This is a genomic window from Humidesulfovibrio sp., assembly GCF_031082295.1.
Taxonomy (GTDB): domain Bacteria; phylum Desulfobacterota; class Desulfovibrionia; order Desulfovibrionales; family Desulfovibrionaceae; genus Humidesulfovibrio.
Window position 1 is genome coordinate 56,048 of record NZ_JAVHLD010000010.1, and the last position, 48,653, is coordinate 104,700.

The following is a 48,653-nucleotide window of genomic DNA, read 5'->3' on the forward strand; positions in this document are numbered from 1 at the left end:
TCGTACACCAACGTGGTGGGCCTGCCTGTGGCCGAGTGCGCGCGGCATCTGCTTGACAAGGGCCTCATCGCGGCGAGATAGAATGCTCTGAGCGCGTTGCCCTTGCGCCAGGAGACACCATGACCGACGCTTTTGCCGACAAGGCCGCCGCCTGGGACGACAACCCTGTGCGCGTGGCCGTGGCCCGGGCTTTTTTCCATGCCGCCCTGCCCCTGGCCGGGGCCGCCGCCAGCGGAAACGTGCTGGACTTCGGCTGCGGCACCGGGCTGCTCGGCCTGCTGTTCGCGTGCGCCGCCCGCAGGGTGGACATGGTGGACACCTCGCCCGCCATGGCCCAGGTGCTGCGCGCCAAGATCGCCAGCCAGGGCCTGGGCAACGTGGCCGTGCACGTGGGCGAGCTGACGGATCTGGCCCTGCCCGAGGCCTCCTTCGACCTCGTGATCTCACTGAACGCCCTGCACCACATCGCCGACATCCCCCCGGTGCTGGCCCAGCTCGCCCGGCTGTGCGCGCCCGGCGCGCAGGTCCTCCTCGCCGACCTGATGGCCGAGGACGGCAGCTTCCACGGCGCGGAGACGGTCCAGCACAACGGCTTCGACCCCGACGCGCTGAAGCCTCTTTTGGAGTCGTGCGGCCTGCGCGTCCAGTCAACCCTCCAGCACCACACCATCCGCAAGCCCGACGCGGCTGGCGCCATCCGCGACTATCCGCAGTTCCTGCTGCATGCCTGCAAGCCCTGACCGCATGATCCTGACCGCCACAATCTGACAGGAGGCCCGCCATGACCGCCAAGGACACGCAATTTCTCGCCCCTGATGGGCTTGTCGACCGTGTGGCGCTCGCCATCGCCACCCTGGGGCCTGCAGGCCGGATGCCCGTCGCTCCTGGCACCTGGGGTTCGGCCCTGGCGCTGATCCTCGCGCCCTGGCTGTTCACCCCGCTGCCCCTGGCCTGGCGGCTGGGCGCGCTGGCGAGCATCCTCGTGGTGGGCGCGTGGGCGGCCTCCCGCGCGGAGGAAATCCTGGGCGAGACCGACCCCGGCTGCGTGGTGGTGGACGAACTCCTGGGCCAGTGGACGGCCTTCGCGCCGTTCCACCTGTTCGCGGGCTTCGGCTGGTCGTCCAGCTGGACGGCCCAGACGCCCTGGGAGCTTCTGATTCTCTTCGGGCTGTTCCGGCTCTTCGACATCCTCAAGCCCTGGCCCATCCGCGCCGTGGAACAGAGCGTGCCGGGCGGCCTGGGCATCATGCTCGACGACCTGGTGGCCGGGCTTTTCGCCGCCGCCGCCTTCATTCCCATTCGCCTGTTTCTTTAGCCGCCAGACTAAAGGACGCAAAAAAACCGCCGCAGCCCAAAAGGCCACGGCGGTCGTCTTGCCGCGTCGGGTGCCGACTAGTTCTGGATCTTGAACTCGTCGCGACGGTTCTTGGACCAGGCGGCTTCGCCCTTGCCCGGATCAAGCGGGCGCTCCTTGCCGTAGCTGACGATGGTCATGCGGCTGTCGGCGATGCCCAGCTGGTTCAGGAACTGCTGTGCGGCCTTGGCGCGGCGCTCGCCCAGGGCGAGGTTGTACTCGCTGGTGCCGCGCTCGTCGCAGTGACCTTCGATGACGATGTTGAACAGGGAATACTTCTTCAAGGTTTCGGCCTTGGAGGTGAGCACGTCGCGGCTCTCGGGGGTCAGCTCAAAGGAGTCGAAGGCGAAGAAGATCATGTTGCCGAGCTCGCGCTGGGCCTGCTCGCGCTGCTGGGCGCGGATCTCGTCCTCGGTCAGGCTGCGGGACTCAGGCGCGGCCGGCTTCTGCCAATCGGTGTCCTTGTCCGTGATTTCCACCTTGGTGGCCCCGGCGGGCATGGAGTCGGCGGTTTTCTTGGCGCAACCGGCGCCGAAAGACACCAGCATGACGGTCAGCAGCATAAGGCCGAAAATACGTTTGGCGTTCATCTGTTCCTCCTTTGTTTTCCTGCACTTGCGTGCTCGTCGTATTGTACGAAGTGTTGTTCCATTAACACAGTTTCCTGCTCAATTCTTATAGCTTCCCCCTATTTTTTGGGAAAATCAAGGGCAATGTTGTTCCACCTAATTCAAGGCCGTGGCCACGCCCCAGGCCGGGGCCATGGCGTCGCCGGGTCCGGTGGGGATGAGCCTGGCCGGATCGCCGTAGCGCGTGGTGACGTAGATCTTGGTGCCGCCCCCGCGGGAGGAGGCGAAGGACACGAAGTAGCCGTCCGGATCAAAGCTGGGGTCCTCGTCGCTGCCGGGGCCGAAGCTGATCTGCCGCTCCTGGTTCGCCACAAGGTCGCGGATGAAGATGCGGTGGCCATCGCCGGTCATCCGCGCGAAGACCACAAAGCGCCCGTCAGGGCTGAGCGAAGGCCGGGTGTTGTAGGTGCCGTCGTAGGTCACGCGGTCCACCGCGCCGGTGTCGCGGTTGAGCAGGAAGATCTGCGGGCCGCCCAGTCGGCCGGAACAGAACACCATCTTGCGGCCCGAGAGGTCGAACGAGGGCGAAACGCCGATGGCCCAGCTGGGCGCCAGCGCCTTGCCGGGGCGGAAGTCGGCGTCCAGCAGGTAGATGTCCGGGTGGCCGTTGAGCGACAGCGAGATGGCGATCTGGCCGTCCGGGGTGAAGGTGGGGCTGATGGCGATGTTGCCGGGGAACCTGCGCAGCCGCGACACGCGCGAGCCTCGGTCCCAGATGCCCAGGCGGTGGCCCAGGTCGGAGATGTTGGTGTAGGCCAGCTTGCCGCCGTCCTTGGACCAGGAGGGGCTGACGTTGAAGCCGCCGTCATGGGTGACCTGCTGCAGGCCGCGCCCGAGGGCCGAGGCCGTGAACAGCTCCTTGCCGCCGCCCACCTTCTTGGAGAAGGCCAGGGTGGAGTCGAAGAAGCCGCTCTTGCCGGTGAGCACGCGCATGAGCTGGGCGCAGAAGCGGTCCGCCACGTGCGCCACGCCGCTCTGGTCCACCTGGCTGTAGGCCTTGCCCACCAGCAGCTTGCGCGTGAAGGTCTCGTAGACCCGCGCCTCGATGTCCTGGCCCGCGCCGCTGATGGTCATGACCAAGTCGATGCGCGAGAGCTGCAGCGGCTTGAAGTCGATGTCCTCGGCCTTGACGCCCTTGCTCGGGTCGCCGCCCAGCACTTCGCTCAGGTAGGCAACGCGCAGGAACGGCAGGAAGCCGAGGTCGCCGTTGACGTACTCGCCGAAGTTGCGCGCCAGGTTGGTGGCGGGCTGGCCGCCTGCCCCGCGCGCGGGCAGAACCAGAATGTTCACGCGGCTCTGACCGGGGCCGAAAATGTCCACGGAAAGGGTCTCCGCGGCGCGGACGCTCTCGCCGGTGGCCAGCACCAGAAGCAGGGTCAGTATCCAGATTTTTGTTTTCATGGCTTTTTGCGGACCGGGAATTACTTCCGCAGCTCCTGCAGGTTGAAGGTTATGCGCAAGGTGTCCAGGCTCTTGGTGCGCGGCGGCGGCAGCTTCTCGGTCTCATGCACGGCGCGCAAGGCCGAGTCGTCGAAATCCGGCTTGCCCGAGGGCGTGGCCACGCGAGAGCCGGTGATCTTCCCCTGCTGGTCGATGTTGATCTCCACCACCACGGCCACGTTGGTCTCGGTGCCGAAGGCCGGGTAGCGCCAGTTCTTCTTGATGATCTGCTTCACTATGTCGCCGTAGACGCTCATGAGGCCGGAGCCGGTGCCCCCGGCGCCAGTGCCCTTGCCGCCGCCGGCGCCGCCGGGGCCGGTGCCGCCAGCGGTGAAGATGTTGCCGCCCTCCGACTTGCGCAGGGCCTCCAGCGCGCCGGAAACCTGACTCTTCTTGGCCTCCTTGGCCTTCTCCGCAGCGTTCTTGGCCGCGTCCTTGGACTTCTCCGCCACGTCCTGCTTCACGTCCTTGAGGGCCTCTTTCAGCAGCTCCTCGCGGGAAAGCTTCTTCTCCGCAGGCTGGGGCGGGGTCTCGACCTTCTTCTCTTCCTTCTTCTCCGGCTTCTTCTTTTCCTCAACCTTCTTCTCGCTGATGGCCTTGGAATCGTCGCGCACCAGCGGCTCGGGCTTCAGCTTCTCGGCCTGGGGCGGCGGTGGGATGGCCGCGGCGGAGGCGTCCTGCTGCTCGGTCGCGGCATCGGTGGGGGGCGCGCCTGCGGCCTCGCCCTTTTCCCCGGCGGCAGGGTCCTCGGAAGGATTGAGCGACACCAGATCAACGGTGTACATGGGCTTGTCCATGTCCACCTTCAGGCTGTTGCCCACGCCGAACACCGCGGCTGCGACAAGCAGCGCGTGCAGTGCCAGCGAAAGCAAGAATCCTGTGGTCTGCCGGGTGTCGTGCACCAGATATCTCCGCGCTCGGGCCTAGCTGGCCGGGGCTTTTGGACTGGCCTTGGCCGTGTCGCCAGGCTTCTGCTCATCCGCAGACTCGGCCACGATGCCCAGCTTCTCGATGCCCACGCTCTTGATCTCGCCCATGACCTTGACCACCACGCCGTAGGCCACGTCCTTGTCGGCGCGCAGGTACAACTGCTTGTTCTGCGACACCACCAGGTTCTGCAAATGGTTGCGCAGGTCCTCAAAGGGCACGTTGTACTCGTCGAGGTAGATCGCGCCGTCCTTCTTGATCGAGAGCACCAGGTGGTCGCTGCCCGCGGGCAGGGTGCGCACGCTTCTGGTCTTGGGCAGGTCCACGTCCACGCCCTGGGTCAGCATGGGCGCGGTGACCATGAAGATGATGAGGAGCACCAGCATCACGTCCACGAAGGGCGTGACGTTGATCTCGGCCATGTAGCCGCGCGGGCCTTTGCCCACAGCAGCGCCCATGCGTTCCTCCTAGCCCTTGGAGCTCGAGGCCCAGGAGACCTCGCGCTCAACGCGGTTCAGGAAGGCTCCGGCGTAGTTCACCAACTCCGTCTCCACCTCGCCGAGCAGGGCCAGCAGGTAGTTGTAGGCGATGGTGGCCGGGATGGCGACCACAAGGCCGATGGCCGTGGTGACCAGTGCCTCGGAGATGCCGGGGGCGACCGTGGCCAGCGCGGCGCTCTGCGACAGGCCGATGGAGTGGAACGCGTGCATGATGCCCCAGACCGTGCCGAACAGCCCGATGAAGGGCGCGGCGTTGGCGCAGGTGGCCAGGAACGAGAGCGAGCTCGACAGGCGCTTCATCTCCTCGTTGACGCCCTGGCGCAGCACGCGGCGCAGGGTGTCCTTCACCAGCATGCGCTTGCGCTCGCGCTCAATGTCCGCCTTCTCCAGCTTGCGGAACTCGCCCACGGCGAGCAGCCCCACCCGCGACAGGGCGGTGTCGCCGTCGCGGCTCACGGCCTGCAGCCCGCCGGAGAGATCCTCGGCGTCGTTGAACAGGGTGTAGCCCTTGGTCACCTGCCGCCGGGTGCGCTTGTACAGGATGATCTTGGTGAAGATGATGGACCAGCTCCCCACGGACATGAGCACCAGCAGCGCCAGCACCGCCTGCACTCCAAGGGTGGCCCCGAGCATCATGCCCAGTATGCCGGTTTCAGGAATCATGCGCGTCATCCTCCTCGTGCGGCGGCAACTGCCGTGCCTGCCCGCGTGTGCGCCTGTCGGCCTTCGGGCCGGGGCGCGGTCTGCAGCAAAAGTTCCTCAGCGCTTGCCGCGGCAGCGCTGCACGATTTCCCAGGCGTTGGCCTCGGTCTGTCGATATTCCTCAAGGGTCAGCCCAGCGCCGAAGGCCACCTTCTGGCGCATCTCCGCGCTGGCAAGATCGCCGGGGGCGTGGGCGTCGTTGTCGATGACGAGCTTTGCCCCGAAGCGCCTCGCCATGGCCGCCACGTGGCCGTTGGCGTAGCTGTGGCCGCGCCGGGTGGTGATCTCGAGCGCCACGCCGAACTCCGCCGCGAGCTTGACCTCCACCTCGGTGATGAGCCCCGGGTGGGCCAGCACGTCGACCCGCGCCTCGATGGCCGCGAGGTTGGTCCCCTGGATCACCGGCTCCACCACGGTCTCGCCGTGGCAGACCACGATCTGCGCCCCGGCGTCGCGCGCCATCTGCGCGAAGTCGGCCATGAGGGCAGGCGGCACGTGGGTCAGCTCCACCCCGGCCAGCACGTCCATGTCGAAGAAATGGGAGTACGGATCGGTGAGCTTGCGCACGCTCTCGATGATGAACTGGATGTTGCTCGCGTCGGCATGGTCGGTGATGGCCATGGCCTTGTAGCCCGCGACCTTGGCCCGACGGATGAGCTCGGCGGGGATGAGCTCGCCGTCGCTGTAGGTGGTGTGCATGTGCAGGTCGATCATTGCCGCCTCACATTTTGTACTTTGTCTCGTCGGTGGAGAGCTTTTCCAGCTCCTCGGTCCACTTCTCACGCTCCGGCCCGCCAAACTCGGCCTTGGCCCCGTCCAGCGTACGCGTTCCCGCCTCGGCCAGCACGCTCTCGGCCACGCGGATGGGCACTCCCGTGCGCACCGCCAGGGCGATGGCATCGGACGGGCGGCAGTCGATGCGCTTGAGCTCCATGGCCCCGGCAGGCCCGTGGGCCACCAGGATCTCGGCGTAGAAGGTGCCCTCGCGCAGGGCGACCACCTCCACGGCGGTAATCACGCCGCCCAGACCGCCCACCACGCGCACGAGCAGGTCGTGGGTCATGGGCCGGGGCGTCTCCACGGCGTTCAACACAAGCGAAATGGCCATGGCCTCCACCGGGCCGATCCAGATGGGCAGGGCCAGATCCCTGGCCTCGTCCTTCAGGATGAGCACCGGGGACTGGGCCTTCTCGTCCAGGGCCAGGCCGAAAATCTTCATCTCTACCATGGCGGGGCCACCTCCTCCCCCAGCAGGGAATGGTTCTTGGCCTCGACGATGCGCGCGCGCACCATGCGTCCGCAAAGAGCCAGGCCGGACGCCTCCGCGTCTCCCCCGGCCCCTGGCAGGCGCGGCCCGCTCATGCGAACGTTGACCACGCGCCCACCCGGATCGCGCCCGCGCCAGAATTGCGCGCCTTCGTCCTGGCGGCGGCTCGGAGCCTCCAGCAGAACGTCGGCCTCGCAGCCTTCCAACGCTTTTAGACTTTCTTTAGTAATGACATTTTGCAAAGACTGCAAGCGCAACAACCGCTCCTGGCCTATCTCGTCCGGCACCTTCGGGCTCATGCGCAGGCTGGCCACGCCGGGGCGATCGGAATAGCGGAAGGAGAAGCTCGACTCGAAGCGCACGCGCTCCATCATCTCAAGGGTTTGCGCAAAATCGTCCTCGGTTTCGCCGGGGAAGCCCACGATCAAGTCCGTGGTCAGGGCGATGTCAGGCCGGGCCTGGCGCAGGGCCTCGACGATGCCCAGATAGCGCGCGCGGTCGTACTTGCGGCCCATGCGCCTGAGCACCTCATCGCTACCCGCCTGGAGCGGCAGGTGCAGGGCCGGGCAGAGGTTCTCAAGCTCGCCGAAGGCGCGGATCACGGCGGGATCGATGTCCTTGGGGTGCGACGTGGTGAAGCGCAGCCGCAGGAGGCCGGGAAGGGCCGCCACCCGGCGCAGCAGCTCGGCAAAGCCCACGCCCGTACCGCCCGCGTCGAGGCCGTAGCTGTTGACGTTCTGGCCGAGCAGCGTGATCTCCCGCGCGCCTTGTTCCACCCTGATGCGGCATTCGGCCAGAACGGCCTCGGCGGAGCGCGATTTCTGGCGGCCGCGCGTGTAGGGCACGATGCAGTAGGCGCAAAAGTTGTCGCAGCCCTGCATGATGTTCACGAAAGCCTGGGCCGAATGGCCGTCAGGCACGGCCTCAGGCTCGCCCGCGTCGACGTCGAAGGCGGGCTCGGGGGTCTTGGTGGACAGGGTCAGCACGTCTTCGCGCTCGGGATAAGTCCCGAGGAAATCCAGCAGGGCGATGCGCGCTCTGGCGTCCTCGGCCAGCTGGTCCAGGGCGTCCGGCGCGCCGGCGATGCCATCGGACCCGAAGACCAGGCGCACGAAGGGAAAGCGCTCGAAGAACCCGCGGCCGATCTGCTGGGCCACGCAGCCGCCCACGGCCGCAGTGAGGCCGGGCTTGCCCCGACCAAACGCGGCCAGCCGCCCCAGCTCGCTGTAGACCTTCTGCTCGGGCTTGTCGCGCACGCTGCAGGTGTTGACCACGAACAGCCAGGCGTCCTCTTCCGGCACTTGCCGCCAGCCCCGGCTCACCAGGGCGCGGGCCAGCCAGTCGGAATCGCCGACGTTCATCTGGCAACCGAAAGTGACGATGTGGAAGGTCTTGTCCAAGGGTACTCCGTCGGGGCGATTTCCTGGCGGGTCAAACAGCCGCGCCCACGGGCGGGCCATTATGCCCCTTTGCGGTCCAGGTCAACGCCCCCCCTGCCCCCACAGGCGGCGCGGCACGAACATGGGCACGCGGCGGGCGTAGTCAGCCCACACCGGGCCGAGCTCGCGCGAGAGGCGGCGCTCCTCGAACAGGGAGCCGACGACCATGTACAGGCAGCCGAACAGCGCGAAGACGAAGCCGCCCAAGGTCAGGCTCGGCTGCATGGCCAGGAACAGGATGCCGCCCGCGTGCATGGGGTGGCGCACCAGATTGTAGGCCCCGGTGCTGGTGAAGTCCTTGCTCATGTCCGCCTCTTCCGGCGGGCGGCGGCGCAGCAGGCTCACCAGTTGCGTCACGCCGAGCATCTTGAGCCCGTGCATGGACATGCCCGCCCAGCCCAAAAGCGCCAGCCCGGCCAGCTGCAGCGCGTGCATGCCGTACCGGGGCAGCCCCTCCACGGCCCAGAGCAGCTGCGGCAGGTCCGGCTCCTTGGTCATCACCAGGTAGAACGTCCACAGGCTGATAGCGCTGTAGGCCGTGGGGTAGAAAACGTAGCGCGGGCCGAGAAGCAGCTCGAAGGCGGCCTTGACGCGCCGGGCGGCCATCAGGCTGTGCAACGCGCCCCAGCCCGTCCACAGGCCGAAGGCGTAGCCCGCGTTGGCGAGGACTTCCGGGGAGAACGCCTCCGGAGTCGGCATGCTCACGCCGCACCGCCGAAATACCCCGGCAGCCAGCCGTCGAGGAAGCGCAGCACCTGGGCCGCGTTCTCCGGCACGGGCTGCATGGCGTCGAGCACGCACTCGGCCTCGGGGTCCACCTCAAAGGGCACGTCCACGCCCACCACCTCGCCCAGGCCGGGCACTTCCTGGCCCGTGCGCCTGCGCATGAGCGCCTTCTGGTACATGCCGGGGGTCACGGCGTAGCCGCGCGGGTGGGCCTGGCCGCGGACGGCCTCGCGGCGCATGGCCTCGGGCAGGGGGCAGTTGACGTAGACCTCGGCGAAGCGCGGGATGAGCGCGCGGGCCTCCTGGCGCACGGACAGCCGGTGGCCGGTGGCGTCGAGGATGACGCCCATCCCCTGGGCGGCCAATTCCGCGGCCTCATGCGCGATAAGGCTGTAGGCGACCTTGCGCTCCTCCTCGGTATAGGCGGGCTTGGGGAAATAGCTCTTGCGACGCTCGTCCATGACGAGCAGGGCCACGTCGCGCCCCTGTCCCACCAGCTCCGTGTGCACGGCGCGAGCGATGGTGCTCTTGCCGCTGCCGGGCAGGCCGGTGAACCAGAGAGCCCAGCCGCTGTCCATGGTGCCTGGGGCCATCGCCTACTCCAAATACCTGTTGGGGTGCCGCCAGTCGAACACGTCGTCCTCCAGCACGCTGGTCAAGAAGCGCACCAGCGCCCGCCTCACGGGAAGCGGGTGGTCAGGATACCACTCCGGCGAAACGATGACCAGCCCCCGGAACACGAAGAACGGCGCCATGACCCGCAGCATCTCGGCATCGCCGGTGCGGTCCAGGTATTCCTCGAACAGGGCGTTCCAGAGGGCCAGGAAGGGGCCGTCCAGCGTGGCCCCGTCATGGCCGTTGTTTTGGCCGTGCAGCAGGCCGAAGAGCAGATAATTGGCCGCCAGGGTGGCCACGTCGCCCGCCGGCTCGCCCCACTCGCCCCGGCTGCGGTCGAGCACCGAGAAGCCCTTGCGCGCCTCCACCGGGCCGTCCACCAGGATGTTCCAGGGGTGGAAGTCGCCGTGGACCGCGGCCAGGCGGTGCGAAAAGCCGCGCAGCTTCCAGCGCCAGTCGATGAGGCGCTTTTCCAGGGCCATGAAGTCGGCCTCGGGCAGAAATTCGCAGGGGTGGGGGAAGGCCTCGTCGACGAGGCCCATGATGCACTCGCTGGCGCCCAGCAGGTTGCGGATGTGCCGGTAGTAGAGGTCCGGGTCGTCCTTGCGGGTGGCGTGGATCTCGGCCAGCCAGCCGGCGAAGGTCCGGGCCTGGGCAACGTCGCCGGGACGGAAGTCGCCGTGGCCGATGCGGTCCAGGTCGCGGAAGTAGTCGTAGCCCTCAAGCTTCTCGTTGAGGATGAAGAATTCCTGGGGGGTGAACACCGGAACCAGCCGGTTGCGGCCGTCCACGTAGCCCAGGCCCAGGGGCCGCACATGGCGCGGCAGCAGGGCGCTCGTCTCGTACTGGAACAGGAGGATGGCCGCGCGGTCCCAGTAGAACTGGTGGCCGTACTTGTCGCCGCGCATGACCGAGAGCACGCCCTCGCGCACCTCGCCCCCCACGCGGAAGCGCACCAGCAGCGGCTTGCCGTAGCCGAAACGCTTGATGCCCTGCTTGTCCAGGGTGCCGATGGCGCCGAGGTCAAGCAGCTCCGCCTCGTCGCCATAGGCCTGGCGCAGGTACTCCGCAACGCTCTCCGGCTTCAGGTCGATCATGGACCCTCCTTGAAGCTCAGGTTGAAAGCAGCGGGCGCGCACCGGCGCACCGGCCCATGGCGACGGCGGGCAGGTCGTCCCTAGAGGCTCCGTCCGAAATGGGTGCTCAGCTGCTCGTTGACCATGTCCAGGGTGAAGTAGTGCTCCTGGGTGCCCTTGCGCTCCACGCACCAGGCCGCGCAGATGGCGCCCAGAGCGGCGGCCTCGGCCAGGGTCTGGCCCAGGCACAGCCCTTTGAGCAGCCCGGCGCGGAAGGCGTCGCCCGCGCCCGTGGGATCCAGGGCCTTGGCCACCTTCACCGCGGGCACGCGGGTCTCCTTGTCGCCCTCGGCGATGATGCTGCCCTGCTCGCCCAGGGTGGTCACCAGCGCGCCGGTGCGCTGCAAGAGCTCGGCGCGGGATAGCCCGGTGGCCTTCATGACCATTTCGAGCTCGTAGTCGTTGGTGCACAGGGCGTACGACCCGGTGATGGCCTGGGCCATCTGTTCACCGGTCAGCGCCGTGATCTGCTGGCCGGGGTCGAAGATGTAGGGGATGCCCGCCTGCTTGAAGTACTCGGGCAGCTCCACCATGTCGGACACGTTGCCCGGGGAGATGATGGCCATGACCTTGCCGTCGTGCTTGGCCGGGAACTTGTAGCCGCAGCGCTCGCGCATGGCGCCGGGGTTGAAGCCGGTGATCTGGTTATCGGCCTGGTCGGTGGTGATGTAGGCTCCGGCGGTGAACTGGTCGTCCACCTTGCGGATGCCCTCCTGCGACAGCCCGAGGTCGTCCAGGCGCATGCCGTAAGGCCCGAAGTCCTTGCCCGCGCAGCCCAGGATGAGCGGCTTCTCGCCCAGGAGCGCGAGATTGTAGGCGATGTTTCCGGCGGTGCCGCCGAAGTATTCGGCCATGCCGTCCACCAGGAAGCAGACGTTCAGGATGTGGATCTTGTCCGGCAGGATGTGGTCCGCGAATTTGCCGGGAAAATTCATGATGCGGTCAAGGGCCAGGGAACCGGAAATGTAAAGCTGCATGAAAGCCTCCAGGTCGTGCGGGGAGCCCCGCCGGGTGTTCGAAAGAGTCGGCCGCGCGGGCCGGTTCAGCCGGTGGCGCCGGTGCCGTCAGGCTTGGCGGTCTCGGCGGCGATCCAGTCGAGAAATGCCGGGTGGCCGCCCTCGATGGGCAGCACCACCACGCACGGGCAGTCGTAGCTGTGGGCCTGCGCGATGGACCGGGTCAGCTCGTCGGCCAGGGCCTCGGTGGTCTTCAAGAGCAGCACCACCTCATCGGCCTGCTCCAGCTTGCCCTGCCACCAGTAAAGCGAGCGCATTCCGGGCAGGATGTTGGCGCAGGCGGCCAGCCGACGCTCCACGGCCAGCCGGGCCAGGGCCTCGGCCTCGGCCAGGCTCGGCGCGGTGACGTAGACCAGGCGGGCGGCCAGACTTGCGACCGGGCGGGCGGACATGGGGCCTGGCTCCTCGCCTACTGGCAGAGGGGCTTGGCCCCGGGCTTGGCCGTGCCGAGGTAGTCGGCCACGGTCTTGGCCTCGGCCTCGGTTAAGTTCGCGCCGTTTGAGACCATGCGCTGGACCGTCTGCTTCCAGACCTCGGGCGTGCGGTTGCCAAGCTTTTCGCAGATGCGGCCAGTGGAGTGACAGCCGGAGCAGCGTTCCGCCGTAAGCTTCGCAGCCCCGGCATCGGCAGAGACCAGGGAGGCAAGCAGCAGGCCAGTATACAGGCAGACGACGATAATCATCAATTTTTTCATGATGTTCCTTGTCCTCCAAAACACATTGCCGAAACGGTCGGAGCGCCCCGCATGCCGTTTTTCAACCACATATCCGGCCCGGTGGCAACGGAAATCCGCGCTCCGGCCTTGGCTTGCATCCAGGTTCGCCCTCGCTTGCATCCAGATTCGTCGGATGCTACCCCACGCCAGAACAAAGCGCGCACAGGAGCACCCGACCATGCCATCCGTCCGAGAGCGCAGCCAGGCCATCTTCGCCCGCCTGGCCGCCCGCTACCCCGACCCCAGGCCCGCCCTGGACTTTCGCGACGCCTGGGAGCTTCTCGTGGCGACAGTGCTGGCCGCCCAGTGCACCGACGCCCGCGTGAACCAGGTGACCCCGGTGCTCTTCGCCCGTTGGCCGATGATCGCCGACCTGGCGGCGGCCGACGTGGCGGAAATTGAGGACGTGGTGCACTCCACCGGCTTCTTCCGCAACAAGGCCAAGAACCTGAAGGCCGCGGCCCAGCGCGTCATGGAGGTCTACGGCGGGCAGGTGCCGCGAACCATGGCCGAGCTGGTCACCCTGCCCGGCGTGGCCCGCAAGACCGCCAACATCGTGCTCGGCAGCGCGTTTCACATCAACGAAGGCATCGCCGTGGACACCCACGTGACACGCCTCGCCTTCCGCCTCGGCCTGACAACAAGCAGGGACGCCGTCATCATCGAGCGCGACCTGATGCCGCTCTTCGACCAGGCCCAATGGGCCGACATCAACCACTACCTCGTGTACTTCGGCCGCGAGGTCTGCGACGCGCGCAAGCCCAAATGCGCCGACTGCTGCCTGGCCGAGCTCTGCCCACGCAAAGGACTCTAGATGACCCACAACGCATCCAATCTCGGCCAGTTCACCGTCCAGACCACGGACGGCGCCGCCCGGCGCGGAAGCCTGGCCACGGCCCACGGCGTCATCCAGACGCCCATCTTCATGCCCGTGGGCACGCAAGGCTCCGTCAAGAGCCTGTGTCCGCAGGACCTGGACGACGCGGGCGCGCAGATCATCCTGGGCAACACCTATCACCTGTACCTGCGCCCCGGCGACGACCTTCTGGCCCGGCGCGGCGGCCTGCACCGCTTCATGGGCTGGGACAAGCCCATATTGACCGACAGCGGCGGGTTCCAGGTGTTCAGCCTGAAGGAGATCCGCAAGATCTCCGAGGAAGGCGTAGAGTTCCGCTCGCACATCGACGGCAGCAAGCACTTCTTCTCGCCCGAGAAGGTCATGAGCATCCAGAACAACATCGGCTCGGACATCATGATGGTGCTGGACGAGTGCGTGGCCTACGGCGCGGACCACGGCTACACCGCCAAGTCGCTCGAACTGACCACGCGCTGGGCCAAGCGCTGCCGCGTGGCGCATCCCAGGCACAAGAACGGCCAGCTCCTGTTCGGCATCATCCAGGGCGGATTCTACAAGGACTTGCGGGAGACGAGCCTGGCCCAGCTGGCCGAGATCGACTTCGACGGCTTCGCCATCGGCGGCCTGAGCGTTGGCGAGAGCATCCCCGAGATGTACGACATGTTGCACCACATCACCCCGCTGATGCCCGCGGCCACGCCACGCTACCTCATGGGCGTGGGAACCCCGCTCGACATCCTGGAGGGCATCGCAGCCGGGGTGGACATGTTCGACTGCGTGCTGCCCACCAGGAACGCGCGCAACGGCACGCTCTACACCTCGCGCGGGAAGGTGAACATCCGCCGGGCCGAATACCGCGAGGACGACAGCCCGCTGGACCCGGACTGCGGCTGCTACACCTGCCGCACCTTCACCAAGGCCTACCTGCGCCACCTGTACGTGGCCCAGGAGCTTTTGAGCTACCGCCTGAACTCGCTGCACAACATCAGCTTCTTCCTCGACCTGACCCGCCGCGCGCGCGAGGCCATCGAACAGGGACGCTTCGCGGAGCTGAAGCGGCGCTACACAGATATCTTCCGGCCTGGAGCGGATGCGGAGACTGGCGCATGAAGCGGTACCTGGCGCTCTTCCTCCAGGCAGTCGGCGCGCTGACGCTGCTGGGCCTGATGATCGGCACGGCGCTGGTGCTGACGGCTGGCTGGTGGCTGCGCATGGACGACCAGCCCAGGAAGGCCGACGCCATCGTCATTCTCGCCGGAGACATTCACCGTGCCATTTACGCCGCGGACCTCTACCACCAGGGCATGGCGCCCGTGATCATGTTGGGACGCCCGTACCAGGGGGAGCGCGACGTGCTGTGCGACCTGGGCTTCTCCTGCAAAACCCAGATAGAAGCCATGGAGCAGGTGCTCCGCGCCAAGGGCGTGCCCCCAGGCGTGCTGCAGTTGTTCGGCAAGGACCACATGAGCACCGTGGAGGAGGGCGAGAGCCTCGCCCGGGAGCTGGGGCCAGAGCCCAAGACCCTCCTCGTCGTCACCTCGCCCTACCACTGCCGCCGGGCCAAGATGATCCTCTCGGGCATTCTGCGCCAGCACGAGCTCATCATGCCGCTCACGCCCTACGAGCGCTTCGACAAGATCTGGTGGAGGCACCAGGGCTCGGCCTCGGCGGTGGTGAGCGAGGTGGCGAAGTTCGTGTTCCATTACCTGGGCACGCCGTTCAGGGCGCACCCGGCGGCGGCGAACTAGGGCTCTCCGGCGGGATCTCAGGCCTTCTTCACGTCCGTGCGGCAATCAGGGCACAGGCCATACAGGTCCATCTTGTGCCGCGCCAGCGAGAAGCCGTAGCGCCCCGCCAGTTCCTCCTGCCTGCGTTCGATGACCGGGTCCACTATCTCGATGGTGCGGCCGCAGCCCTCGCAGATGAGGTGGTCGTGGTGCTCCACCCCGAAGTGCGGCTCGTAGCGGGTGATGCTGTCGGCGAAGCTCACGGCCTGGGCCAGGCCGCACTCGGCCAGAAGCTTCAGCGTGCGGTACACCGTGGCCTGACCGATGGCCGGGTCGCGGCGCTTGACCTTGGCGTAGAGTTCCTCAGAGGAGACGTGGCCCGGCTCGCCCAGGAAGATGTCGAGGATGAGCCTGCGCTGCGGGGTGATCTTGAGGCTGTTCGCCGCGAGATAGCCGGCGAAGACCTCGTGCGGGGTCTGCCTGGGCGTAGGATGTTGTGCGGCGCTCATTGAAGACTCATAGGGAATGCCCGCGCCCGCTGTCAATGCCGTGCGAAACGCTCTTTCTCCCGTCCAAAGGCCCGGAAGGCATTGACAGCCTACCCTCCCTGGGGTGTAGTGACTGCGAGTCACACAGGTTTAGAAACCGGAGGAACAGGCTGTCATGATCGAACTCTCTCTTTGGGTGCTGGGCGCGGTTGTCGCCCTGGGACTCGTGGCCTGCCGCCTTGCGCGCAAGCCGAAGAAGGAGCACGACCTGGAACTGCTGGACTTCGACTTCGACAAGATCAAGACCTACGAGAAAGACGGGCGCAAGTACCCGTTTTCCTACTAGGTTTCGCCCACCACCAGTATCTTCTCCACCAGCAACGTTTCCGCGTCCTTGCGCACGAACTCCGCCAGCGTCACGTTGGCTTGGCTCTCACGCATGGCCTGGGCAAAGGTCTTGAACAGCGCGTCCACACGGCCGTCGTCTGCCAGGAGCACGTCGCAGTCGTCCCCGTTGCCGCATTCCAGCACGGTCGCGGCCACATCCGCCAGCCGGATCAGCTCGGGCGACACGGCCAGGCCATACCCCCGGTTCTCCTCCTCGCCGATCTCCACCGTCATGCCCGCCTGGGTCAACATATCCAGCACCCCGCCCAGCACATCCTCGGGCAGGCGAAGGGCCTGCGCGGTTTCCGAAAGAGGCTGCGGCGCCTGGCCGGTCTGGAAGCGCGTGGCCAGGTGCGCCAGCGCCAGCACCGCCGTCTTCTGGCGCGAGAGCGGGCTCAGGCTCTCGGAGAGGCCGCGGCGCACGTAGGAGTGCACGCGCTGGACGGCGAAGGAGATCTCCGCGCCCAGGAGCACCAGCACCCAGCTGATGTACAGCCAGACCAGGAACAACGGGAGCTGGGCGAAGCTGCCGTAAATGGCGTTGTACTTGGTGAAGCCGATCTGCCAGTTGATGTAGGCCCACTGGGCTATCTGCCACATCGTGCCGGCGATGACGCCGCCCAGGGCGGCGGACTTGAGCCTGACCGGCGTGTTGGGGATGAAGGCGTAGGCAAAAGTGAAGCCCACCCAGACCAAGACCAGGGACACGCCCTTGAGCAGGAGCTTTTCCAGCCAGTCGTAGGCCGGGTTGGTAACGAAGGCGTGCACCACGCCGGTCTTCTGCATGGCCACGGAGAAGCTGGCGGCGATGAGCACCACCAGCGGACAGATGACGATGATGGAGAAGAAGTCCGTGAACTTGCGCCAATTGGTGCGGCCCCTCTTCACCGCCCAGATGGTGTTGAAGGCGCGCTCCACATTGCTCACCGTGGTGAACACGGTCAGCAGAAGCGCGCCCACGCCCATCCAGCCGAGGGTCTTGACGTTGGTGTTGCCGATGTACTGGAGGATCTTGTCCACGACCTCGGTTCGCCCGGCGGACACGCCCATGAGGAAGTCGCGGAAGAATTCGGCGTTCTGCAGGCCGAAACCCTTGGAGATGGAGAAGGCCACGGCCAGCAGCGGCACGATGGAAAGGATGGTGGTGAAGGTGAGCGCCGAGGCCCGGATGATGCAATGGTCGGCCAGAAATCCAGTCACCACCATGTACAGCACCCGAGAGGCCATGTAGGCCCGCCGCCGCCAGAGGTCCAGCCCGGCCAGCTCCTTGCTCCAGATTTCCTGCCGGAAATGGCGCGCCACGCGGCCCCTGACCTTCCCAACTTTCCCCTTGACCATGCTCCTCCCCTGCTCCTCTCGCGCGCTGCTTAGAACAGCAGATCCTTGAAGAATTTTATGGGCTTGAGAGGGATGCCCAGTATTTCCTTGAGCGTGTTGTTCAGCAGCATCCCGGCCCGGATGTTCATCTCCGGGTCCTTGAGCCGCCCGTAGACCTTGATGGGCACGTCCGGCACGCCGGGCATGTTGGCGTTCAGGTTCACGTTGATGGTGTCGTCGGCAATGGAGAAGCTGCCCCGGCCGGTGACGATGTTGTCCGGCCCCTCCAGGCGGAAATCCCTGTTCCGGAACACCCCGTTCGACACCGAGAACTTTGCCCCGGCCTGCCAGAACGGCGTGCCGACGCGGCGTTGCGCTCCAGCCTGGGGCGTGGCCCCGGGGGGCGCGGCGCGCCTCTGCTGCGTCGTGTCGGCATTGCCCGAAAGCGTGTAGGAGCCGTCGATGATCTTGAAGGCCGCTGCTCCCTCAAGCGTCTTGAGATACTCGGTGTCCGTGTCTCCGGCGCCCGTCAGGTCCAGGGTCAGGTCAGTGCGGCCCGTGACGTACTCCTTGCCCACCCAGCCCAACATGAAGCCCCCGGCCTGGAAGCCCTTGGCCGCCAGGACCACATGCAGCCGCATGTCCTGCTGCACGGCCTGGGCCGTGATCTCGCCGTTGAGCTCCCCGCCATAGAACTCCGCGGCGAGCGGCTTGACGGTCAAGGTGCCGCCCTGGGCCGCAACGGTCGCCTTGAGGCGGCGCGCCGTGAGACCATGGATTTTGAGGCTGCGGAAGGCGATCGTGCCGTCCAGGTTCAGGCTGCGCAGATCCTCCACCGGCAAAGGCTCCGGGGCCGGGCGCTGGTCGCTTTTGGCCGAGCCCCTGGCCACTGGCTCCGGAGCGGCCCGGTAGCGATCCAGGTCGAGCTGGTTGGCCTGCAGGACGAAGGACTGCCTCGGCGCGTCAAAGTCCGTCACGGAGTAGGTTCCGCGCACACCGGTGTCGTCCACCTGGGCATTGAGGTTGGTCAGGTACACGCCCTTGGCGGTCAAGACGATGTCGGCCTCGCCGGTGACGCGGGTCATCACCTTGCGGTCGGACGGCTTGAGCGGCTTCATGTCCAGGGCCGAGACCACGCGCCTGGGGTCGCCGTCCAGGCAGCGCACGTGGCCGCTCAGGCTGTAGCCGGAGCCGAGTATCTGCGTGCCGGAGAGGCTGCCCGCCAGGTTCAGGCCGCACGATTGGGCGGTGGCGCTGGTGAGAGTCAGGGTCTGGGTGGAGAAATCCGCGCCGCCCTTGCCCGCAAAGCTGGCCTCATTCTCGCGCCTGGGCAGGAACCAGCCCTTGAGGCGCCCGGACAGGCTCAGGCCGGACAGGGCCACGCCACCCTTCTGGCCGGGCCGAGCCAGGGCCGAGAATCTGCCGTCCAGGTTCAGCACGGGCTTTGTGCCCGTCATGGCAAGGGAGCCATCCGCTTGGAGCGCCCAGTCCGCGTTCCCCGCCAAGGCCGGGCTGAACCGGGCCTGGGCGGAGAGCGACGAATAGGCCATGCTCTTGCCCTTGCCCGCTGCCTTGCCCGCGCCAGCGGCCTTGCCAAAGTCCAGGCTGCCCGGCCCGATGCTCAGGAAGGCCTCGCCGGTGGCCCGGCGAAGCAACTGCGACACTTTCTCCTTGGGCGAGGCCAGGGCCTTGCGCACCTCGGCCCGAACGCGCGCCTCAGTCCGGCCGGACAGGCCGCCCTCCGCTTTTCCGAGCCAGGGCACATGGCGCGCGTCGACGCCTTCCAGCCGCAGCCCGCCATTCACACCCAGCGTTGGGGCCTGCGGGGTTCCGGCAAAGACCGCCGCCAGCTCCCCGGCGAACAGGCCGCCCTGGGCCTTGGCCGGCCTGAGGTCCGCCCGGTGGTTGCCCTCCGAGGCGGCCCACGAGAGCTCCGCCTCCTGGGCGGTGACGCCTGCGAGCTTGAGCGTCTCAACCTTGACGAGCCCCTTGCCGGTCACGCCGCGCAGGTAGTCCAGTGGCAGGTCTTCGACCAACAAAGGCTTGCCCGTGGCGTTGGTGCTAAACGCCGCGGCGTAGGCGTCGGCATCCAGGCGGTCCGCGGCGAAATCAAAGTCCAGCCCGGGCTTGTCGCCGAAGCCGAGGCGCAGCTTTCCCTTGATGCGCGACGCGTCGAGCTTGAACCCTTCGCTCTGGAACCGCATCTCGTCCTCGTTGGCGAAGAGCTCCACCGGGCCTTCGGCGCTTGAAAGCACGCCCTGGTGCTCCGGCGGGATGGTGTTCGGGAAATAGGCGTTGATGACCGCGCGCGGGCTCACGCGGGATGCCACCACCCGCCCGCGCATCTCGAAACGGTCCAGAAAGTCCACAAAGGTCAGCTCGCCCGCAAGATCCGCGCCCAAAATTTTGATGCGCAGGTTCGACAGGTGCAGGTCCTTCTCGTCGTTCTCCAGGGTCACACCGGTGGCGACCTCGGCCCAGCGTTCCTTCTCCGGCATGAAGGTGCCGCCGACGGTCCCCTGGGCCACGGTCTCGCTCAGGTGGAGGCGGCTCTGCGCTTCATCCCAGTGCACCTTGCCCGTCACGTCCAGGCGGCTGTCCAGGCCGGGACGGGGCCAATGGAAGGAGCAGCTCAAGGCGAAGGCCAGGGGCTTGCCGCTCTCGATGCGCCCGGTGCTCAGGCTCAGATCGGAAACCACGTAGGACTGGTTGCGCTTGTCATCGACCAGGGTGGCCTTGCCGCCCTTGATGCGCACGCCCCTGATGACCACCTTGCGGAACTTGGTGTCCTGCGCGCCCAGGGCCGTCTCGCCCTCGCGGATGCGCTTGACCAGCGCCTCCCAACTGCCTGTCCCCGCAGGGTCGATGCGCAGAGACACCTCGGCGTCCATGAACTCCACCATGTCGAGCGACAGGCGGCGGCGAAGCAACGGGATGACCCTGATGTGCGCCGAGAGCGAGTTGGCCTTGAGCATGGGTTCCGGGCCGAAGCCCGGCGCGTTGCCCAGGGTGATGCCGTTCGCGTAGATTCCCAGCCAGGGGAACACGCTGACCCCGAGTTCGCCCTCAAGACTCACGGTCTGGCCCGTGGCGTCCTGCAGGAGCCGGGCGAATTCCGCGCGGAACTCCGGGGTGCTCATGTAGCGCGAGACGTACAGCACCGCGCCTCCGAGGAGGAGCACGAACGCGGTCAGTCCGCACAGGAGGAGGAGCAGCAGTTTCCGGCGCATTGGGTCAGCTCGCCTTGTGCCTCGAGAGACGTTTGACATTGCGGCGCCAGACGGCTGCCCGCGACTTGTGCTATAGCTGTTTCACGCCGCCCCGGCAAGGTCGACCGCCGCTGGGATGCGGTTCTGGCGCAGGGAGCAGCCGGGGGTCAGGAGGAAGGGGCGGCGTTGCCGAGCCCCTCAAGCCCGACAAGGGCGATCCCCGCCTTGTCTGCGAAGGCCACAGTGGACTCCAGATCGAAGAACAGGCTTCTGCCGGCCTCAACGCCCAGGCAGGTGGCCCCGGCCTTGGCCATGAGGCGCACCGTGTCCAGGCCGACGCTCGGCAGGTCTGCGCGCTCCTCCTGGCCGGGCTTCACCACCTTGACCACGACGCAGCCCGCTCCGGCAAGCTCGCACCCGCGCTTGATGGCGGCGTCGGTGCCTTCCAGCGCCTCCACGGCTGCCACGATGCCCTCGCGCAGGACTACGCACTGGCCGATGTCCAGGCGCCCGAGTTCGCGGGCCATGGCGGCCCCGGCGCGCAGGTCGGACCATTCGCGCTCGTCCGGGGCGCGGCGGCCCAGCACGCCCGGCGGGGTCATGAGGCCCGGCGCATAGGCCTGGGGCGGCACAACGGTGATGCTTTCCGATTCGAGCAGGGTCGTGAAGGCGCGCAGGATGGCGTCGTCGCCCTTGCCCTTGAGGGAGAAGATGAGCTTCACGGCGCGGGCGTCGAGGTGCCGGATGTCCATGACCCCCGGCTTGTTGATGGACCCGGCCATCATGGCCTCTTCCACCTTGTTTTCCTTGAAGAAGTCGAGCAGCTTGGCCAGCTGTCCCAGCTTGAGCTCGCAGGACACGTCGGCCAGGGGGTAGACTTCGGGGTTGGTGTGCCCCTTGAAGCCCACCACCACAAGGCGATGCCCGGCGTCCTTGACGCCGCGCGCCACCAGCACCGGGAACTGGCGTCCCCCGCTGATGAGTCCGACGACCTTGGCGGTTTGGTTCATGGATTCCCCCGCGAGGCTGCGGCCCGGGTCGGGCTAGTCGTCGCCGCCCGTGCCTCTGCCCGCATCGCTGGTGATGCCGCGCACCGTTCCGCGCACGAACTCCACCAGCCGCTCGACCTCGGGAACGTTCGGCAGTTCCTCCAGAGCCTTGGCCAGCGCCTCGTCGCGCATGAGCCCGGAGCGGAAGATGATGCGGTAGGCCTTCTTGATGGCGCCGATGGTGGCGCTGGAGAAGCCCTTGCGCTTGAGCCCGATGAGGTTCGGGCCGTAGAGCTTGGCCCGGGTGCCCTGGGCCAGCATGTAGGGCGGAACGTCGTTGCTGTAGCCGGAAAGCCCGCCCAGGAAGGCGTACTCGCCAATGCGCGCGAACTGCTGCACGGCGGCCATGCCCGAGACGATGGTGTGGTCGCCGATGTCCACGTGCCCGGCCATGCTCACCGCGTTGGCCACGATGACGTGGTCGCCGATGCGGCAGTCGTGGGCCACGTGCGCATACGCCATGAACAGGCAATGCGAGCCGATGGTGGTCTCGCTGTGGCCCTGGGGCGTGCCCCGGTGCACGGTGACGTACTCGCGAAAATGGTTGTCCGAGCCGATGCGAACCCAGGTCTCCTCGCCCTTGAAGCCCAGGTGCTGGGGGGCGTCGCCGATGCAGGCGTAAGAGTGGACGTGGTTGCGCGGCCCCATGCTGGTGAAGTTCTTCACCTGGGAGAAGGCGTCAAGCGTCGAGCCATCGCCGATCAGGACGTTCTCCTCGATGACGCAGTATGGTCCGACGGTGACGTCTTCGCCGAGCTTGGCGCCCGGATGCACCACCGCAGTGGCATGGATCTGTGTGGGCACTACATCTTCCCCTTGTCCACGACGGCGGCGGTGAAGATGCCCTCGGCCACGAGGTCTCCGTCCACGGTGGCACGGCCCTGCATTTTCCAGATGTTCAGCTTGCGCTTGATGACGCTGGCTTCCATGTTCAGGCGGTCGCCGGGGACCACGGGACGGCGGATCTTGACTCCGTCGATGCCGGTGAAGAGGAAGAGTTTGTCCGAGGAGTCGATGCCGAGTGTCTTGACCACGAAGATGCCGCCGGTCTGCGCCAGGGCTTCAAGGATGAGCACGCCGGGCATGATGGGCTGGCCGGGGAAATGCCCCTGGAAGAAATTCTCGTTGAAGGTCACGTTCTTGTACGCCGTGATGCCCACCCCGGACTCGAAGGAGACCACGCGGTCCACCAGCAGAAAAGGATAGCGGTGCGGCAGCATCTGCATGATGCTGCGGATGTCGTCGACAAAAGCCGGGGCGTTGCTCATGCTTGATTCTCCTTGTCGTCTATCCCTGTGGCCTTCTCCAGCCGCCGCACGCGGCGCATGAGCTCCGGCAGCTTCGGCAAACTCTTGGAGACCTTCAGGTAGGTCATGATGTCCATGCTGGGCGAACCGCCGGCGATGTAGCCGGGCGGGAGGTCCTCGCCAACGCCGCTTTGGGCCGAAACCTGAACGCCGTCGCCCAGGCTGATGTTGTCGCGCAGTCCCACCTGGCCGGCCAGCACCACGCCGTTGCCCAGCTTGGTGCTGCCCGCGATGCCCACCTGCGAGATGATGAGGCAGTGCTTGCCTATCTGCACGTTGTGGGCGATCTGCGCCAGGTTGTCGACCTTGGTGCCGTCGCCAATGCGTGTGGCGTCCAGGGCGGCGCGGTCGATGGCCGTGTTGGCCCCGATTTCCACGTCGCTGCCGACCTCGACGATGCCCACCTGCGGGACCTTAACGTGTCCGGCGGGGCTTTGGGCGTAACCATAGCCGTCGCTGCCGAGCACGGTCCCGGGATGGATGATCACGCGGTCGCCGAGAACGGTTCCGGCCATGAGCACGCTGTTGGGATACAGGGTGCAGGCCTGGCCGAGCACGCAGTCCTCGCCGACGTAGACGCCGGGGAACAGGGTCGTGCCCGCGCCGATCGACGCACGGGCGCCGATGAAGGCGAAGGGGTACACGGTGACATCGGAGGCGAGGACGGCCTCGGGGTGGACGAAGGCCTGGGGGCTCACGCCCGTCAGGCAGCCCTGTGGCCTGGCGAAGAGAGCCACCACCCGCGCCCAGTCGAGCTTCGGGTTCTGGCTCAGCAGGCAGGGGCGGTCCTGCGTCGCGAACTTCTCCTCGCACAAAACAGCGCCAGCCCGACTTTGCGCGAGCTCCGGAAGGTGCTTCTTGGTCAGCAGCGGAGCAAGCTCTGTCGGGCCGGCCAGGGCCAGCGTATTGACTGCGGCGATTTCAAGATCGTGGCCGGAGAAGGTCAAACCGACCTTTCCGGCCACTTCGGACAAACGCATTGCAGGGCTCCGTCTTACTTCTTGGGACGCTTCGCCCAACCCTTGTTCAGCTCAAGGGTCACGATCTTGGTGATGTCGCTGGCGGGCTCCACATAGTAGGTGATGCCCGGCACCTTGGCGATGAGCAGGGTCACGCCGTTCTTGGCGCAATAGTCGCGCACCACTTCACCCAGCACCTGCTCGATCTCGGCGAGCTTGCTGCTCTGCTCACGGTTGGCGGCGTTCTGGAAGCGGCGCATGTTTTCAGTCAGCTCGAATTCCTTGCGGCGAAGCTCGCGCTCCTTGTCCTGGCGGGCATCCGGAGCCAGGCCGAAGGCCTGCTTCTGGAAGTTCTCCTGAAGCTTGATGAACTCCTTGCGCTCACGCTCGATCTTGTCGCTCTCTGGCTTCAACTTGGCTTCAAGCTGCTTGATGGCCTCAGCGCCGGGCTCGGAATTCTTCACGGCCTCGTTGGGGTCAAACGCGGCGATCTTGACCGCTCCGCCGGCGGCAAAAGCCACGGACTGAAGCAGGAAAAGGAACAGGGCGAGGGCCAGAAACTTACGCATGTCAAATTCTCCTTTCACCGATTGTTGATACAAACTTTACAGCTTGGCTGCCGGACTAGAAAGTCTGGCCCATGCTGAACTCAACCTTGGACTTGGTGCTTTCGTAAAGTTCATCCAGACCGTAGCCGAACTCAAGCTTCAGCGGCCCCATGGGCGAGAACCACTGGATGCCGACTCCAACGCTCTTATAGAGGCCAAGCGGCGGAGCAGCCAACCTGCGTGTCGGGCCGCTGAACGGCATCTCGCCTTCCTTCCAGGAGTTGCCCATGTCAAAGAACACGGAGCTGATGATGCCCATCTTCTTGCTCAAGGGGTACAGCAGATCAAGATTGTTGAAGAACATCTTGTCGCCGCCAATGGCTTGCCCCGTGGCATCATCAAGGGGTGAAATCTTGCGCTGGGAGTAGCCGCGCACAGTGCCCACGCCGCCCAGCGTAAAACGTTCACCAAGGGGAACCTTGGCGTTGGTCCAGTTTCTGCCCACCCAAGCGGTGGCCGCATGGTTCTTAATCACCAGGTCGCCGATGAGCCCCTGATAGACAGTGAAGTCGTAGCCGAGTTTGATGTAGTTATCGTGCCCGCCCAAGATGGCGCCGCCGTTTGTTACACTGACGGTATTGATCGTCCCTTCCGTGGGGAGAGTCATACCGCCGCCATTGGTGGTATTGCGCGACAAACTGGCCGTCGCGGCGCTTGCGATGTGCACGCCTTCCGCATCGACAATGGACGAGGCCGCGCCAGTGGCGACGTCGTAGATGTCGTAGCGGTCCAGGCGGTAGCTCCACGAAAGGGTGGTGTACTCGCCAACAGGGTAGGCAAAGTTCAGCGTGGTGCCGATGGTGGAGCGCTGGTAGTCGGTGTAGCTCTCATCCTTATTGTACGCCTGGAGGCCAACGCCCAGGTTGCTGTCATCCCAGCGCGGATTGAAGACATTAAAGGTGTAGCTTGTCTTCTTCTTGCCCCACTGCCCGGCAAGCCCTGCCCCCCAGCCCTTGCCGAACATGTTCTGCTCGTCAAGCGCGCCTGCGAAATAGACACCGTCGTAGGTTGAATAGCCGATGCCGCCGCCGATCTTGCCGGTATCCTTGTCCTTGACCCTGATCTTCAGGTCCATTTCCTCGGGGTTGCCGGTGGGAACGGGCTCGATGTCCACAGCGGAGAAGTAGCCGATCTTGTCCAGGCGCTCGGTGGAGCGTTTCAACAGCTTCCCATTGAAAAGAGCACCGTCCGCAAGGCGCATCTCACGCAGGATGACGTTGTCGCGGGTCTTGGTGTTGCCCTCGATGAGTACCCGACGGATGTAAACCTTCTGCAGCTTGCGCATGACATAGATCACGTCCACGGTCTTCTCTTCCGGGTGGTCGTTCATGCGCACATTGGCTTCAGCGTAGGCGTAACCGAAGTTGTTATAGTACTCGGTCAAGGCCTTCAGGTCGTCGCGCACCAGGGAGCGGTCGAGGTAGTCTTTCTTGTTGGCGGCAAGGCTCAGCTTGGTCTCGGCAAGGAGCTTGTCCTGGTCGGCGATGAGATCGCCCTCGATGGTGACCTTCTCCACACGGAAGCGCGCGCCTTCCTCCACCTTGAAGGTGATGTAGATGCCGTCTTCCTTGAACTGGATGTCAGGGCTGCCGACCTTGGCGTCGATGAAGCCGCGGTTGTTGTAGTAGGCGGCCAGCGCGGAGGTGTCGCGCTCAAGCATGTCCTCTTTAAGGATACCGCCCTGGCTGAACCAGGAGAACAACCCGCGCTCCTTGAGCACCATGTCGTCCTTGAGCTCGCTCTCAGACAACTGCTTGGCACCCTCGATGGTGATTTTTTTGATGTAGAGCTTCTGACCTTCCTCAATGACGAAGTTCAAGCGCGCCTGGCCCTGCCCTGCAGACTCGATCTCGTGGGAAACCTTGATGTTGTAGTAGCCGTCTTTGCGGTAGAGCTCACGGATGGCGGCAATGTCCTCGGCCAGAACCTTCGGATTCAGCACCGCGCCCTTGCGGGAATTGACCACTTTGAGCACGGTGTCGGAAGACTTTTCAGAGGCGCCCTTGACGCCCAGCGCCAGAATGCGCGGCTTCTCCACCACCTGGACGACCATCTTCTTGCCCCCGGCGACATCACGCAGGAGGATCTTCACATCGTCAAAATATCCCAGGTCATACACGGCCTTGAGGTCCGTGTTGACGGCCTTTGCGTCCAGGACCTCGCCTTTCTTGGTGGTCAGGCGCAGCAGCACGACGTCCTTGTCCAGGGCGTTGGTGCCCTCGACGTCGATGTCGACGATGCGCTCCAGTCCGAGCAGGTCGCCCTTCATCTTGGTGACGAGGTCGTCCACGGCGGGCAGAAGGTTGATGAGTCCCTCGCGTGAGGTGAACACGGGCATGGGGGCCTTGAGGCCGAAAGGATCGGTGACGCGGGCGTCAATGGACAGGGTCTCGCCCAGCTTGCTGAAGCTGCCGGTGATGGCGTAGCCGGCGTTGGTCAGCAGTGCGACCTCTTTCGCCGCGGAAGGGGCGGACGCGTCGAGTCCCTTGGAGGCCAGGGCCTTTTGCACGGTGTCCTTGTCGATGACGGTGAAGCCCGCCTCGCGAAGGCGGTCCGCAAGAAGATCAGGAAGCCCCTGTCGCAGGTACTTCAAGTCTTCTCCGGCGTTCACCTCAAACGGCATCACGACCACTGTGACCTCGCGAGGCGAGGTGACTGCGGCGCGCAAGGACCGTGGCGCGGCGCTCACGGCCAGGAAGGCCGTCAAGAACGCCAGCGCGAGGAAAAATTTTGTGCTGCTACCCCTGGGCATAGAGAACTCCCGAACGCAACTCGAACCGCCGTCCCATGACGCCGGCCAGTTCTATGTTATGCGTTACGACCACGAATGTCATCCCCAAGTCCCTGTTCAGGGACACCAGGAGTTCGCCGACCATTCTGCCCGTTTTTTCGTCCAGGTTTCCGGTGGGCTCGTCGGCCAGCAGGGCCTTCGGGCGGAGCAGGATGGCCCTTGCGATGGCCGCCCTCTGGCGTTCTCCGCCGGAAAGGGTCGTCACCGCGTGGTCCATGCGCTGCCGCATTCCCACCATCACCAGGGCCTCTCGGGCCATTTCCAGGGCTTCGGCCCTGGTCTTCCCGGCGATGATGCCGGGCATGGCGACGTTCTCCAGGGTCGTAAACTCCGGCAGCAGGTGGTGGAACTGAAAGACGAATCCCATGTCCCTGTTGCGCAGAACGGCCCTGCGCCGTGCGTCCAAGACCGCCAGATTCTCGCCGCTGAAGAAAATTTCTCCACTTGTCGGCGCGTCCAGAGACCCCAGAAGGTGCAGGAGGGTCGTCTTCCCGGAACCCGAGGCGCCTAGTATGGCAATGGATTCCCCAGGGTCCACGGTCAGATCGATCCCGTCAAGCACCCGCAGGCGCTCCCCTGGCCCAGCAAATTCCTTGCCAACCTTGACCAAGCGGTATAGCGGCTCTTTACTCATAACGCAAGGCATCCGAAGGCTTAAGGGCCGCAGCGCGCCTGGCCGGGTAGATCGTCGAGAGGTAGCACAAGGCAAGCGCCGCCACGCCGATCAGCGCCATGTCAAAAAATTCAAGCCTTACGGGTAGATAGTCCACGGGATAGACATCGCTCGGCAGTTTGATGAACTGGTACTTCTTGAGCAGCAGGGCCACCGGGATGCCGATGCCGTAGCCGAGCGCCGTGCCCACCGCCCCGATGAAGCTGCCCTGGTACATGAAGATGCGCCGGATGTTCGTCTCGTCCGCGCCCATGGCCATGAGCACCGCGATGTCCTTTGTCTTCTGCATCACCAGCATCACCAACATGGTCACGATGCTGAAGGAACCCACCAGCACGATCATGGCCAGGATGATGAACATGGCCGTCTTCTCAAGCTCCAAGGCGGCGAAAAGATTGGCGTTCATCTCCTGCCAGTTGCGGACGAACACGGGAAAATCGTGCAGCCTGGCACGAATCTGGTCACTCACGGTCCCGGCGGCGTACACATCCGCCAGCCGCACCTCCAGCCCGGAGACGACATCGCCCTTGAATCCCAACAAATTTCTGGCGGCGTCCACGGTCACGTAGCCCAGGGTGGCGTCGTACTCGAACATGCCGGTTTTAAATATCCCGGCCACCCGGAAGATCTTGATCTTCGGCGTAAAGCCGACTGCGCTCTGGGTTCCCGTGGGCGAAAGCAGGTTCACGGAGTCTCCCAGGACAAGGCCCAGGCGCTTGGCCATCTCCGCGCCGATGATCACGCCGGGCAGATCCTCGTCTTTCTCCTCCAAATCCTTGACGCTTCCCGAAACCATGTCGCGGGTCAGGCTCAGTACCTGGTCGGCTGTGGAGGGCTCGATGCCGCGCAGAACCACGCCCTTGACCCCGCCCTTGGCCGACAGCATGACCTCGGAGTACACGAACGGGGTGACGCCAGTGACGCCCGGCACCTGCCGGCACAGCTCGGCCATGAGCTGCGGCTGGCGGATGCCGCCGGAAAAGGCGCTCACCAGCACGTGGGCGTTGACGCCCAGGATCTTGTCGCGCAGGTCCTTGGTGAACCCGTTCATGACGCCGATGACCACGATGAGCGCGGCGACGCCAAGGGCCACGCCGCATACGGCGAACAGCGAAATGATGGCGATGAAGGACTGTTTGCGGAGCGCGAAAATGTAGCGCAGGGCGATGAACAGTTCGAAGTTCATGCAGGTCCGGTAGCCGGACCGGCAGGCCCGGATGAGGTTCCGCCGGAAGTCGTCTCCAGCCTGAGCAGCGGGAACAGGATGACCTCGCGGATGGAGGGGGAGTCGGTGAGCAGCATGACCAGGCGGTCGATGCCGATGCCCTGTCCGGCCGCCGGGGGCATGCCGTACTCGAGCGCGCGCACGTAGTCCTCGTCCATGAAATGCGCCTCGTCATCGCCCGCGGCCTTCTCCTGCACCTGATCCTCGAAGCGGCCGCGCTGATCCACGGGGTCGTTCAGCTCGCTGAAGGCGTTGGCCAGTTCGCGTCCCACCACGAACAGTTCGAAGCGGTCAGTGATGTCCGGGTTGTCCTCGTTGCGGCGCGAGAGCGGAGAAATATCCGTCGGGTAATGGTAGATGAAATGTGGCTGGATGAGCTTGGGCTCGACGAAGATGTCGAAGAGCTTGGCCTGGAGCTTGCCGAGCTTCTCGCCCTTGACGACCTTCTCGCCGCTGCGCTTCACCAGAAGCGCGCACCGGTCATAGTCGCGGTAGTCCTCGGGGTCCACGCCGCCGATCTTCTCCAGGGATTCGTGGAAGCTCATGCGCGTCCACTTGCCCGGCGTCAGGTCGATCTCCATCTCCTGGTAGGTCACGACGGTGCTGCCGCACACGTCCTGGGCGACCTTGGCGATCATGTCCTCGGTCAGGTCCATGAGGTCGGTGAACTCGGCATAGGCCCAGTAGAACTCGAGCATGGTGAACTCGGGGTTGTGCCGGGTGCTGATGCCCTCGTTGCGGAAGTTGCGGTTGATCTCGTAGACCTTCTCGAACCCGCCCACGAGCAGGCGCTTTAAGTACAGCTCCGGCGCGATGCGCATGTAAAGCTTCATGTCGAGCGCGTTGTGGTGCGTCTCGAAGGGGCGGGCCGTGGCGCCGCCGGGGATGGGCTGCATCATGGGCGTCTCGACTTCGAGGAAGCCCTTGGCGTCGAGATAGTTGCGGATGCCGCGCACGATGAGCGTGCGCTTGCGGAAGATCTCGCTGGTGCGCGGGGTGACGATCAGGTCCACGTAGCGCTGGCGGTAGCGGATCTCCATGTCCTTCAGGCCGTGGTACTTCTCCGGCAGGGGCCGCATGGACTTGGTCACCAGCACGATGGTCTTGGCGCGCAGGGTGAGCTCGCCCGTCCTGGTGCGGAAGAGATCGCCCGTGATGCCCAGGATGTCGCCGATGTCGTATTTCTTGAACAGTTGATAGGCCTCGACACCCATCTCGTCGCGGGCGACGAAGATCTGCATGGAGGCGCTGGCGTCCAGCACCTTGATGAAGGTGACCTTGCCGAAGGAACGCAGGGACGTGACGCGCCCGGCCACGGAGAACATGCGGCCGACAGCGGCCAGCCCCTCCTCGTCCAGGTCGGTGTAGCCCGACACGATGTCGGCCAGGTCGGTGTCCTTGCGGAAGGTGTTGGGATAGAGGGACACGTCTTCATCGAGCAAGGCGCAAGCCTTGTCGATGCGGCCCTTGAGCACGTCGTTGAGTTCGTCGCGCGCGCTCAGGGCGTCCACCAGGGGCTTGAAGCGCCCGGCGTGTCTCGACACGACGCGGCCTTCTGCCCCGCCGTTGCGATTATCTTTGTCGGCCAAAACGGGTATCTCCCTGGGTGTGCGGACTCTAAAAAAAGTCTTAAGCCTAGCGCCTGCGCTGGTAGTCTGCCTAAGCCATCCGCCCTTGGCAGTCAAGGCGGAGATACTCCCCGGCGCTTGCGAAGTCAAAGCAAAGATGGCGCGGGAAGTCCGCGGAAGGTCTTTGCGCCTGGGCACGAAAAAAACCTTGACCCTGCCCGCTAGTTTTGCTTAAAGAAGCCTCCGCCGCATCAAGCGGCCATTCCCCGGTAGCTCAATCGGCAGAGCGGGTGGCTGTTAACCACTAGGTTCGCGGTTCAAGTCCGTGCCGGGGAGCCAGAAGCATCAGGCCCGGAAGATGAAAGTCTTCCGGGCCTTTTCGCGTGGTGCGGCCTAGACGTACCCGGCCAGCTTCTTGTCGATCATGATGGCCAGGATGGTGCGGTCGGTCTCCACCATGCCCTGGGTGGAGAGCTGGCCAACGTTGCGCATGGTCTGCTCCGGCGACTCGGCGATGATGCCGTCCGTGGCGCGGATGCGCATGCCGTGGAGCGAGAACAGCGCCGCCTGCACCGCCGTGCCCGCCGCCGTGGCCAGCTTCAGCGCGCACCCGGCCTTGGCCCCGTCGCAGATGACACCGGCCAGGTCCTCGATGAGGATCTTGATGGCTCCGGCGATGTGGTGCAGATCGCCGCCCAGAAGCGCGGCCACGCCCGCCGTCGCCCCGGCCCCGGCGGCAACGGAGCAGCCGCACACGGCGGAAAGCCTGCCCGTATGCGCCTTCACCGAGGCCGTGACGATGTGCGACAGCCCGATGGCCCGAAGCGCGTCATCGCGCCCGCACTCCAGAAAGTCCTTCACCGCCCAGATGGGCAGCACCGCCGTCAGGCCGTGGTTGCCGCTTCCGGCGCTGCTCATGGCCGGGAGCTTCACCCCGTCCATGCGCGCGTCCGCCGCGGCGCTCGTGAGCATGCGCGCGGCAAGGCTCATGTCCCGCGTCATGAGCTTCTGCCGGGCCAGGCGCTCGAAGGTTTTGCCGACCCCCATGCCGCAGCCCGTCTTGAGCCCATGCTCGGCCAGGCGCAGGTTGTGGCGCACGCCCTCCTCCAGAAATGCCAGGTCCTCGGCGTCCAACTCGTCGGTCAGGGCGATGAGCTTGGAGAGCGGCAGGTCGCGCAGCCAGGCCTCCAGCTCGGCCATCTCGTTGCCTCCCGGCCCCTTGCCCTTGAGCAGCGCGCTGTCCGCCACGTCCTTGCCGTCCAGGCTCAGGGACACGATGGCGTCGTGCTGGCCCTCCACCACGGCCTCGGCCAGACGGTCGTCCAGGCGGGCAAGGGCGCGGATGTGCAGGCCTCGGCGCTCGGAAAGCAGGTTCAAGGCCACGCGGCCCTGGCGCAGCATGTCCTTCGCGGCCTCGACAACGACCTCAGTGACCGGATCAAGCACCTCCAGGCCCAGGACCGGGTCGCCGCCCAGCGCCCCCAGGGCGGCGGCGGTGTCCAGGCCGCTCAAGCCCCCGGTGCCGGGGATGGTCACGGCCAGCCCGTTCTTATAGACGTTGGGGTCCACCCAGACCTCCAGCTTGAGCCGCGAGCGGTCCGCCTGGCCGACGCACAAGAGCGACGACGACGCCGCCGCTGCCAGGGCCACGGCCACGGGCTCGGTGCAGCCCAACGCCGGGGCCACCTGCAAACGCAACACATCCTTTACGCTGAACGCCATGGAATCCACCTCTCGGGCTGAGTGCTCAGACTGGCGCGAGGCTATGCGCCGGGCAGACCCCAGTCAAGATCGCAGACCCCTTGCCACGGCCGCGAGGGAAGTATTTTCCCCTTTTGAAGCACGGGGCGTGTGCGCAAACACTTGAAATATCAACACTCAAACTTGGCACGGCACTTGAAACATGGCGGACCAAAGGAGCACGCCATGCAGGAAATTCCCGCCGTCAAGGCCAAGTCCAGCGACATATACGACCAGCTGCGCTCCGCAGCCCTGGTGGACATGTCCTCCCAGTCCCGCGCTTTCTCAGACTTCCTGAGCCTCATGGATCGCCCGGCTGCGGGCAAGTCCGGCTCCAAGTCCGACGAGATGAATCTGCTGCAGGACGCCCCCGTGCGCGTGGAGACCGTGTCCCAGAAGGTGGAGTCCGCCCCCGTCCAGGATGCCGCGAACACCGTGCGCGCCACGGCGGAGGCCTCGACCCAAGCCGCCCAGGCTGCCGTGCAGACCACCGCCCAGACTGCCGCGCAGACGGCCGCGCAAGCGGCTCAGACCGCTGCAACGGCCAAGGCCAACGGGCAGGACTCGCGCCTGAACGCCGCCAAGAACGTCCCGGTTTCCCGGGAGGCCTTCGAGGAAATCCGCCCCGCCCTGGCCAGCCTCGGCATGTCCGACAAGGACATCGAGGGCTTGAGCGCGCGCGTCAAGGCCGGCCAGCTCACCTGGGGCCAGCTCGTTCACACCGTTTCCTCGGGCCTGACCGGCGCGAAGAAGCCGGTGCAGCTTTCCACCAGCCAGGGCCTGGACCTGCAGTCGCTCTTCCAGAAGCTCGGGTTTGACCCGAACACCTCCAAGGGCCTGGTGGCCAGCGTGGCCAAGGGCGAAGGCGTCAAGGTGCTCGCCCAGATCCAGCAGAAGCTTTCCACCATGCCCGAAGACCAGACCCTGAACCTGGACAGCAAGGAAATGGCCACCCTGTTCAAGGCCCTGCGCCTGCCCGAGGGCTCGGCCAACAAGCTCGCCAGCCTGCTCGGCCCGGACACCACCGTGGCAGGGCTCAAGGGAGCACTGGACCTGGTGGGGCAGGAGATGCTCCAGCAGCGCGTCGCGGGCGAGACCAAGGACACCGAGCTCCTGCGCTCCCTGGGCAACGTCATGAAGAAGGACGTGGACAAGGTGCGCCGCGAGGCTGGCCTGGCCACGTCCAGCACCGGCCAGCAGGCCAAGGACTCCGACCAGCCGCGCATCACCGTCGAGGTGAAGACCCCGGACCGCAACGACACCAAGTGGTTCGACAAGCACGACCAGAAGAAGCGCTCCGCCGGCGAGGAAGCCGCCTGGAACGATTTCCTGACCCGCGTGAAGAACGACGACAGCACGGGCAAGACCGGCGCCCTCGGCCAGAGCGCCAAGGACTCCCTCGACGCGCTGCTCGGCAAGACCCAGAACCAGGTGAACGCCCAGCAGGCCAGAACCGAAACAAGCCAGCAGGGCAAGGCCTGGGAAAAAGTTGCCGCGCCCAAGCTGCTGAACCAGGTTCAGGAAGCCATGCTCAAGGATCTGGGCCAGGGCCGCAAGCAGATGACCCTCGACCTTGACCCGGCCAACCTGGGCAAGCTGCAGGTCATGCTGCAAGTGAAGGACAAGGACGTGCACGCCGTGCTGCGGGCCGACGACCCGGAAACCGCGAGGATGCTCTCCGGCCAGCTGGAGACCATCAAGAAGGCTCTGGAAGATCAGGGGCTTAAGGTGCAGAGCCTGGAAGTGCAGACCGGTTTGGCTTCGCGCCAGGACCAGCATTTCTTCAGCGCCGACCAGCACAATCAGGCCCAGGAGCGCCAGGACCTCTCGAATCTTTTCACGCGGCTCAGAAACCTCCGCTCCGATGGCACGGGGCTGGCCCAGGAAATGCAAAATGTTGGCATGCAGGCAATTCTTTCCGACAAGGGCCTGCACGTCATCGCTTAACAGGGGGGCCATATCATGAGCGTCGTCGCAAATACCGGAATCCTTGGTCAGTACGACACCACGTCGACCAAGAGCACCACCAAGAGCAAGGCCACAATGGACCAGGATGCCTACCTGAAGCTCCTGGTGGCCCAGCTGGAGCACCAGGATCCGCTGAATCCCATGGACGACAAGGACATGACCAGCCAGCTCTCCCAGTTCTCAAGCCTTGAGCAGCTGACCAACATCAACACCGGCATCAAGTCCCTGGTCAGCTCGCAGAGCAGCAGCAACATGCTGAACGCCGTGAGCTTCATCGGCAAGGGCGTCAAGGCTAACGGCTACAACTTGAGCAAGTCCGGCGACACCACCAGCACGGTTTACTACAGCCTTGGCGAGAGCGTCTCCAACATGCAGGTGAACATCTACGCCTCGGACGGCACCCTGGTGCGCACCGACGCCCTTGGCCCCAGCCAGGCTGGCGAGTTCCAGTACAACTGGGACGGCAAGGACACCAACGGCACCAAGCTGGCCGACGGCACCTACGGCGTGGCCATCGTCGCCGAGGACACCTCTGGAGCGCCGGTGCTCGTACAGTCCAAGATCAGCGGCGAGGTGTCCGGCCTGCTCACCCAGAACGGCACCACCATGCTCCAGCTCAAGGACGGCCGCACCATCGAACTCTCAAGCGTCACGGAGATCGTGGCTCCGAGTACTTCAACCACAACGACGACCCAATAATTCGGTCTGGGTCGGCGTTACAAAGTCTTAAAAAGAATTTCGAAGGGATAGGAGGTTTACAATGTCGCTTTCTTCCTCACTGTACCAGGGAATCACCGGCCTGCAGGCCCACAGCGAAAAGATTTCCGTCATCGGCAACAACCTGGCCAACGTCAGCACCGTGGGCTTCAAGGGCGCGCGCATGCACTTTGAGGACGTCATGAGCCAGGACACGTACACTTCCGCAGGCGTGGCCCAGGTCGGCCGCGGCGTGCGCGTGGCCGCCATCTACTCCGACTTCGCCCAGGGCTCCTTTGAGAGCACCTCGGAGTCCACGGACATGGCCATCGGCGGCAGCGGCTTCTTCACCGTGAAGCCGCAGAACACCGACAACACCTACTACACCCGCGCCGGCAACTTCCGCTTCGACAAGGACGGCTACCTGACCGACCCGCACGGCTACGTTCTGCAGGGATGGGCCATGGTCAAGGCCTCCACCGCCGCCGCCACCGGCGCCACCACCAGCACGGCCAACGTCAACACCTTCTCCATCACGGGCAGCCCCACGGACATCCGCATCAACAATTTCCAGTCCCCGCCCGAGGCCACCAGCAACATCAGCGTCATCACCAACCTGGACCCGAACAACGCGAGCAAGTCCAACTCCTCCACCAACCCGTACTTCGCCATGTTCAACAACTGGGACGGCACCGCCACCACGCCACTGGCCAGCACGGCCTACGGCTACAGCTCCACCCTCAAGGTGTACGACGCTGTTGGCGCGGCCCACAACCTGACCGTCTACTACGACCAGGTGACCCTCAGCAACGCCGGTGGCAACACCGTGTGGGAGTACATGGTCACCAGCACCCCCAGCGAGGACGGCCGCATCCTGTCCGGCGCCAACGGCAGCCTCACCAGCGTCAACGCCACCTCGGCGGCGGGCGTGCTGATGATCGGCACCATGACCTTCCGCGCCGGCGCCCTGGTGAGCGAAAGCGCCTACACGCTGAAGAGCAACGGCGGCACACTGGGCATGAAGAACCTGACCTCCTGGCAGTTGGCGGACTTCTCCACCGGCGGCTACCCGCTCATCACCCCGAACTTCATCCAGGCCTCCAACGCCTCCATCGCCACCGCCACCGACGCCACGCCCATCGCCGTGAACTTCGGCATCCGCAATACCGACCTGACCAGCAACGGCTCTGGCATCCTCGGTTGGAGCCAGGCCAAGGGCACCCTGGCCAACACCGCCGCCGCGGTCGGCCCGATGATCAGCAACGTGGGTTGGGTGCCGGGCTTCAAGTCGCCCGTCATCGACGCCATGACCACCCAGTCCTACGACACCGGCGGCTCCAGCACCCTGTTCCAGAGCCAGGACGGCTACACCGCCGGCTTCCTGCAGAGCATCTCGGTCTCGCGTGAGGGCATCCTCACCGGCCGCTACTCCAACGGCCAGGTGCTGGACCTCTACTCGCTGACCCTGACGAGCTTCACCAACCAGTGGGGCCTGCGGCGCGAGGGCGGCAACCTCTTCAGCGAGACCAGAGAGTCCGGACCGGCCCTGACCGGCGAGGCCAACTCTCCGGGCAAGGGCACCATCGCCTCCAGCACGCTGGAACAGTCCAACGTCGACATGGGCTCCGAGTTCGTGCAAATGATCACCGCCCAGCGAGGCTTCCAGGCCAACACCAAGGTGATCACCACGGCGGACAGCATGCTCGGCGAAATCATCGCAATGAAGCGCTAAGCTCAAGAGAGTCTCCATCCCGAGGATGACCCCGCCTGGCTTGACCGACCAGGCGGGGTCTCTTTCTGCGTGGGCCGACCCCCCAAGGGGCGACCCGGCAAATTTTTCCATGGGACGAAGGCGGCGGCGCAGGCGCAAGGGCGCATCAGCCGAGGATCAAAGCAGCGGGGCCAGGGCCTCCAGATGTTCCAGGCAGCGGCTGGTGGAGTCCGCCGTGGCGTCCTCGTTCTCCAGGGCCACCTCAAGATATCCGGCCAGGGGTCTCCAGAAGGGCGGGGTCGCGGCCAGCAGGCTGCGCGGCGGGCCGAGACCCTCCGCAGCGAGCTTGGCGGCGCGGCGTCCAAGCCCTGGCAGGGACCGGCGCAGGCTCTCGGCCAGGCGCGGTTGCGCGGAGGCCAGCGCGGCCCAGGCGGCGCGCACGGGTTCCGCCTCCGCGCGGGCCAACCGCCAAAGGAAAAAGGCGCGCCAGAAATCCCCGGCCTTTTCGTCCACGTCCACCGCGCACCCGGCCCGGCCACCACCTTTGGGGCCAACCTCCGTCAGGCCCAGGCGGCGCATGCCGAACAGCCCCTCGGGCGTGCGGATGGTGCCGCGCAGCGTCAGCCCCGGCATCTGCATGCGCTCCAGGCGCTCGGCCGGGCCGCGCAGGATGGTGGCGGCCAAGGCTGCCACGCGGCGCGGGGTCAGGGCCTGACGGCAGTGCCCGCCCCCGTGCGAGCAGGCCCAGCAGCCGTGGGCGCAGGAGGCGTTCGAGCGCAGCACCAGGTGCCCCGGCTGGTACGGGCCGGTCTCCCAGGGGTTCACGTTCCCCACCGAGATGTTCAAGGTCTTCAGCCCCGTCCAGGCGGCCACGTGCATCGGCCCGGTGTCCGGGGTGATGAGCAGCTCAAGGGTGCGGCCAGCGGACACCATCTCCGCAAGGGAGAGCTTGCCCACCAGGTCGAGGGCCGGGTGGTCGAACACCGCGCGGATGTCCCTGGCCACGGGCACGTCGTCCGGCCCGCCCAGAAGCACGGGCCGGAGGCCCCGGTCCAGCAGCTCGCGCACAAGCCCGGCGTAAAAAAGCGCGTCCGGACGCTTGCCGGGCTCGCTGGCGCCCACGAACACGCCAACGCTCCTGGCCTCCTGCCCCACCGCCTCGCGCGGGGGGGCGAAATTTGTGGCCTGCGTGGCCGAAAAGGGAATCATGTCCAGGGCGTTCAGGTCGGCCCAGTGGAAGCGGTTGTGGCGGTTGTTCTCCACCAGGCTGGCGCGGTAGAGCTGCCAGGCCCCGCGCACGCGCAGCGCGCCATCGGGCTCCAGCACCGGCCCGACCTTGATGTCCGAGTTGAGCTGCCCGGCCAGGCGCGCCGCCTCCTCGCGGATGCTCAAGTTGACCACCAGGCGGTAGTCGGTGCCGTGGAGCGCGCCGGAGGCGGCCTCGGCCCAGGTGATATAGGCGGCAGGCGGGCTCACGGGCAATAGCGGGGTGAAGAAGCGTTCCTCCCCGACAACATGGAGCTGGTGGCCGGGATAGCAGCGCCGGAGCCAGAGCAACAGCGGAAAGGTCAGCACAAGATCGCCCATGCGCTGCATCTGCAGCACCAGGACCGGCCCGCTGGAGATGCCCATGCTAGCGAACCCGCCCGGGGAAGGACTGCTCGATGGCCGCCATGAGCGCGCTCAAGCGGTGCTCGTAGGTGTGCTCCGCCAGCACCCGCGCGCGCCCGGCCCCGGCGATGCGCTCGCGGGCCTCGGGATCGGCCAGGAAGCGCTCCACCAGCGGCCGTATCTCCTCGACATCGCGATACAGCGCGATCTCTGTCTCCGGCTCGAACAGGCGCTCGATCTGCCTGCGGTGGTCTGTGAGCAGAAAGGCCCCGGCTGCGGGCACGTCGAACACGCGCTGGTTTACCGCGCCCTTCATCTGCAGGCTGGTGCAGTTGAAGTTCACCTCGCTGGCCGGATAAAAACCGGGCAGGTCTTCATAATAGCTCAGCTCCCTGAGCAGGCGCTGTCCCGCGCCCTCGGGCAGCAGCTGGCTCCAGCCGGAGTCCCCGGCGATGAGCGGGCCGAAGGGTAGGGTCCGGGCCACGCAGCCCAGGCGATATTCCAGGGTGGAATGCCAGACCACCGCCGTGGCGTAGGCCACGCGCTGCAAGACCGGCAGCGCGGCCAGCTCCGAGCGGAGTTCCGGTCTGGACGCGGCCAGGAAGGCCTCCACCGAGCGCTCGCCCGACTGCCCGAAAGCGCGCGCCAGCTCGGCGAAAGCCGCGAGCAACGCCGGGCCGGGCATTGCGGCCTTGAGGCGGCTGGCGGTCTTGGCGACCATGGAGTTGCCCACGAAGGACACCCGCGAGCGCCACTCGGGCCTGCCCGTGCGCCCCGGGCTGAAGCGCTGCGGGTCGGCACCCAGCGGCAGCCAGAAGACGTTGGTGAAGCCGAAGCCGCGCACGGCATCCAGGCTGTCGGCGTCCCAGGTCAAGATGAGCGTGCTTTGGGGGTCTGGCTTGGGGTACAGCGGCAGGATGAACTCCGGGTTGTCCACGAACCACGACACCAGCGGCAGCTTGAGTTCCCCGGCCAGGGCGTAGAGCACGCCCTCATGGTCCACGCCCAGGTGGTTCACCGTGACGATGGCGTCTGGCTTGAAGGTCGCCACCGTCTCGCGCACGGTGCGGATGAACATCTCGCGGTCCACGCTGCGGGAGGCGAAGTCCAGCAGCAGGTGCGGGACATCGAGGCGCTGGCAGGCGGCCTTGAGCTCGCCCAGCAGAAAATAGGCGCTGGTCAAGAGGAGCAGGCGTGGGGTGCGGCCGCGATGGCGCAGAGGAAGGGCGTCCATGAGGCGGAACCCTAGCCGGGTACGTGGGCGCTGTAAAGCAGCCGAAGCCCGGCGTTATGCAATATTGAAAAAAGTAAACATTAATTCTTGGCTTCAAGGCATAAACAAAATCATTCGCCTGGCCGAAGACAACGCATTGCGCAGCACCACAAAAGGACGCGGGACGGCCATGAGCGATCTTGCAACCCTACTCGTCGAGACGGCTCACCACTGGGAACTCCTTGAGGACCTTGACGGCACCGTGGTCTATTGCTCGCCCGCCTGCCGGGAGATCACCGGATTCGACCCGGCGCATTTCCAGGGCCGGGCCGACGCCCTGGGGCGCATCGCCCACCCCGGCTCCAGAACCCTCGTTTCAGACTTCACGCGGGAGATGCGCGGCGCCGCACCCGGCGTCCGCCGCTGCCTTGAGCTGTGCATCCAGGTCCAGGACGGCGGGGTGCGCTGGCTGCGCTGCCACTCGCGCCTGATCACCGGGCCTGACGGCGCGTCCTACCTGCGCTCCACCCTGCGCGACATCTCAAGCCGCAAGGCGCTCGACCTGGAGATGGAGCTCTCCCGGCTCTCGGACCCGTTGACCCGCCTGTACAACCGGGCCTTCTGCCTGGAGAGCATCCAGCGCCTGCTGGACAGAGGCTCCCTGGCCGAGGACTTCGCCGTGGTGGCCCTCGACATCGACCGCTTGAAAAAGGTCAATGAGACCCTGGGGCCGACCTACGGCGACGATTTGGTACGCATCGCGGCGGAGCGCATCGCCTCGGCCGTCACCGCGCCCGACGTGGCCTGCCGCCTCTCGGGAGACGGGTTTGCGGTGATCATGCAGGGCAAGACCCCGCGCGAGATGATGGCCTTCGTGCACAAGGTGCTCTCCCTGCTGGACCGGCCCTTCATCCTGCGCGGACATGAGGTCAACGTGACGCCCAGCGCCGGGGTGCTCCTTGGCCCCGCCCTGTACGACCAGCCCGAGGACCTCCTGCGCAACGTCAGCATCGCGCTCCGGCGCGCGCGGGAGAGCCGAAACAACCGCTGCAAGGTCTTCCACTCGCGCCTTTTCGTCGACGCCTCGCGCCAGCACGAGATTGAGATAGACCTGCACGCGGGCCTGCGCTGCGGCCAGTTCTTCCTGGCCTACCAGCCCATCGTCTGCCTGGAGACCAACACCGTCACCAGCATCGAGGCCCTGCTGCGCTGGAACCACCCCCGCCACGGGCTCATGCAGCCCGCCGAGTTCCTCGGCGTGGCCGAGGCCACGGACTTCATCGTGCCGCTGGGCGAATGGGTGCTGAAGCAGGCCTGCCACGACATGGTGGAGACCCTGGTTCAGCGCACCGACATGGGCGCCGTGACCATGAGCGTGAACATTTCCGCCCGTCAGCTGGCCCACCACAGCATCTGCAACACCGTGGCCCGGGTGCTGCGCCAGTCGGGGCTGCCGCCGGAGAACCTCAAGCTCGAGATCACCGAGACAGTGGCCATGGAAAACCCCGTGCTCACGGCCCAGCGCCTGCACGCCATCAAGGCCCTGGGGGTCAAGATCAGCATCGACGACTTCGGCACAGGGTACTCGTCCCTGGCCTCGCTGCAGAACTTTCCCATCGACACGCTCAAGGTCGACAAGAGCTTCGTGGGCATGATGGATTCGAGCACCGAACAGCGCAAGATCGTTCGCACCATCATCGCCCTTGCCCACAGCCTGAACCTGGAGGTGGTGGCCGAGGGCATCGAGCAGCAGGAACAGTGGTCCATGCTCAAGATGCTCGACTGCCAGAGCGGCCAGGGCTTTCTGTTCTCGCACCCGGTGGATGCGGACACCATGCGCGCGTTCATCTGCAAGGAAAGACCGCAGCTCAGGCAATAGGCGGGAGATCAGGAGGGCGTACCGGCCATCCGGTAGGCGTTGCCCCCCGCGCGCTTGGCCGCGTACATGGCCGCGTCGGCCTTGGAAAGCAGGCTGTCCTGGTCCTCGCCGTTGACCGGGTAGCAGGCCACCCCCACCGAAGCGCCCAGGAACATGTTTCCGCCAGCCGCGTCCGGATCATGCAACGTATCCAGCACCTTCTCGGCCACGGCCTTGGCGTCCGCCGCTCCGGGCAAATCAGACAGAACGATGACGAACTCGTCGCCGCCCAGGCGAGCCACGGTGTCGGACTCGCGCACGCAGGCCTTGAGCCTCAAGGCGGTCTCCACCAGCACGCGATCGCCGTGGGCGTGGCCGTGGGCGTCGTTCAGGGCCTTGAAGTGGTCCAGGTCGATGTACAGCAGACCCACGCCGGAGTTGTTGCGCCGCGCCCGGCGCAGGGCCTGCTCCAAGCGGTCGGCGAAGAGCTGGCGGTTGGGCAGGCCGGTGAGGGAGTCGTGCAGGGCCATGTGCCGCACGCGCTCCTCGCTGGCCTTGAGCGCGCTGACATCCTGGGCGTTTATCACCACCCGCCCGCCGGGCATGCGCGAGACCCTCATGCGGCACCAGCACTGGCCGCCGTCGCGGTGCAGGAAGGCGAACACGCGCTCCGGCGGATTCTCCTGCAGCATGTCGTTCATGAGGTTGACCACGAAGCTCTGGCGGTCCTCCGGCGCCGGGAAGATGCGATCGGCCAGGGCCGCGAGCGAAGGCACCTCGCTGACGGAGTAGCCGAACAGGCGCTGCATTCCGGGGTTGTTGAAGACGAGCTCGCCGCTCTTCTCGGCCAGGGCGATTCCGTCAAAGGAGCTCTGCAGGATCGCCCCGCGCTCCCGTCCTTCCAGCTCAAGCCTCGAGTAGAGGTTGGAGAGGTCATTGGTCATGGCGTTGAAGGCCTTGGCCAGGTTGCCCAGCTCGTCCCTGGTGGCCACCGGCGCGCGCGCCGACAAATCGCCCCCGGCCACGGCCATGGCGGCCTTGGTCACGGAGAGGATGGGCCGGGCCATCCGCCGGGAGAACACGTACACTCCGAGGCACAGCAGCGCGGCCACGGCCAGCCCCACCAGCACGCTGACCAGCGCCAGCCGCCCGGCGGAGGCGAAGGCCTCGTCCTGCGACATCTCGGCCAGCAAGGCCATCTGGTAGGGCGCCAGCCAGCGGTAGACCCCGACCACCGGCACCCCGGCGTCGTTCAGGTACTGGCCGTGCCCGCTGCCCCCGGCCAGGGCGCGCTCGATGCCCTCGGTATGGGCCTGCCGCCCGGAATGCAGAAGCCCCTTGCGCCCGGAGGCCACCAGGGTGTTCGAAGAGTCCACAAGGTAGGTCTCGCCCGTTTCGCCCAGGCCGGCCCGGGAGCGGATGATCTGGTCGATACGCTCAAGCCCGAGGTGCACCGCCAGCACGCCGAGCAGCTCGCCGGACTCGTCCTTCAGGGGCATGCTCACTGTGATGGTCGGCCGCAAGGACTCCGGCGAGGGATACACGCTCTGGACCGTCGCCCCCTGGCGCCCCTGGGTGTAGTAATTGTAGCTGGCCCGGTAGCCTCCCACCTGCGCGGGATCGGTGGAGAGCAGCACACGGCCGCCCGTGGGGGCCAGCACAAGCACCTCGCGCACGTCTGCCTGGGCAGCCATGTAGTCGCGCAGGTGCGAGAGCAGCCGTTGGGTTTCACGCTCGTCCAGCCCGGCCTTGCCGGCATACTGGCGGGCGACGGTGGCGCCCACGAACTGCAGATCGCGCAGACGCTCCTCTATCCACAACCCCAGGTCTGTCTCCTTTTGGCGGCTGGCGGACTGCAGGCGGTCCACCGCTGCCTGGCGCAGAAAGGCCCGGCCGACCAGATAGCTGGCCGCGCCCATGCCTGCCACGCCCAGCAGCGAGAACACCAGATAGGTGCTCACCAGTCGGGCCACCAGGCTTTTTTGGATGAAGCCCATCATGCGCGCCTCGTTCCCCTGCTCATGACGCGGGCTCCAACACCTTGCGGCTGCGGGCCTGCCCGCCTTCGATGAACATGATGTGCGCGCCGCGCACCGCGTCTCCCCCGCGCTCAAACGACAGCCGCCCGGAGAACCCCTCGTAGTCTCGCAGAGAGGCTATGCCTGCGCGCAGCGACACCGGGGCCACGCTGCCCACGGCCTGGGCTGCGGCCAGGACCACGCCCAGGGCGTCCAGCACCATGGCTCCGTCGCTGTCCATGGGAACTCCCGCAACGCTCTCCAAGTGCTCTGCCTGCCGACGCACGGCCTCGCCCATGGCCCCATGCGCAAAGTTCGCGGTGAAGAACGAGCCCTGCGCCGCCGACAATTCGAGGACACTTGTGCCCTCCTCCCAGGAGTCGCCTCCGAGAAAGACTCCGCTAAACCCGGCCCGCCTGGCCTGAGCCATCTGCAGGACCACATCCTGAACGTAGTTGGGCAGATACAACGCCTGGGCCTTGGCAGCCCGAATGCGCCCAAGCTGTATGGAGAAGTCCGTCACGCCTCCAGGATACCCTTCCTGCGCCACAACCTTTCCACCGAGCGCCACAAAGGCATCGGCAAAATACCGGGCAAGCCCTTGGGGATAGGTATCAGACTCGTCATAGAGCACCGCGATGCTGCGCAGGCCGAGAACCTGGAACGCATACTGGGCCATGAACCGCCCCTGCACCGTGTCCACCAGACAGACACTGAAGGCGTACTTGCGGCCCAAAGTCACCTGCGGGTTGCTCGCCGTGGGGCTGACCATGGGCACCTGCGCGTCCTCGGTCGCGTTGGCTACGAAGATGGCGTCCCGGCTGTAGTAGGGACCCACAAGGGCGGCTACCCGCTCCTGGCGGATGAGCCGGACAGCGGCGCTCAGAGTGCGCTCCACATGGCCTCCTGTGTCTTCCACCAGCAGCCGGACCTTGATACGCCTGCCGCCCACAGCCAGACCGCCCCCGGCGTTGACGCGCGCCACAAGCGCCTCGGCAGCGTCTTTTGCCGTAACGATGTTGGGGGGGCCGGACAGGGGTACCAGCAGGCCGATGCGAAACTCGTCGTCCTCAGCCCCTGCCCCTGCCCCTGCCCCGGAGCAGGCGGACATAACCGCCAACGCCCCCAGGGCCAGACACAGCGCCACACCGAGCAGGCATCGCCGCGCAAAGGTTCCGCTCCTCACTGCACCACCTCCGCATCCCCAGAGCCTTCGCCCGTCGCGATGCTCAGAACTGTCCCGGCGCGCTGCAACCCCCGGGAGGAGATCTCCAGTATCTGGGCATCGCGCGCGGGCGTGCCCATGGAATAGCGCCCGTAGCCGACCACGCCAGAAAATTCCGTCACGTCGCGCAAGGCCGCTGCCAGCACTTGGGGATCAAAGCCCCGCGCCTGCCTGGCGGCCCGGAACAGGAGGCCGAAAGCATCATAAACCTGCGCCGAAACCGAGTTCGGCTGACGACCGAAGGCCGCGGTGTAGCGTTCAAGAAAGCCGCGCGCCACTTCCGTCTGCTGCCCGGAAGGATGCCAGACCACCAGAAAACGCGCGCCCGTCATGCCCTCCATGTCGACGTTGCGAAGCAGGTCCCAGCCGTCCGTCCCAAGCACCTCGCCCCTGAAGCCCAGCGCTCGCGCCTGACGCACCAGCAGCGGGGCATCAACGTGGTAAACGGGCAGAAACAACACCTCTGGGCGGGAGCGCAGGAGCGTGCGCAACAGGGGAGCGCCGTCCTTCGCGTCCAGGTATCCGGCCAGTTCGGCCTGCTTGCCGCCCCGGGCGATGAAGGCCTGCTTGAATTCCGCGGCCAGGGTGCGGGAGTAGATGTTCCCCTGGTCGAAGAGCACCGCGGCGCGCTGCGCTCCGCCGTCGCGGCACAGGCGGGCGACGGCTCGGGCCTGGAAGGCGTCGGAATAGGGAATGCGGAATGCGTAGTTGCGGCTCGTGGTAAGCTGCGGGGTGGTGGCCCCGGGGCTGATGAAGGGGACGCGGCTCTCCTCGGCCAAGGCGGCCATGGGCAGCGCCTGCTCCGAGGTGGCCCCGCCGATGACGCACACCGCCCCGGAAGCCAAAGCCTTGCGCATGGCTCGCAAGCCGTCCTCAACGCCGGGGCCGTGGGTCAGCGTCTCCAACCTGAGGGGCACGCGCCCGTTCGGGGTGGCGATGCCGCCCGCCAGGACCGCCTCTCGGCGCACCATCTCGGCAGCGTTGCGATACTCGCTTTCCATGCCCAGGGCCCCGCCCTCGACCACCAGAAGCGCCACGGCCAGCTCCTCCTGGGGATTGTTGGGTCTGGAGCCGCAGGAAGCAGCCAGAAACGCCACGCACACGAGCAGAAACACGGCCTTCAGCCGCGCTGCCGCTCTTTGCACGTGTCTTTCCTGCGCCATGCCCAGCCCCTTGGCTCATGTCGGCGACCTTGATCGCCCCCATGAGCCAACACTATCTCACACCGGGGAAGTTTGACAAGAAAAGCTCAGAGATCAGCGAGAAATAATCACCCACGCCGACGCACGCGCCGCGCCAGGGCGTCCACCAGCATGCGCGCTTCGTCCAGGCCCAGGCGGCGGGCCAGCAGAAAATACAGCACCGCCCACAGCGGGATCAGCAGCAGCCAGACAAGGCGCGTGCCCGAGCTGCCCCAGGCCAGCAGCCCGATGACGAGGCTGGGCGCGCCGCACTTGAGCCAGGTGGACAGGCACATGGGCCAGGCCCCCAGACGGCGGCGCAAGAGCAGGGACAGGAGCGTCACGTTGACGCAGCTGGCCAAGGACACGGCCAGGGCCAGCCCCACGTGGGCCAGTTGCTGCATGAGCGCCCAGCCCAGCAGGATGTTCACGGCCACGCACAGGGTGGCCACCAGCACCGGGGTGCGCGTGTCCTCCAGGGCGTAGAAGGCCCCCACCAGCGGCCGCACCAGGGCGATGGCGGGCAGCCCCAGGCCGTAGGCCATGAGCGCATGCGACGTGGCCCGGATGGCCTCCGGCCCGAAGGCGCCGCGCCCGAACAGCAGCGCGATGAGCGGCTCGGAGAGGGCGACCAGCCCCGCCATGGCTGGCAGGCTGATGGTCAGCGACAGGCGCAGGGAGGAACGGATGACGGACAGGAATTCTTCGGGCGTGCCCTCGGCGCACAGGCGAGAGAGGCTGGGCAGGGCCGCAGTGCTCACCGCCAGCCCGAAAACCCCCACCGGGAACTGCACAAGGCGGTCGGCGTAGTACAGGTACGAGATGCTGCCCACAGGCAGGAACGACGCCAGGAGCGTGCCCAGCAGCAGGTTGAGCTGGTACACGCCGCTGCCGAACACCGAGGGCAGCATGAGCCTGCCCATGCGCAGCACCGCCGGGTCGAACCAGCGCCACGGCCCGCGCCAGGAAAAGCCAAGCCGCCGCAGGTAGGGCTGCTGGAACAGCCACTGCCCCAGGCCGGAGGCCAAAACGCCCCAAGCCAGGCAATAGGCCACGTTGAGCTCGAAATGCCAGCCGACGAGCGCGAAGCTGATGAACCCGATGTTCAGGATGCACGGGGCGAAGGCCGGGGCGAAGAAATGGTCCAGGGCGTTCAGAACGCCCATGCACAGCCCCACGCCCGAGATGAAGATGATGTACGGGAAGCAGATGCGAAGCAGGCTCGCCGTGGTGGCGTGCAGCTCGGGATTGCGCTCGAAGCCCGGCGCGATGAGCCCCGTGAGCTCCGGCGCGAAGTACATGGCCAGGAGCGTGATGGCCGTCAGGATGCTCACGAGCCAGGCCAGCACCGCCCGGGCCATCTCCCTGGCGCGCTCCTCGCCCTCCTCCGCCCGCACCCGCGAGAACGCAGGGATGAAGGCCATGGTCAGGGAGCCCTCGGCGAACAGGCTGCGCAAGAGGTTCGGGATGCGGAAGGCCACGAAGAAGGCATCCGCGAACAGGCCCGCCCCCAGGGTGAAGGCAGTGATGAGGTCGCGCACGAAGCCCAGCATCCGCGAAACCAGGGTGGCCCCGCCGACGGTGGCGGCGCGGCGGGCTATGTGGCGGGATTCGGCGTTCATCTGAGGGGGCTATAGCGCATGCGGTCGGCGCTGTCATCACGCCCCGGCGGTGCGCCTACCCCAAAGCGGCCAGCACACCGGCGATGTCGGCGGGCAGGCGCACCGCCTCGCGGGGCAGCAGCGAAAGGTCGAACCCGGCCACCAGCTCCCGGGGCAGCACCGGGCGGGGGCTGTCGACGAGCCCACCGCGCCAGGCCAGGTAGCCGACGATGGCCGGGGCCGAAACGCCCGCATCGCGCAGGGCGGCCAGGGTCAGGGAGTCGTGGCGCTTGGCCAGGCGCTCGCCGTCGGCGTCGAGCACCAGAGGCAGGTGCGCATGCCGCGGCGGCGGCGCGCCGAAAAGCTCGTACAACAGGAGCTGGCGCGGCGTGCTCGTGAGGATGTCGTCGCCGCGCACCACCTGGGTGATGTTCATTTCCATGTCGTCCAGCACCACGGCCAACTGGTAGGCGAACACGCCGTCGGACCGGCGCAGGGCGAAGTCGCCGCCGCAGTCGGCCATGGTGAAGCGCTGCGGCCCGGCGACGAGGTCGTGGAAGGCCAGTTCGCCCTGGCCGCAGCTCAGGCGCAGGGCGGGCCGCCGCCCCTGGCGCAGAAGCCCCTCGCGCTCCTCCGCTCCCAGGCGCAGGCAGGTGCCGGGGTAGATGGGCGAGCCGTCGCCGGCGTGCGGCGCGCTGGCCAGGCCGCGCAGCTCCTTGCGTGTGCAGAAGCACGGATAGGCCAGCCCGGCGCGCTCCAGCCCTTCGACGGCAGCGGCGTAACGCTCCAGCCGGGCGCTCTGCTCGTAGGGGCCGTGCGCTCCGCCCACGTCCGGCCCCTCGTCCCAGTCCAGGCCGAGCCAGCGCAGGTCGCGCAGGATGGCGTCCGCGAACTCCGGGCGCGAGCGGTCCGGGTCGATGTCCTCCATGCGCAGGACCACCTCCCCTTCCGCCGAGCGGGCCGCCAGCCAGGCCATGAGAAAGGCCCAGGCGTTGCCCAGGTGGATGTGTCCGGTGGGGCTGGGGGCCAGGCGGCCCCGGACCCGATTCCCGGCAGGTTGCGCCGTGTCATTCTGCATCGCTCTGCGGCACCATCATCCGCCGCGAATGTCAAGGGCTCTGAGCCCATTCAACCTGAATCCGCCGCTCCGGCGCGGCTTTGCGCGCCGGAGCGGCGGGAACGGGGTCAAGGGGACTCGTCC

The 48,653-nt window shown here is 66.4% G+C and carries 45 protein-coding genes and 1 tRNA gene (1 of these 46 cut by a window edge); 12 read left to right on the forward strand and 34 right to left on the reverse strand.

The genetic code is table 11. The features are described 5' to 3' along the window. The 3 genes in view from RDU24_RS07490 to RDU24_RS07500 are tightly spaced (at most 41 nt apart) and all read left to right on the forward strand, a layout consistent with a single transcriptional unit that may run on beyond the window. Positions 1-81, forward strand: partial view of a Maf family protein gene (locus RDU24_RS07490; RefSeq protein WP_308735134.1) — the final stretch only. The gene continues 567 nt to the left of window position 1, outside the view; only the last 81 of its 648 coding nucleotides appear in the window; its start codon lies off the left edge, out of view; its stop codon occupies positions 79-81. Positions 82-119: 38 nt separating this feature from the next. Further along, the gene (locus tag RDU24_RS07495; RefSeq protein WP_308735135.1) at positions 120-740 is read left to right on the forward strand and encodes a class I SAM-dependent methyltransferase; all 621 of its coding nucleotides are present in this window, start codon (positions 120-122) and stop codon (positions 738-740) included. Between the two features lie 41 nt (positions 741-781). After that, positions 782-1,315 (forward strand): phosphatidylglycerophosphatase A family protein, encoded by a 534-nt coding sequence (locus RDU24_RS07500; RefSeq protein WP_308735136.1) that lies wholly within the window; start codon positions 782-784, stop codon positions 1,313-1,315. A gap of 77 nt (positions 1,316-1,392) precedes the next feature. Here the strand turns inward: RDU24_RS07500 and pal are convergent, their stop codons facing one another. The 14 genes from pal to RDU24_RS07570 form a co-directional block, all read right to left on the reverse strand. Beyond that, entirely contained in the window at positions 1,393-1,944 is a 552-nt protein-coding gene (gene pal, locus RDU24_RS07505; protein WP_308735137.1) for a peptidoglycan-associated lipoprotein Pal, read from the reverse strand. A 135-nt stretch (positions 1,945-2,079) separates the two neighbouring features. Next, positions 2,080-3,384: a protein tolB gene (locus tag RDU24_RS07510; protein ID WP_308735138.1), complete on the reverse strand. Its 1,305-nt coding sequence runs from the start codon at positions 3,382-3,384 to the stop codon at positions 2,080-2,082. Between the two features lie 20 nt (positions 3,385-3,404). Next, complete coding sequence (tolA, locus tag RDU24_RS07515) at positions 3,405-4,325, reverse strand: cell envelope integrity protein TolA (RefSeq protein WP_308735139.1); 921 nt, start codon at positions 4,323-4,325, stop codon at positions 3,405-3,407. A gap of 21 nt (positions 4,326-4,346) precedes the next feature. Beyond that, a complete protein-coding gene (tolR, locus tag RDU24_RS07520) occupies positions 4,347-4,808 on the reverse strand; it encodes a protein TolR (RefSeq protein WP_308735140.1) in 462 nt (153 codons plus the stop codon). A 9-nt stretch (positions 4,809-4,817) separates the two neighbouring features. Next, a complete protein-coding gene (locus tag RDU24_RS07525) occupies positions 4,818-5,513 on the reverse strand; it encodes a MotA/TolQ/ExbB proton channel family protein (RefSeq protein ID WP_308735141.1) in 696 nt (231 codons plus the stop codon). A gap of 96 nt (positions 5,514-5,609) precedes the next feature. Beyond that, complete coding sequence (locus RDU24_RS07530; protein ID WP_308735142.1) at positions 5,610-6,266, reverse strand: histidinol phosphate phosphatase domain-containing protein; 657 nt, start codon at positions 6,264-6,266, stop codon at positions 5,610-5,612. Positions 6,267-6,273: 7 nt separating this feature from the next. Further along, a complete protein-coding gene (locus tag RDU24_RS07535) occupies positions 6,274-6,780 on the reverse strand; it encodes a bifunctional nuclease family protein (protein ID WP_308735143.1) in 507 nt (168 codons plus the stop codon). Beyond that, a complete protein-coding gene (gene miaB / locus RDU24_RS07540; RefSeq protein WP_308735144.1) occupies positions 6,774-8,219 on the reverse strand; it encodes a tRNA (N6-isopentenyl adenosine(37)-C2)-methylthiotransferase MiaB in 1,446 nt (481 codons plus the stop codon). The genes RDU24_RS07535 and miaB overlap by 7 nt, the downstream gene beginning before the upstream one ends. An 81-nt stretch (positions 8,220-8,300) precedes the next feature. Further along, positions 8,301-8,963 (reverse strand): methyltransferase family protein, encoded by a 663-nt coding sequence (locus RDU24_RS07545; protein WP_374989747.1) that lies wholly within the window; start codon positions 8,961-8,963, stop codon positions 8,301-8,303. Next, entirely contained in the window at positions 8,960-9,577 is a 618-nt protein-coding gene (locus RDU24_RS07550; RefSeq protein WP_308735145.1) for an adenylyl-sulfate kinase, read from the reverse strand. The genes RDU24_RS07545 and RDU24_RS07550 overlap by 4 nt, the downstream gene beginning before the upstream one ends. A 3-nt stretch (positions 9,578-9,580) precedes the next feature. Further along, positions 9,581-10,696, reverse strand: a complete 1,116-nt coding sequence (locus tag RDU24_RS07555; RefSeq protein ID WP_308735146.1) for a phosphotransferase family protein — start codon at positions 10,694-10,696, stop codon at positions 9,581-9,583. 80 nt (positions 10,697-10,776) lie between these two features. After that, the gene (locus tag RDU24_RS07560; RefSeq protein ID WP_308735147.1) at positions 10,777-11,712 is read right to left on the reverse strand and encodes a carbohydrate kinase family protein; all 936 of its coding nucleotides are present in this window, start codon (positions 11,710-11,712) and stop codon (positions 10,777-10,779) included. 65 nt (positions 11,713-11,777) lie between these two features. Beyond that, positions 11,778-12,143 carry a divalent-cation tolerance protein CutA gene (gene cutA / locus RDU24_RS07565; protein ID WP_308735148.1) on the reverse strand — a complete coding sequence of 122 codons (366 nt, stop codon included), beginning with the start codon at positions 12,141-12,143 and terminating at the stop codon, positions 11,778-11,780. Between the two features lie 17 nt (positions 12,144-12,160). Further along, the gene (locus tag RDU24_RS07570; protein WP_308735149.1) at positions 12,161-12,445 is read right to left on the reverse strand and encodes a hypothetical protein; all 285 of its coding nucleotides are present in this window, start codon (positions 12,443-12,445) and stop codon (positions 12,161-12,163) included. A 199-nt stretch (positions 12,446-12,644) separates the two neighbouring features. On the opposite strand from RDU24_RS07570, the gene nth reads away from it, so the two are divergent. The 3 genes from nth to RDU24_RS07585 are packed head-to-tail and all read left to right on the forward strand — an operon-like array spanning position 12,645 to position 15,070. After that, entirely contained in the window at positions 12,645-13,280 is a 636-nt protein-coding gene (gene nth, locus RDU24_RS07575; RefSeq protein WP_308735150.1) for an endonuclease III, read from the forward strand. Continuing rightward, entirely contained in the window at positions 13,281-14,432 is a 1,152-nt protein-coding gene (gene tgt, locus RDU24_RS07580) for a tRNA guanosine(34) transglycosylase Tgt (protein WP_308735151.1), read from the forward strand. Beyond that, the gene (locus RDU24_RS07585; RefSeq protein WP_308735152.1) at positions 14,429-15,070 is read left to right on the forward strand and encodes a YdcF family protein; all 642 of its coding nucleotides are present in this window, start codon (positions 14,429-14,431) and stop codon (positions 15,068-15,070) included. The genes tgt and RDU24_RS07585 overlap by 4 nt, the downstream gene beginning before the upstream one ends. A 17-nt stretch (positions 15,071-15,087) precedes the next feature. Here RDU24_RS07585 and RDU24_RS07590 read toward each other — a convergent pair whose 3' ends face one another. Beyond that, complete coding sequence (locus RDU24_RS07590) at positions 15,088-15,558, reverse strand: Fur family transcriptional regulator (RefSeq protein WP_308735153.1); 471 nt, start codon at positions 15,556-15,558, stop codon at positions 15,088-15,090. A gap of 154 nt (positions 15,559-15,712) precedes the next feature. On the opposite strand from RDU24_RS07590, the gene RDU24_RS07595 reads away from it, so the two are divergent. Continuing rightward, on the forward strand, positions 15,713-15,883 hold the full coding sequence (locus tag RDU24_RS07595) for a hypothetical protein (RefSeq protein WP_308735154.1): 171 nt from the start codon (positions 15,713-15,715) through the stop codon (positions 15,881-15,883). Here the strand turns inward: RDU24_RS07595 and RDU24_RS07600 are convergent. The 11 genes from RDU24_RS07600 to lysS all read right to left on the reverse strand — a co-directional run bounded on the left by RDU24_RS07600 (position 15,880) and on the right by lysS (position 30,606). Beyond that, on the reverse strand, positions 15,880-17,262 hold the full coding sequence (locus RDU24_RS07600; RefSeq protein WP_308735155.1) for a YhjD/YihY/BrkB family envelope integrity protein: 1,383 nt from the start codon (positions 17,260-17,262) through the stop codon (positions 15,880-15,882). The two genes, RDU24_RS07595 and RDU24_RS07600, sit on opposite strands and share 4 nt — an antisense overlap. 29 nt (positions 17,263-17,291) lie before the next feature. Next, the gene (locus tag RDU24_RS07605; protein WP_308735156.1) at positions 17,292-20,471 is read right to left on the reverse strand and encodes an AsmA family protein; all 3,180 of its coding nucleotides are present in this window, start codon (positions 20,469-20,471) and stop codon (positions 17,292-17,294) included. A gap of 146 nt (positions 20,472-20,617) precedes the next feature. Then, positions 20,618-21,460: an LpxI family protein gene (locus RDU24_RS07610; protein ID WP_308735157.1), complete on the reverse strand. Its 843-nt coding sequence runs from the start codon at positions 21,458-21,460 to the stop codon at positions 20,618-20,620. A 33-nt stretch (positions 21,461-21,493) separates the two neighbouring features. After that, on the reverse strand, positions 21,494-22,303 hold the full coding sequence (gene lpxA, locus RDU24_RS07615; protein ID WP_308735158.1) for an acyl-ACP--UDP-N-acetylglucosamine O-acyltransferase: 810 nt from the start codon (positions 22,301-22,303) through the stop codon (positions 21,494-21,496). Further along, complete coding sequence (fabZ, locus tag RDU24_RS07620) at positions 22,303-22,767, reverse strand: 3-hydroxyacyl-ACP dehydratase FabZ (protein WP_308735159.1); 465 nt, start codon at positions 22,765-22,767, stop codon at positions 22,303-22,305. Before fabZ ends, lpxA begins: the two co-directional genes overlap by 1 nt. Further along, complete coding sequence (lpxD, locus tag RDU24_RS07625; RefSeq protein WP_308735160.1) at positions 22,764-23,786, reverse strand: UDP-3-O-(3-hydroxymyristoyl)glucosamine N-acyltransferase; 1,023 nt, start codon at positions 23,784-23,786, stop codon at positions 22,764-22,766. The genes fabZ and lpxD overlap by 4 nt, the downstream gene beginning before the upstream one ends. 14 nt (positions 23,787-23,800) lie before the next feature. Further along, positions 23,801-24,334: an OmpH family outer membrane protein gene (locus tag RDU24_RS07630; protein ID WP_308735161.1), complete on the reverse strand. Its 534-nt coding sequence runs from the start codon at positions 24,332-24,334 to the stop codon at positions 23,801-23,803. Positions 24,335-24,389: 55 nt separating this feature from the next. Continuing rightward, positions 24,390-27,125 (reverse strand): outer membrane protein assembly factor BamA, encoded by a 2,736-nt coding sequence (gene bamA / locus RDU24_RS07635; RefSeq protein WP_308735162.1) that lies wholly within the window; start codon positions 27,123-27,125, stop codon positions 24,390-24,392. Next, positions 27,112-27,798 (reverse strand): ABC transporter ATP-binding protein, encoded by a 687-nt coding sequence (locus RDU24_RS07640; RefSeq protein WP_308735163.1) that lies wholly within the window; start codon positions 27,796-27,798, stop codon positions 27,112-27,114. Before RDU24_RS07640 ends, bamA begins: the two co-directional genes overlap by 14 nt. Continuing rightward, positions 27,791-29,023: a lipoprotein-releasing ABC transporter permease subunit gene (locus RDU24_RS07645; protein WP_308735164.1), complete on the reverse strand. Its 1,233-nt coding sequence runs from the start codon at positions 29,021-29,023 to the stop codon at positions 27,791-27,793. Before RDU24_RS07645 ends, RDU24_RS07640 begins: the two co-directional genes overlap by 8 nt. Beyond that, positions 29,020-30,606, reverse strand: coding sequence for a lysine--tRNA ligase (gene lysS / locus RDU24_RS07650; protein ID WP_308735165.1), 1,587 nt, complete (start codon positions 30,604-30,606; stop codon positions 29,020-29,022). The genes RDU24_RS07645 and lysS overlap by 4 nt, the downstream gene beginning before the upstream one ends. A 287-nt stretch (positions 30,607-30,893) precedes the next feature. Between lysS and RDU24_RS07655 the strand changes: the two genes are divergently transcribed. After that, a tRNA-Asn gene (locus tag RDU24_RS07655) sits at positions 30,894-30,969 on the forward strand. 54 nt (positions 30,970-31,023) lie between these two features. Here RDU24_RS07655 and RDU24_RS07660 read toward each other — a convergent pair. Further along, positions 31,024-32,352 carry an L-cysteine desulfidase family protein gene (locus RDU24_RS07660; protein ID WP_308735166.1) on the reverse strand — a complete coding sequence of 443 codons (1,329 nt, stop codon included), beginning with the start codon at positions 32,350-32,352 and terminating at the stop codon, positions 31,024-31,026. Between the two features lie 204 nt (positions 32,353-32,556). On the opposite strand from RDU24_RS07660, the gene RDU24_RS07665 reads away from it, so the two are divergent. The 3 genes from RDU24_RS07665 to RDU24_RS07675 all read left to right on the forward strand — a co-directional run bounded on the left by RDU24_RS07665 (position 32,557) and on the right by RDU24_RS07675 (position 36,766). Beyond that, positions 32,557-34,317: a flagellar hook-length control protein FliK gene (locus RDU24_RS07665; RefSeq protein WP_308735167.1), complete on the forward strand. Its 1,761-nt coding sequence runs from the start codon at positions 32,557-32,559 to the stop codon at positions 34,315-34,317. Positions 34,318-34,332: 15 nt separating this feature from the next. Next, positions 34,333-35,037 (forward strand): flagellar hook assembly protein FlgD, encoded by a 705-nt coding sequence (locus RDU24_RS07670; RefSeq protein ID WP_308735168.1) that lies wholly within the window; start codon positions 34,333-34,335, stop codon positions 35,035-35,037. Between the two features lie 61 nt (positions 35,038-35,098). Then, positions 35,099-36,766 carry a flagellar hook protein FlgE gene (locus RDU24_RS07675; RefSeq protein WP_308735169.1) on the forward strand — a complete coding sequence of 556 codons (1,668 nt, stop codon included), beginning with the start codon at positions 35,099-35,101 and terminating at the stop codon, positions 36,764-36,766. Between the two features lie 156 nt (positions 36,767-36,922). Here the strand turns inward: RDU24_RS07675 and RDU24_RS07680 are convergent, their stop codons facing one another. Together RDU24_RS07680 and RDU24_RS07685 are read right to left on the reverse strand one after the other, a co-directional pair. After that, a complete protein-coding gene (locus tag RDU24_RS07680; RefSeq protein WP_308735170.1) occupies positions 36,923-38,377 on the reverse strand; it encodes a glycosyltransferase family 9 protein in 1,455 nt (484 codons plus the stop codon). 1 nt (position 38,378) lies between these two features. Then, complete coding sequence (locus RDU24_RS07685; protein WP_308735171.1) at positions 38,379-39,590, reverse strand: CgeB family protein; 1,212 nt, start codon at positions 39,588-39,590, stop codon at positions 38,379-38,381. Between the two features lie 169 nt (positions 39,591-39,759). On the opposite strand from RDU24_RS07685, the gene RDU24_RS07690 reads away from it, so the two are divergent. Beyond that, a complete protein-coding gene (locus RDU24_RS07690) occupies positions 39,760-41,448 on the forward strand; it encodes a putative bifunctional diguanylate cyclase/phosphodiesterase (protein ID WP_308735172.1) in 1,689 nt (562 codons plus the stop codon). An 8-nt stretch (positions 41,449-41,456) separates the two neighbouring features. On the opposite strand, the gene RDU24_RS07695 is transcribed toward RDU24_RS07690, so the two are convergent. The 5 genes from RDU24_RS07695 to gluQRS all read right to left on the reverse strand — a co-directional run bounded on the left by RDU24_RS07695 (position 41,457) and on the right by gluQRS (position 48,530). After that, positions 41,457-43,427 (reverse strand): diguanylate cyclase domain-containing protein, encoded by a 1,971-nt coding sequence (locus tag RDU24_RS07695; protein WP_308735173.1) that lies wholly within the window; start codon positions 43,425-43,427, stop codon positions 41,457-41,459. Between the two features lie 19 nt (positions 43,428-43,446). Further along, the gene (locus tag RDU24_RS07700) at positions 43,447-44,556 is read right to left on the reverse strand and encodes an ABC transporter substrate-binding protein (RefSeq protein WP_308735174.1); all 1,110 of its coding nucleotides are present in this window, start codon (positions 44,554-44,556) and stop codon (positions 43,447-43,449) included. Between the two features lie 71 nt (positions 44,557-44,627). Continuing rightward, positions 44,628-45,833 (reverse strand): ABC transporter substrate-binding protein, encoded by a 1,206-nt coding sequence (locus RDU24_RS07705; protein WP_308735175.1) that lies wholly within the window; start codon positions 45,831-45,833, stop codon positions 44,628-44,630. A 107-nt stretch (positions 45,834-45,940) separates the two neighbouring features. Beyond that, entirely contained in the window at positions 45,941-47,473 is a 1,533-nt protein-coding gene (gene murJ / locus RDU24_RS07710; RefSeq protein WP_308735176.1) for a murein biosynthesis integral membrane protein MurJ, read from the reverse strand. Positions 47,474-47,528: 55 nt separating this feature from the next. Next, positions 47,529-48,530 carry a tRNA glutamyl-Q(34) synthetase GluQRS gene (gluQRS, locus tag RDU24_RS07715; protein ID WP_308735177.1) on the reverse strand — a complete coding sequence of 334 codons (1,002 nt, stop codon included), beginning with the start codon at positions 48,528-48,530 and terminating at the stop codon, positions 47,529-47,531. Between the last annotated feature and the right edge of the window lie 123 nt (positions 48,531-48,653).

Excerpts from the sequence above, each read along its gene's own strand:
- RDU24_RS07495 (WP_308735135.1), top strand. The coding sequence starts at position 120 with ATGACCGACGCTTTTGCCGACAAGGCCGCCGCCTGGGACGACAACCCT.
- RDU24_RS07500 (WP_308735136.1), top strand. The coding sequence starts at position 782 with ATGACCGCCAAGGACACGCAATTTCTCGCCCCTGATGGGCTTGTCGAC.
- pal (WP_308735137.1), bottom strand. The coding sequence starts at position 1,944 with ATGAACGCCAAACGTATTTTCGGCCTTATGCTGCTGACCGTCATGCTG.
- RDU24_RS07510 (WP_308735138.1), bottom strand. The coding sequence starts at position 3,384 with ATGAAAACAAAAATCTGGATACTGACCCTGCTTCTGGTGCTGGCCACC.
- tolR (WP_308735140.1), bottom strand. The coding sequence starts at position 4,808 with ATGGGCGCTGCTGTGGGCAAAGGCCCGCGCGGCTACATGGCCGAGATC.
- RDU24_RS07525 (WP_308735141.1), bottom strand. The coding sequence starts at position 5,513 with ATGATTCCTGAAACCGGCATACTGGGCATGATGCTCGGGGCCACCCTT.
- RDU24_RS07530 (WP_308735142.1), bottom strand. The coding sequence starts at position 6,266 with ATGATCGACCTGCACATGCACACCACCTACAGCGACGGCGAGCTCATC.
- RDU24_RS07535 (WP_308735143.1), bottom strand. The coding sequence starts at position 6,780 with ATGGTAGAGATGAAGATTTTCGGCCTGGCCCTGGACGAGAAGGCCCAG.
- RDU24_RS07550 (WP_308735145.1), bottom strand. The coding sequence starts at position 9,577 with ATGGCCCCAGGCACCATGGACAGCGGCTGGGCTCTCTGGTTCACCGGC.
- RDU24_RS07555 (WP_308735146.1), bottom strand. The coding sequence starts at position 10,696 with ATGATCGACCTGAAGCCGGAGAGCGTTGCGGAGTACCTGCGCCAGGCC.
- RDU24_RS07560 (WP_308735147.1), bottom strand. The coding sequence starts at position 11,712 with ATGCAGCTTTACATTTCCGGTTCCCTGGCCCTTGACCGCATCATGAAT.
- cutA (WP_308735148.1), bottom strand. The coding sequence starts at position 12,143 with ATGTCCGCCCGCCCGGTCGCAAGTCTGGCCGCCCGCCTGGTCTACGTC.
- RDU24_RS07570 (WP_308735149.1), bottom strand. The coding sequence starts at position 12,445 with ATGAAAAAATTGATGATTATCGTCGTCTGCCTGTATACTGGCCTGCTG.
- nth (WP_308735150.1), top strand. The coding sequence starts at position 12,645 with ATGCCATCCGTCCGAGAGCGCAGCCAGGCCATCTTCGCCCGCCTGGCC.
- tgt (WP_308735151.1), top strand. The coding sequence starts at position 13,281 with ATGACCCACAACGCATCCAATCTCGGCCAGTTCACCGTCCAGACCACG.
- RDU24_RS07585 (WP_308735152.1), top strand. The coding sequence starts at position 14,429 with ATGAAGCGGTACCTGGCGCTCTTCCTCCAGGCAGTCGGCGCGCTGACG.
- RDU24_RS07590 (WP_308735153.1), bottom strand. The coding sequence starts at position 15,558 with ATGAGCGCCGCACAACATCCTACGCCCAGGCAGACCCCGCACGAGGTC.
- RDU24_RS07595 (WP_308735154.1), top strand. The coding sequence starts at position 15,713 with ATGATCGAACTCTCTCTTTGGGTGCTGGGCGCGGTTGTCGCCCTGGGA.
- RDU24_RS07600 (WP_308735155.1), bottom strand. The coding sequence starts at position 17,262 with ATGGTCAAGGGGAAAGTTGGGAAGGTCAGGGGCCGCGTGGCGCGCCAT.
- RDU24_RS07605 (WP_308735156.1), bottom strand. The coding sequence starts at position 20,471 with ATGCGCCGGAAACTGCTGCTCCTCCTCCTGTGCGGACTGACCGCGTTC.
- RDU24_RS07610 (WP_308735157.1), bottom strand. The coding sequence starts at position 21,460 with ATGAACCAAACCGCCAAGGTCGTCGGACTCATCAGCGGGGGACGCCAG.
- fabZ (WP_308735159.1), bottom strand. The coding sequence starts at position 22,767 with ATGAGCAACGCCCCGGCTTTTGTCGACGACATCCGCAGCATCATGCAG.
- lpxD (WP_308735160.1), bottom strand. The coding sequence starts at position 23,786 with ATGCGTTTGTCCGAAGTGGCCGGAAAGGTCGGTTTGACCTTCTCCGGC.
- RDU24_RS07630 (WP_308735161.1), bottom strand. The coding sequence starts at position 24,334 with ATGCGTAAGTTTCTGGCCCTCGCCCTGTTCCTTTTCCTGCTTCAGTCC.
- bamA (WP_308735162.1), bottom strand. The coding sequence starts at position 27,125 with ATGCCCAGGGGTAGCAGCACAAAATTTTTCCTCGCGCTGGCGTTCTTG.
- RDU24_RS07640 (WP_308735163.1), bottom strand. The coding sequence starts at position 27,798 with ATGAGTAAAGAGCCGCTATACCGCTTGGTCAAGGTTGGCAAGGAATTT.
- RDU24_RS07645 (WP_308735164.1), bottom strand. The coding sequence starts at position 29,023 with ATGAACTTCGAACTGTTCATCGCCCTGCGCTACATTTTCGCGCTCCGC.
- RDU24_RS07660 (WP_308735166.1), bottom strand. The coding sequence starts at position 32,352 with ATGGCGTTCAGCGTAAAGGATGTGTTGCGTTTGCAGGTGGCCCCGGCG.
- RDU24_RS07665 (WP_308735167.1), top strand. The coding sequence starts at position 32,557 with ATGCAGGAAATTCCCGCCGTCAAGGCCAAGTCCAGCGACATATACGAC.
- RDU24_RS07670 (WP_308735168.1), top strand. The coding sequence starts at position 34,333 with ATGAGCGTCGTCGCAAATACCGGAATCCTTGGTCAGTACGACACCACG.
- RDU24_RS07675 (WP_308735169.1), top strand. The coding sequence starts at position 35,099 with ATGTCGCTTTCTTCCTCACTGTACCAGGGAATCACCGGCCTGCAGGCC.
- RDU24_RS07680 (WP_308735170.1), bottom strand. The coding sequence starts at position 38,377 with ATGGGCATCTCCAGCGGGCCGGTCCTGGTGCTGCAGATGCAGCGCATG.
- RDU24_RS07685 (WP_308735171.1), bottom strand. The coding sequence starts at position 39,590 with ATGGACGCCCTTCCTCTGCGCCATCGCGGCCGCACCCCACGCCTGCTC.
- RDU24_RS07690 (WP_308735172.1), top strand. The coding sequence starts at position 39,760 with ATGAGCGATCTTGCAACCCTACTCGTCGAGACGGCTCACCACTGGGAA.
- RDU24_RS07695 (WP_308735173.1), bottom strand. The coding sequence starts at position 43,427 with ATGATGGGCTTCATCCAAAAAAGCCTGGTGGCCCGACTGGTGAGCACC.
- RDU24_RS07700 (WP_308735174.1), bottom strand. The coding sequence starts at position 44,556 with ATGTCCGCCTGCTCCGGGGCAGGGGCAGGGGCAGGGGCTGAGGACGAC.
- RDU24_RS07705 (WP_308735175.1), bottom strand. The coding sequence starts at position 45,833 with ATGGCGCAGGAAAGACACGTGCAAAGAGCGGCAGCGCGGCTGAAGGCC.
- murJ (WP_308735176.1), bottom strand. The coding sequence starts at position 47,473 with ATGAACGCCGAATCCCGCCACATAGCCCGCCGCGCCGCCACCGTCGGC.
- gluQRS (WP_308735177.1), bottom strand. The coding sequence starts at position 48,530 with ATGCAGAATGACACGGCGCAACCTGCCGGGAATCGGGTCCGGGGCCGC.